Here is a 48,635-nt window from a genome sequence, read left to right as displayed (position 1 = left end):
GAAGTGAAGGTGTGTGGTTGGAGCAGTCGCTAGTCGACTTCTCCGACCACACACTTTTTTTATGCAGTTTTTCGGACACGGTCCCATCCACGGCCTCTCAACCCCGGTTGGACTCCGTGGCCACCTGACCTAGAATCGGTCAGGAATCACATCACCAGGAAGAGGTAGTCAGATGAGCGAGTCCTCCGGCGGCAGCGGTTACCGCGGCAACGGTCGTGGCGGCCAAGGAAACCGGCAGGGCCAGGGTGGCCGTGGAGGCTACGGCTCAGGCCGCGACGGATCCCGCGGCAACGACCGCGGCGGCTACCGCGGTCGTGACAACGACAATCGTGGTGAGCGTCGTGACGATCGGGGTGGCTACCGCGGTCGCGACAACGACAACCGTGGTGAGCGTCGTGACGATCGGGGCGGTTACCGCGGTCGCAACAACGACAACCGCGGGGAGCGCCGCGACAGCCGCGGCGGCCAGGGTGGCGGCGATCGCCGTTACGGCTCCCGTCCCAACCGTGGTGGGCAGAACCAGGGTGACGACCGTCGCCGCGACCGTCATAACGGCCCTATGCGTTCGGGCTACCGCGAGGAGCGTATTTCCCAGCGCAACCAGGAACCCGAGATCCCTTCGGATGTCAGCCCGAAGGAACTCGACCCCGGTATCCGCCAGGAGCTGCGCAGCCTGTCGAAGGACAACGCGGACCAGGTTGCTGGCCACCTCGTCATGGCAGCGGCCCTGATGGACAAGGACCCCGAGCAGGCTCTCGCCCACGCACGCGCCGCCAAGGACCGCGGCGGTCGTGTCCCGATCACCCGCGAGACCCTCGGTATCGCCGCCTACCACGCCGGTAACTGGAAGGAGGCGCTGACCGAACTGCGCGCCTCCCGCCGTATGGCCGGTGGTCCCGGCCTCCTCGCCGTCATGGCCGACTGTGAGCGTGGCCTCGGCCACCCGGACAAGGCCGTCGAACTCGGACGCAGCCCGGAAGCCGGCGAACTCGACCCCGAGGGTCGCGCCGAGCTGGCCATCGTCGTCTCTGGTGCCCAGCACGACCTGGGTGATCTCGACGCCGCCCTGGCCGCCCTGCAGCCGGAGTCGGAGTCCACTGACCTCCCTGCCGTGACGGCCCTGCGCGTGACCTACGCCTACGCCGACGCGCTCCTTGCTACCGGCGACACCGCTGGTGCACGCGAGTGGTTCGAGCGTGCCGTGGAAATGGATACCGAGAACGTCCTCGACTCCGAGGACCGCCTCCGCGAGCTCGGGAAAGCCTGAGCCATGGCGGGACTGCAGCTCCTGGACGACTACGACGTCCTGCTCGCCGACCTCGACGGCACCGTCTTCCGTGGCGGGGAGCCCGTCGAGGGTGCCCACGAGGCGCTCGATGGTCGGCAGGTCGTGTACATCACCAACAACGCCTCCCGGTCGCCCGTGCAGGTCGCCGATCACTTGAACTCCCTTGGCTTTTCCGCCGAAGCGTCCCAGGTGCTCACTTCTGCGCAGGCCGGCTGTGCGTTGGCCAATGACATCCTCAGTGAGCAGGGTGTGCCGCTCGAGGGACGTCGGGCCTACGTCGTGGGGGCGGAATCCTTCCGCGGTCTCGCCCGGGACGCCGGCTTCACCGTCGTCGACAGTGCTGACGGCGCCGATGGTGAGGAAGGTGCACCCCACGTCGTCCTGCACGGCCACAGTCCCGACAACGGTTGGCCGACGCTTTCCGAGGCAGCACTGTGCATTCAGCGTGGTGCGATTTACGTCGCCTCGAACATGGACACCACCCTGCCGTCGGAACGCGGTTTCCTCGTCGGCAATGGTTCCCTGGTTGCGGCTGTGGTCAGTGCCACCGGTGTGACCCCGCGCAGCGCAGGCAAGCCGCTGCCGGAGATGTTCCGGCGCGCCGTGGCGGAGTCCGGTGCCACCCGTCCGCTGGCAGTCGGCGATCGGCTCGACACCGACATCGCCGGCGGCAACGCTGCCGGCCTCGACAGCCTCTGCGTGCTCACCGGTGTGGCCACCCACACCGAGCTGCTGGGCACGTCCTACCGTCCTACGTTCATTGCCGCGAACCTGCGCGACCACCTCGACGGCTGGTCCGCCGAGGCGGTCGCCGAGGGTGACGGGGTGCAGGTCATCGTGCACGCGGGCGAGACCGGCGACGTTGAGGTTATGGCCGCTGAGGCCGTTGCCGTCGCCGCGCCGGTGGTGTGGGCGGAGCTCGACGCCGGACGCGACCTGCAGGACATCGCGGTCGTCGCCGCCGATGGTGACCACGCTGCAGCGTCCTCCCTGGAGGCGTGGCGGTGAACCCCGGCGACCTGGCGAAGCAGACCCCGACCCCCGGTACCGGCATCTTCGACGCCGACACCCTCGTTGCCGAAGTCGATGCCCTGTTGGCGTCCGACGCCGAGGGTACCGAGGAGGCGGGGCTGCTCGAACAGGCGCACCGACTGATCAACGACGCCCTGGAGGGCCGCTGAGCATGCCGAAGGCGAACAAGGGCCGGCGTCTCCAACGACTGGACGCAGAACTGGTCAAGCGCAAGGACGCCCGTTCCCGCGAGCACGCCCGCGAGATGATCCTCGCCGGTCGCGTCAGCGTCAACGGGATGCGCGCCTCCAAGCCGGCCACCGGTGTCGACGGGGACGTCTCCATCCGCGTCACCGAGAGCGACGACGACCGGTGGGCGTCCCGCGGGGCGCATAAGCTCCTCGGCGCGCTCGCCGCCTTCGAGGCCGACGGCCTCGATTTTGGCGGACGCCGCGTGCTCGACGCCGGAGCGTCCACCGGCGGTTTCAGCGACGTTTGCCTGCAGCGCGGTGCCGCCGAGGTGCTCGCCGTGGACGTCGGCTACGGCCAGCTGATCTGGCGGCTGCAGAACGACGATCGCGTCACCGTGATGGACCGCACCAACGTGCGCACCCTCACCCCGGAACAGCTCGGCGGACCGGCGGACGCCATGGTCGGCGACCTGTCGTTCATCTCCATCGACCTCGTGCTTCCGGCGTTGGCCAACTGCATCGCCGACGGCGGCGACCTGCTGCCGATGGTCAAGCCGCAGTTCGAGGTCGGACGCCAGCGGCTCGGGCACGGGGGAGTGGTGCGTGACCCGGCCCTTCGCGCTGAGGTGACCCTGGATGTGGCACGGGCGGCACGTCGACACGGACTCTCCACACGCGCCGTCGTCGCCTCACCGTTGCCCGGTCCCAGCGGAAACGTGGAATACTTTCTCTGGTTGGTGAAAGATGGTGGTGTGAGCGCCCCCGATGACGAGGAACTGACCACCATGGTCGACAAGGCAGTGAAGGAGGGTCCCCAGTGACCGACGACGCCCCCCGCGTCCGCGAGGTGCTCCTGGTCGCGCATACCGGAGCGGCCGATAAACTTTCCATGGCTGCCGCGGCCGCCCAACGGCTCTCCGACGGCGGGCTGACCGTGCGGGTGATGTCCACCGGCGACCCCGCACCCGTGGCCCGCCACGAGATCCTCGGCCGTTTCCCGCGCTACGGGCACACCACTGAGGCCGCCCGTGGGGTGGACCTCGTGCTCGTGCTGGGTGGGGATGGCACATTCCTGCGCGCCGCGGACATCGCCCATGCGCAGGACGTGCCCGTGCTGGGCGTGAACATGGGCCATATCGGCTTCCTCGCCGAGTGGGAGCAGGAGTCGCTGGAGGAGGCCCTGGACCGGGTCATCGCCGGTGACTACCGCATCGAGAACCGGATGACCCTGTCGATCACCGCCCGTGACATCGACGGTCGTGTGCTCGGCACCGGCTGGGCCCTCAACGAGTGCTCGGTGGAGAACCTGAACCGCCAGGGCGTGCTGGACACGATCCTGGAGGTCGACCAACGCCCGGTGAGCTCCTTTGGCTGCGACGGTGTGTTGGTCTCCACCCCGACCGGGTCGACGGCCTATGCCTTCTCCGCCGGCGGGCCGATCCTGTGGCCCGAGCTGGCGTCGATCCTGGTGGTGCCGTCGAACGCACACACCCTCTTCGCCCGCCCGCTGGTGGTCAGCCCCGACTCCACGGTGGCGGTGGAAACCAACCCGCACACCTCGCCGGCGACGGCGGTGATGGACGGTTTCCGTCAGATCCATATGCCCCCGGGCGCGCGCGTGGAAATCCGCCGCGGCCCGCAGGACGTGCGCTGGGTGCGTCTGGACACCGAACCGTTCACCGACCGACTCGTCCAGAAGTTCCGCCTCCCGGTGACCGGGTGGCGCGGACCGCGCAGGTGACGGGATGCTGAGGGAACTCCAGATCAGGAACCTGGGTGTCATCGAGGAGGCCGTCGCCGAGTTCACCGACGGCTTCACCGTGGTCACCGGCGAGACCGGTGCGGGAAAGACGATGGTCGTCACCGGCCTGAAGCTGCTCTCCGGCTCACGGGCGGATAGCCAGCGCGTGCGCGCCGGCACTGACCGCGCCACCGTCGACGGGATTTTCCATACCGGTGAGGACACTGCCAACTCTCGGTCCGCCGCAGCGCTGGTCGACGAGGTCGGCGGCTATGTGGAGGACGGTGAGGTCGTGGCCTCCCGCTCGGTGAGCTCCTCTGGGCGCTCGCGTGCCCACCTGGCCGGACGCACCGTCGCCGCCGGGGTGCTCGCCGACTTCGCCTCCCGCCTGCTGACCATCCACGGCCAGTCCGATCAGCTCCAGCTGCTCGACCCGACCCGGCAGTTGCGCAACCTCGACCGTTTCGCCGGCCTCGACGAGGACCGGCGTGCCTACCGACGTCTGCGGCGCGAGTGGGCGACATTGGCCCGTGACCTCAACGAGCGCACCGAGAAGCGCCGCGACCTCGCCCTGGAGGCGGAGACGTTGCGTCGCTCCCTCGACGAGATCGACGGCCTGGACCCGCAGCCCGGTGAGGACGATGAACTCAAGGCGATGATCAGCCGGCTGCAGGACGCCGACGAGGTGCGCGACGCCGCCCTGGCCGCCCTGGCCGCGATCGACGGCGGAGACCCCGACGCCGCAGCAGAGGACACCGCGGCGGTGGACTCCGTCTCTGCCGCGGCCACCGCACTGGCCGGGCGTGCGGAGGCCGAACCCCGCTTCGGCGACCTCGCCGCACGCCTCAACGCACTAGTCACGGACCTGGCCGATATCTCCGGGGAGATCGGGGCGACCCTGGCGGACATCCCGGCACCGGAGAGTCTCGAGGGACTGCTGGCACGCCAGCAGGACCTGCGCGAACTGCGTAAGTACGCCTCCGATATCGACGGTGTGCTGGCGTGGCGGAACAAGGCCCATGACCGCTTGTCGTCCATCGATGTCTCCGGCGACGCCCTGGAGGACCTGCGCGGACGGGTAGGCGCAGCCGAGTCGGCGATGCTGGAGGCGGCGGGGGCGCTGTCGGCGGCCCGCACCGCGGCGGCCGACCGCTTTGCCGGTGCCGTCAGCGACGAGATCGCCGGGCTGCAGATGTCGTCCTCGCTGCGGGTGGACGTGCGCACCGCAGGTGCCGGCACGGCCGGAAAAACAGGCACGGCCGGCCCCGCTGACTGCGGCCCCGACGGCATCGATGAGGTCGAGTTCCTGCTGGTGCAGGGCGGTAAGCCGAACTCGCTGGCCGCCACGGCGTCCGGCGGTGAGCTCTCCCGCGTGATGCTCGCCCTGGAGGTCGTGCTGGCGGGCACGGGCCGCACCATGGTCTTTGACGAGGTCGACTCGGGCGTCGGCGGACGTGCCGCGGTCGAGATCGGCCGGCGTCTCGCCCGCCTCGCCGTGGATAACCAGGTCATCGTGGTGACCCACCTGCCGCAGGTGGCGGCATTCGCCGATGCACACGTGCACGTCGCCAAGGCGTCCGACGACGAGTCTGTGCGCTCCAGCGTGCATACGCTGAGCTCGGCCGAGCGCGTCGAGGAACTCTCCCGCATGCTCGCCGGGTTGGAGTCCGACACCGGGCGCGCCCACGCCGAGGAACTCCTGGAGACCGCCCGCGAAGCGAAGGTGGAGATCGGCGGGCGGTGATTACACGGCGCGTCTCGGCGCGCCTACCCCGTACGCGCGGGGGCAACCGTCACAATGGTCCCCATGATCTTCTCCCGTACTGACACCCCCGGCATCCACGGCCACACCCGGGACTGCACCGGGACGAGCGTCACCGGAAAGTTGTCCGAGGGCGACATCGTCATCGTCGACCAGCCCGACACCGGCCGTGCGCTCGCCCAGAAGTTCATCGATGCCAAGGTCGCCGCGGTGGTCAACACCGCGTCGTTCTCCACGGGCAACGTGCCGAACTTCGGGCCGCAGATGATGCTGGACGCCGGCATCGTCCTGGTCGACAACGCCGACCCCACGCTCACCGACCGTCTGAAGAACGGTCGCAAGGGCCGGCTGCACGAGGGCAAGATCCTCTACGGTGACCGGTCGATCGGCAAGGGTGAGGTCCTCGACGAGGACACCGCGGTGACCCGCTTCGACGAGGCGCGGGAGACCCTCGCCGACCACATGGAGGCATTCACCGGCAATACCGCCGAGTTCGTCCGCACCGAGGCACCGTTGTTCATCGACGGACTGGGCGTGCCCGAGGTCGGCGTGGACATGGACGACCGCAAGGTGCTGGTCGTCAGCCCGGACCCGGACATTGATGAGAAGCTGAAGTCCTTGCGGTACTTCATCCGCGAGTACGAGCCCGTGGTCGTGGCGGTCGATGGGGCAGCGGACACCTTGCTCAAGCACGGGTACCGTCCACGCGTGATCGTCGGCGATCCGGAGCTGATCAGCAATGACGCGCTGAACTGCGGTGCCACGATCGTGCTGCCGGCCGAACCGGACGGCCACGCCGCGGGCCTGGAGCGCATCCAGGACCTGGGCGTGGGCGCGATGACCTTCCCGGCGGCGACCTCGGACTCCACCGACCTGGCGCTGCTGCTCGCCGACTACCACGGTGCGTCGATGGTCGTGACCCTGGGCCCGGTGCTGGACCTGGACCGTATCTTCGACACCGCGCAGTCCCCGGACACGCCCTCGGCAATGCTGTCGCGTCTGCGCGTCGGCGGCCGGTTGGTCGACTCCTCGGCTGTCGCCGAGCTCTACCGGGTCTCGCGGAGCGGCGGTGGCTGGTGGTGGGCTCTCGTCGGCGTGCTTCTGGCGGTGGTGGTCATCGTGCTGATCGCCGGCTTCAGCGGCTCCGGCAACTTCGCCGATAACCTCGTCGATACGTGGAACAACATCGCCCTGCGCTTCCAGGACCTGTTCTGATGGGCGCGGGGAAGACGACGGGAGTCGTCGCGCTCGGCGTGGCGGTAGGTACCGCCCTGGGCTTCTACGTCCTGGCGCCGAACGTGGAGGGCGGCCCGGCCGCCGCCGACTCCGAGACGCGCGCCGAACTCAGCGCCGAGTCTGACCGCGCCGACCTGGCGACCGCCGAGGGCGATGCGTCCGACGAGGTGCTCTCCGGTCTCGCCGCCGATGCCGTCGGCGATGATCTCGCTGACCGCTCTGTGTTGGTCCTCGCCACCGCCGACGCCGACGAGGCGGCGGTGGACGACGTCCGCGCGCTCATCGGCGAGGCCGGCGGGGAGGACGCCGGCACGCTGCGGCTCGATGCGTCCTTCACCTCCCCGGATTCCGGCGATGAGCTCAAGTCCCTGGCGGCAGGCAGCCTGCCGGCCGGGGCATCGTTGTCGGAGGACCGCCTGGACCCCGGCTACCACGTCGGTGAACTGCTGGGGCAGACATTGGGTTCCGGACGCGACGCGGCCAGCGAATCCGATCGCGCGGTGGTCCTCGGCGCCCTCGGCAATGCCGGATTCTTCGCCGACGGGCAGGACGACCTGTCCTCGGCCGACGCGGTCGTCGTCGTCACCGGCGGGGCCTCCGAAGGCGATGGGGACGGCAACTACTCGACCCGGTTCGTCGCGGACATGGCCACCGCGCTGGACGCCACGACCGGCGGCACGGTACTCGCCGGCGAGCACGGTTCCGCCGCCCGCGACGGGGCTGTCGGGCTTCTTCGCGCCGACTCCGACGCCACCGAAAACGTCTCCACCGTGGACAATGTGACCACCACCGCCGGACGCATCACCGTGGTCCGCGCGCTCGCCGGACAGCTCGACGGCGACGCCGGCGCCTACGGCTCGGCGTCCAACGCCGCCTCCGCAACGGTGGAGTAGTGGTGGAGTAGTGGTGTGGCGGCCGATCTCTGTTAGGCTGAAGCCCCGTAGGTTTTATCAGTTCCAACCACGGGAGTCGATGTGTCTCAGGGCCGCAGCGAGCAGCACACCAAGTTTATTTTTGTCACCGGCGGCGTCGTCTCGTCGCTCGGTAAGGGCCTGACCGCCGCCAGCCTGGGGCAGCTGCTGGTTGCCCGTGGCCTGAAGGTCACGATGCAGAAGCTGGATCCGTACCTCAACGTTGATCCCGGCACCATGAACCCCTTCGAGCACGGTGAAGTCTTCGTCACCGACGACGGGGCCGAGACCGACCTGGACCTGGGCCACTACGAGCGCTTCCTGGATCGCAGCCTCACCCAGAACGCCAACGTCACCACCGGCAAGGTCTACTCCACGGTGATCGCCAAGGAGCGTCGCGGCGAGTTCCTCGGCAAGACCGTGCAGGTCATCCCGCACATCACCGATGAGATCAAGTCCCGCATCCTCGCCCAGGCGCTGCCGGACGCCGACGGGGTCCGTCCGGACGTGGTGATCTCCGAGATCGGCGGCACCGTCGGCGACATCGAGTCCCAGCCCTTCCTCGAGGCCGCCCGTCAGGTGCGCCACGAGGTCGGCCGGGAGAACATCTTCTTCATCCACGTCTCCCTGGTGCCCTACCTGGCACCCTCGGGCGAGCTGAAGACCAAGCCGACCCAGCACTCCGTGGCGGAGCTGCGCAGCATCGGCATCATCCCGGACTCCATCGTCCTGCGCTGCGACCGTGAGGTCCCGGAGGGCCTGAAGTCGAAGATCGCCCTGATGACCGACGTCGACGAGGAGGGCGTGGTGTCCTGCGCGGATGCCGCCTCGATCTACGACATCCCGCGGGTGCTCTACCGCGAGCACCTCGACTCCTTCCTCATCCGCAAGCTCAACCTGCCGTTCCGCGACGTGGACTGGACCGTGTGGGGCGGGCTGCTCGACCGGGTGCACTCCCCGAAGGGCGAGGTGACCGTGGGCCTGGTCGGCAAGTACATCGACCTGCCGGACGCCTACCTCTCCGTCGCCGAGGCCATCCGCGCCGGCGCGTTCGGCGAGCAGGTCAAGGCGAAGGTGCGCTGGGTCGCCGCCGACGAGTGCGCCACCCCGGAAGGTGCGGCGAGCGCGTTGAAGGGCTGCGACGCGGTGGTCGTGCCCGGCGGCTTCGGCATCCGCGGCATCGAGGGCAAGATCGGCGCGATCACGCACTGCCGTGAGAACCTGGTGCCGATGCTGGGCATCTGCCTGGGCCTGCAGTGCACCGTCATCGAAGCCGCGCGTCACGCCGGCATCGAGGACGCCTCGTCCACCGAGTTCGATGAGAACACCCCCTCACCGGTGATCTCCACGATGGCCGAGCAGCAGGCCGCGGTTTCCGGTCAGGCCGACCTGGGCGGAACGATGCGACTGGGTGCCTACCCCGCGGTGCTGGAGGACGGCTCCGTGGTGGCCGATGCCTACGGTGAGACCGAGGTCTCGGAGCGTCACCGTCACCGCTACGAGGTCAACAACCGTTACCGCGAGCAGATCGCGGAGAACTCCGACCTCGTGTTCTCCGGCACCTCGCCGGACGGCACCCTCGTCGAGTTCGTCGAGTACCCGACCTCCGTGCACCCCTACCTCGTCGCCACGCAGGCGCACCCCGAGTACAAGTCGCGTCCGACGCGTCCGCACCCGCTGTTCAGCGGCCTGGTGCGCGCCGCAGTGGCGCAGCAGGGCAAGTAGGACGCGAGACGCAGGGGAACCAAAGGAGACCTCGTGGAGTACCGCACACTGTCCAGCGAGCTCCTGGTGGACGCTCCCATCGTGGCCCTGCGTCGCGACCGAATCACCACGGCCACCGGTGAGGCGGATCGTGAGGTCGTCGAGCACTTCGGTGCTGCCGCCGTCGTGGCGCTGCGCGATTCCCCGTCCGATTCGTTGCAGCCCGGACGTCCCGAGGTGATGCTGGTGCGCCAGTACCGCCGCCCGGTGGACCGCTACCTGTGGGAGTTGCCCGCGGGCCTGTTGGACATGGCGGGGGAGGATCCACTGAGTACGGCGCGTCGTGAACTCGCCGAGGAGGCGGGGCTGTCGGCAGCGAGTTGGCACCTGCTTGGCGATGTGATCGCGTCACCGGGGATCAGCGAGGAGATGTGTCGCATCTTTCTCGCCGAGGACGTTCACCCGCTGACCGCGGAGGATGCCGCGGAGCTGGAAGAAGCCACCGGCGAGGAGGCGGATATGACCTCCCGCTGGACCCCGGTGGACGAGGCGGTGGACATGGTCCGCCGCGGCGAGATCGTAAACGCCACGGCCGTCGCTGGTCTGCTGCATCTGCATGCCGGCACCCGCCGGGACGTCTCCGAACCCTTCGACCACCACTCCGCTCTGGCTGAACGGCGTCAGGGGGGACTGACGCCCGGGACGGACATGAAGCATGTGCGCTGACGCTGCGGCTGATGCTTCGGCCGACGCCGACCGGCGTCGCGTCCGCGCGTGGATGCGGCACCTGCGCAGCGAGCGAGGCCGCAGTCCGAACACCCTCGACAACTATGGTCGCGACATCGACCGCTACCTCGGGTGGCTGGCGGATGCGGGCCTGGACATGACGACGGTTGCTACCGCGGACATCGAACGCTTCATCGTCGACCTGCGGACCGGTTGCGCCGCGACGGGCGGGCGGGCCTTGGCACAGTCCTCGGTTGCGCGGGTGCTCAGCGCGGTCCGTGGGCTCCACAGGTTCACCGCCGCTGAGACTGGTTTGCCGGACGTCGTGGCCGAGGTGCCCCTGGCACCGGGGCGCAGGGATCTGCCGAAGGCGTTGACTACCGGGCAGGTGCTCCGGCTGATCGAGGCGTGCCCGGAGGGCGAGGCCGCCGGACCGCTGAATCTGCGCGACCGGGCGCTGGTCGAGCTGTTGTACTCCACCGGCGCACGTATCAGTGAAGCCACAGCCCTTGACCTTGATGACGTCGACCGCAACGACGGTCTGGTGCGCGTGCGGGGCAAGGGCGGGAAAGATCGTATTCTCCCGGTTGGTGGGCCGGCCCTGTCGGCGTTGGACGCCTACCTCACCCGGGCGCGTCCGCAATTGGCGCAACGCAGCCGGCACGGCGCGGACGCCGCAGCCCTCTTGCTCACCGCCCGCGGTGGGCGTCTGACCAGGCAGTCCGGGTACAAGATCATCTCCGGCGCTGCCGAGCGTGCCGGCCTCGGAGAGATCTCGCCGCACAGTCTCCGGCATAGTTTCGCCACCCATCTGCTCACCGGCGGGGCGGACGTGAGGGTGGTCCAGGAATTGCTCGGGCACTCGAGTGTGTCGACTACGCAGATCTACACGAAGGTGACCCCTGACTTGCTACGGGAATCCTGGGCGGAGTCGCATCCGCGTGCGTGATAATCTGAACCGTGTGATTTGTTCATCGTGGTGGCGTGATGTGGCACCCTCGGAACCACCGAGGGATAACGACACCGAATCAAGGAAGGGAGCTTGACGAGATGGCTCGTTCATCAGAAGGCCTGTTCGACAAGCCCCAGGTCGGTCTCACCGGACGCCCGCTGCGCGAAATCCCGCGCCCCGCGGCGCTAGACCGGCACGGCCCGGCGACCGTCATCGCGATGTGCAACCAGAAGGGCGGCGTGGGCAAGACCACGTCGACGATCAACATGGGTGCCGCGCTGGCGTCCTACGGGCGGCGCGTCCTGCTCGTCGATCTGGATCCGCAGGGTGCGCTCTCGGCGGGGCTGGGCATCGACCACGAAGAGCTCGACGTGACGATCTATAACCTGCTGGTGGACAACACCGCCACGATCCACGAGGCGCTGCACTCCAGCCCGGTGGAGGGCCTGGACGTGGTCCCGGCGAACATCGACCTGTCCGCCGCGGAGATCCAGCTCGTCAACGAGGTCGGCCGCGAACAGGCCCTGGCACGTGCTCTGCATCCGGTGATGAACGACTACGACTACGTGATCGTGGACTGCCAGCCGTCGCTCGGACTGCTCACCGTTAACGCGCTGAGCTGTGCCGACAGCGTGATCATCCCGATGGAGTGCGAGTACTTCTCGCTGCGCGGCCTGGCGCTGCTCACCGACACCGTGGAGAAGGTCCGCGACCGCCTGAACTTCCGGCTCGAGGTCACTGGCATCCTGGTGACCATGTTCGACCGGCGTACCAACCACTCCCGTGAGGTCATGGAGCGTGTCGTCGAGGTCTTCGGCGACAAGGTCTTCGACACCGTGATTACCCGGACCGTGCGCTTCCCGGAGACTTCGGTGGCAGGGGAGCCGATCACCTCCTGGGCCCCGTCCTCCGACGGTGCCCACCAGTACCTTGACCTCGCGGCCGAGGTCGTCGAAAGGACCTGAGGGTGAGCGAGGCTCCGGAGCAGGTCGAGCAACCGGAGCTCACCGGGTTTCGGGTCGCTCTGGCCAACTTTGACGGGCCTTTCGACCTGCTGCTGCAGCTGATTCACTCCCGCAAGATGGACGTGACCGAGGTCGCCCTGGCGACGGTCACCGACGAGTTCATCTCCTACACCCGCTCGTTGACCGGCAGTGTCGACGATCTGGACGAGGTGACCGAGTTCCTCGTCGTCGCCGCCACGCTGCTGGACCTCAAAGCTGCCCGGTTGGTCCCGCGCGGGGAGGTTGAGAATGAGGAGGACCTGGCCCTGCTGGAGTCCCGCGACCTGCTGTTCGCCCGTTTGTTGCAGTACCGGGCGTACAAGTCGGTGGCCGGACTGTTCGCCGAATGGCAGCGCGACGCTGACCGGAGCTACCCGGTCCAACTCTCCCCGGAGGAGCACTTCACCGACCTCATGCCGCCGGTGGAGCTGGGGCTGACACCCGAGGAGTTCGCCGAGCGGGCGGCGGCGGTTTTCCGTCCGACCCCGACCGAGGTTTCCACCGGGCACCTGCACGCCCAGGAGGTGTCCGTCCCGGAGCAGGCCGGGCACATCCTGTCGACTTTGCGGGTCGCTGGTGCGGAGACCTGGGTCAGTTTCAGTACCCTGATCTCTGACTGCGAGGTGTCGATGAAGGTTGTCGGACGGTTCCTCGCCCTGCTGGAGCTCTATAAGGCCCGCGCGGTGGGTATCGAACAGCCCGAACCGCTTGAGGAGATGACCGTGGCGTGGACGGGGCTGGACGTGGACCCTGCCGTGGTCGCGGCAAGTAACTGGGACTGAATCAACGTTGAGAGGATGCTGGACATGGAACCGGTGAGTGTCGTTCGTAGCCGTTTGGAGTCGCTGCTGCTTGTCTCCGACGAGCCGACCTCGGCCGTCGACTTCGCCCGGGTGCTGGAGACCTCCGAGCAATCGGTGACCGAGGCATTGCAGGAGATCACCACGGAGTTCTCGGACCGGGGGATGGGTTTCGAACTCCGTGAGCGCGATGGACTGTGGCGGCTGTATACGCGACGGGAGAACTCGTCGACGGTGGAGGCGAAGATCCTCGACGGTTCGCAACAGCGACTCTCCCGGGCGGCCTTGGAGACCCTGGCAGTCGTGGCCTACCGGCAGCCGGTTACCCGGTCGCAGGTGGCCGGCGTGCGCGGGGTCAACTGTGACGGGGTGATGCGCACATTGGCTCTGCGAGGGTTGATCGCGGAGGTCGGTGTGACCGGGGAGGTCGGCGGCGCGCACCTGTACGCCACCACGGACCTGTTCCTGGAGCAGTTGGGTATCGAGTCTCTTGAGGCGCTGCCGAATCTGGCACCGCTGTTGCCGGACGTGGATGCCATCGACGCCCTCGACTAAGGCGCCTGGCCCCGCACGTCTGGCCCCTGCACCTGGGACGGTGCGGGGGCTGACGTGTAGGTAGGGGTGGGGGCTAGTCGGGAGGGGCCTCGGTGTCGTCGGTGTCCTCGGGGTCTTCGGCGTCGTCGTCCGGATCGTCGAAGGTGAGGGGCGCGTCCGGTTCATAGGCCTGGGCCAACGGACCGGTCGCGTGGGTGGTGTAGCGCGCCCCGCCGGGGCCTTCCCATTCGATGGTGAACCCATCGTCGGTGGTGGAACATGTCCACGCCCCGGAAGTTTTCAGCCGGTGGTGTGGGCGGCATAGTTTCTGCCCATTGCTCGGGTGCGTGGCCCCGTCACTGTCCGGGTCGGTGTGGGGAGAGTTGACGATATGGTCGTTGTCGCACAGGGCGGCGGGTACGTCGCAGTTGGGGAAGCGGCAGGTCGCGTCGCGGCCCTCGAGGAAGGTCTTGTGCCCGGCGAGGAACGGGTAGCCCTGTGATTCGGGGTAGTCCTGCGGGTCGGTCGGGATCTCGGTGATGTTGTTCGGCTCGCAGGCACCTTCGAAACGCTCGGCGGTGGCGGGGTTGATCCACCCCACCCCGGCGACATAGCCGGCACCCAGGCCGCGCACCCCGTCGAGGGTGGCGCGGTAGAGGTGGACGTGGATGTCCATGGTCTGCGGGTTGTCGCCGAGTTGCTCCAGGAGCACCTGGGCTTTGAGTTGTGAGCGGGTCGGCAATGGAGTGCGCTCGTCTTCGGGGATGCGCTCCTGGTGGCGGCGGGCGTCGGCGAGTAGGACGTCGGCTTTCTTGTCGAGGTTGTTGTCAATGGCGGTGAGGGTGACTCGGTTGCCGGCGGCGAGGATGAGTTTGGTGCCGCGGCGGGTGAGTGTGGCGGTGTCGTCTTCGGCATCGGCGGTGTCGTCGGCGAGGTCTGGTTCGGCATCCAGGATTGCCGCGTCGACACGGTCGCGCAGCACGGTAAGGGCGACGGGGTTGTCTGCGGTGCACATCCAGTCGGTGATGCTGGCGTGCACCACCGCGTCCAGACGGGCCAGGAGTTCATCGTGCTCGCAGGTCGGCACGGTGGCCAGGTGGCGGTGGATGCGTGACCAGATCATGTTGAGGTGATCGGCGGTGACGACGTTGCAGGTCACGACGGTGGCGAAGAGTGCGGCGTTGCGTGCGGCGAGTTCGCCTGCGTGTGCGAAGCGTACGGCATCGGCGCGGGTGCGGGCGCGTAGTGCGCGGGCGGTGGCGAGGCGTTCGGTGTCGGCAATGTCGCGTAGGTGAGCGATGAGGACGATTTCGCCGAGGTTGAGGTGGCGTTGGATCTCGTCCATGCTCATGGCGGGTGTGGTGTTGTCGGTGGTCATGGTGCCAGCGTCCCCCTGTAGTTGGCTTCCTTGACGGAAGTGTACTTCATGCCACGGACATGGTCAACCACATGTTCGAATAAGTGGAGAATTGTGTATTGTCATGAGTACCGGGAAACCTAGCCCGGAGAGTCACCTGCGCCGTCGACTAACCGATGTCCCGACGAGGAGTTACACTGGTCAGCTGACATAACTGAACACCCTCGACTGATTGATGAGGACTTTTCGTGAACACCCCCGCTCGCCGAGACGGCACACCGGAACAGGAACCAGGCAAGGCCCCGGCCGACCTGTACGTGTCCAACGCCCGCCCGGCCCGTAAGCAGCACGTCCCCGACCGCAAGCCCCCGGAGTCCGGCAAGAACGCCGGCGGTTCCTCCAAGGGCGGCTCGAAGAACGACGCAGAGAACAAGTCCGTCCGCCTGCAGAAAGTTCTCGCCGCCGCCGGCGTGGCCTCCCGCCGGATGAGCGAGAAGCTCATCGACGCCGGACGCGTCGACGTCAACGGCACGACCGTGACCCAGCAGGGTATCCGGGTGAATCCGGACAAGGACGTCATCCGCGTTGACGGCACCCGTGTGCTCGTCGACGAGAACCTGGTGACCTACGCGCTGAACAAGCCGCGCGGTTTCCAGTCCACCATGAGCGACGACATGGGACGCCCCTGCGTCGGAGACCTCGTCGGCGAGCGTGTCGCCGCCGGTCAGCGTCTCTTCCACGTGGGTCGTCTCGACGCCGCCACCGAGGGGCTGCTGCTCGTCACCAACGACGGGGAGCTCGCCAACCGACTGATGCACCCGCGCTACGAGGTCTCGAAGACCTACCTGGCCACCGTGCTGGGTGAGGCTGACCGTCGCCTGATCCACCAGCTCAAGAACGGTATCGACCTGGAGGACGGCATCGCCCGCGCCGACTACGTACAGATCATCGACGTCTGGCAGGGAAAGTCCCTGATCAAGCTCGAAATCCACGAGGGCCGCAAGCACATCGTGCGTCGCATGCTCAAGGAGGCCGGGTTCCCGGTCCAGGCCCTGGTGCGCACCAAGGTCCACACCGTGCAGCTCGGCGAGCAGAAGCCCGGCACCCTGCGCGCACTGAACCGTGCCGAGCTGACGAGCCTCTACAACGCGGTGCAGCTGTGATGGACAATGCGATGAACGACGGACGGAACAACGAGAGGAACGACGTGACTGACACGACCGACGTCACCGACCTGAGCACTGTCGACAACATTGCCGGCGGGGGATTCATCGTCGCGGTGGATGGCCCGTCCGGCACGGGCAAGTCGACCGTCAGCCGCCTGCTGGCGCGTGCCGCGAATGCCCGCTACCTGGACACCGGTGCGATGTACCGTGTGGCGACGCTGCATGTCCTGCGCGCCGGCATCGACCCGGAGAACACGGAGGCGGTCGTCGCCGCCACCGCCGATCTGCCTCTGCTGGTCAACGAGGACCCCTCGGCCACGGAAGTGCTCCTGGACGGCGAGGACGTCTCCGGGGAGATCCGGGGAACCGAGGTCACCGCGCACGTGTCCGCCGTTTCGGCGATCCCGGAGGTCCGGGAGAACCTCGTGGCACTGCAGCGGTCCCTGGCCCTGCGCGCCGGACGCTGCGTCGTCGAGGGCCGTGACATCGGCACCGCGGTGTTCCCCGATGCGTCCTGCAAGGTCTTCATGACCGCCAGCGCCGAGGTGCGCGCACGGCGCCGGTATGTGCAGGACGTCGCCGCCGGACGGGACGCCGACTACGACGCGGTGCTCGCCGACGTCGAGCGTCGGGACGCCGCGGACTCGTCGCGCGCGGTCTCGCCGCTGCGTCCTGCCGACGACGCCACCGTGCTCGACACCGGCGACATGGACGTTGAAGCTGTGCTCGCCGAGCTGACCCGCCTGGCGGCGGAGTCCGCCGCGCGTCCCGCGGACCTGGCCGTCACCGAGGCGTCCGACGGGGGCGAGGATCTCGTCTTCCGGACCGCCGAAGGCGAGGTCATCGGTGCGACCGACGACTCCGTGATCGACGAGGCTGCTGTGTCCGGCGAGGATGTCTTCGAGGACACCGAGGATCTCGACGACAAGGACTTCGGCGACAACGACTTTGACGACTCCGACTTTGCCGAGCCCGAGTTCGACGACTCCGAGTTCGCCGACTTCGACCTGCTCAGCGCCGATGCCGAGGATACCGACTGGTCCGCCGTCGAGGAGGCCTTCGGTGTGCTGGGCGACGACCGTGCCGAGCAGGAGGCGCTGTGCACCGTCGCCGTGGTGGGCCGTCCCAACGTGGGCAAGTCCACGCTGGTCAACCGGTTCATCGGGCGTCGTGAGGCCGTTGTGGAGGACTTCCCCGGCGTGACCCGCGACCGCATCTCCTACCTGGGCGACTGGAACGGCCGACGTTTCTGGGTGCAGGACACCGGCGGCTGGGACCCGGATGCCAAGGGCATCCATGGGGCCATTGCCCGCCAGGCGGAGACCGCCATGGCCACCGCGGACGTCATCGTCTTCGTGGTGGACACCAAGGTCGGCATCACCGCCACCGATGAGATTATTGCTCGCCGCCTGCAGCGCTCTGAGATCCCGGTGGTGCTGGTGTCGAATAAGTTCGATTCTGACTCGCAGTACGGTGACATGGCCGAGTTCTGGGCGCTGGGCCTGGACAACCCCTTCCCGGTTTCTGCACAGCACGGCCGCGGTGCCGCCGACGTGCTCGACCAGGTGCTCGCCAGTTTCCCGGAGACCCCGCGCCAAACCGCGGTGATCTCCGGGCCGCGGCGTGTGGCCCTGGTCGGACGCCCGAACGTGGGCAAGTCCTCGCTGCTGAACAAGATCACCGGCGAGGAGCGCTCGGTCGTCGACAACGTCGCCGGCACCACCGTGGACCCGGTGGACTCGGTCGTGGAGCTCAACGAACGCGCCTGGCGCTTCGTCGACACCGCCGGGATCCGCAAGAAGACCAAGACCGCCCGCGGCCATGAGTTCTACGCCTCACTGCGCACCCGCGCGGCGATCGACTCCTCCGAGGTCGCGATCTTCCTGGTCGACGCCTCCGAGCCGATTGCCGAGCAGGACCAGCGCGTACTGCGCATGATCCTGGACTCCGGGCGTGCCCTCGTCGTGGCCTACAACAAGTGGGACCTCGTCGATGAGGAGCGTCGCGACGAGCTGGAGCGAGAGATCGACCAGCAGCTCGCTCACGTGCCCTGGGCGCGTCGGGTGAACATCTCCGCGCGCACCGGTCGGGCGCTGCAGCGTCTCGAGCCGGCCATGATCGAGGCGCTGGAGAGCTGGGACCTGCGTATCCCGACCGGCCAGCTGAACACCTGGCTGCGTGCGGTGATCGCGCAGACCCCGCCGCCGATGCGTGGCGGACGCCTGCCGCGCGTGCTGTTCGCCACCCAGGCTTCCTCCGAGCCGCCGGTGATCGTGCTGTTCACCACCGGTTTCCTGGAGCACGGCTACCGCCGGTTCCTGGAGCGTCGCCTGCGTGAGTCCTTCGGTTTCGAGGGCTCGCCGGTGCGCATCGCCGTGCGTGTGCGCGAGAAGCGCGGCCGCAAGAAGTAGCAAGAAGTAGCACGAAGTAGGGGGACGCGGTTTCCCGGTGAGCGCAACCCTGGCTCCCGGGAACCGACGGGGGTAACTTCATGGAGTCATGGACGAGGAACTCTCCGAACTGACCCGCCTGGGACGCCAGCGCCCCGGCTTCATCGCCGGGCAGGACGCTGCGGCGTCTGCGTCGAGTGCGCCGAATGCGCCATCTGCGCAGCCGCCCGGCGGGGTCCGCTCGTTGTGGTGGTTCCCGCCGGTGGTCAACGACCGCGCGGCGCGGACCACGGCGATGCTCGTGGTCGCCCTGGCGCTGGTCACCGTGGTCTTGTCGCGGGTGGGGTTGGACGTCGCCGCGGTGGTGGCCGGCTCGCTGCTCCTGGCAGGATTCGTCCTCCGGGTCCTCGCCGGACCCCGTTTCGACCCCTTCGGACAGCTGAGTGTGCGGTGGTTGGCCCCGCGGGTCTTCGGGGAGCCGGTGATGGTCGGCGGGGCGCCGAAGCGGTTCGCCCAGATGATCGGCCTGGTGTTCTCCGCGGCCGCGCTCGGCCTACGCGTCGCGGGGGTGACCGGGGCGTCGGACGTGGTGCTCCTGCTGCTCGTCGTCGCCGCGGCGCTGGAGGGTTTCCTGGGGATCTGTCTGGGCTGTCTGCTCTTCGCTCGCCTGCAGGGGTGGGGAGTGGTGCATGACGACGTCCGTGCCGACTGTGCGGTCCCGGCGCGTCGCTGACATAGAATGTCGGGGTGGATACTGACACCCAACAGAGGCGACATTCCGGACGGCCCCTGCTGACCACGGTCATCCGGCAGGAACGCGGCCCGATCCTCGGTGCTGCGGCCCTGCTGACCGGCTGGTCGGTGGGCGAGGCGCTGGTCCCGGCGGTGATCGGCGCGACCGTCGATGAGGCCGTCGGGCCGTCCGACCTGTCTGCCTTAGTGCTGTGGCTGGTGGTGCTGGCCGCCTGCTTTGCCATGCTCAGCTTCGGCTTCATGTGGGGTTCACGGGTCGGCACCTATGCGATGAACCGGCAGAAGCACCTGCTGCGCTGCCGGGTCACCGCCGCCGCCCTCGCGCCTGCGCCGGCACCTGCGCAGGAACCTGCGCGTACCGGCACCGACGAGGCGCACCGCTCGCAGCGTCCGGCCGGCGAGGTCGCGGCCCTCTCGGCGGCCGACAGCGACAACGCCAGCAATGTGATCATGCAGATTGCCATGGGCGGTTCAGCTGTGCTCGGCCTGCTGGTCTCCGCCGGCTACCTGCTGTGGGCGGACCTGTGGGTCGGGGTTGCGGTGGTCCTGGTGTCCCCGTTGTCCCTGTTCGCCCTGCGGTGGTTGTTGCCGCGATTGTCGGCGACGACCCACAGTCAGCAGAGCGGTATCGCCGCGGCGGGGGCGTCGGCCGCGGACATTCTGCGTGGGGTGGAGGTGCTGCGCGGCATCGGCGGTGAGTCCACGGTGGCTGGCTGGTACGCCCGGCGCAGTCGGGTCGCGGCCTCCGCCGGGGTCGACTCCGCCGCCGCGTCGGGACGCGTCCAGGGCGCCCAGGTGCTGCTGACCGGTGTGGTGCTCCTCGTCGCCGCGGTCTTCAGCGCCGTCCGGGTGGCCGACGGGGCGATGACCGTGGGCACGATGGTCGGCGTGCTCGGCGTGTCCTCGTTCCTGGCCACCCCCTTGGGCATCATCGTGCACGTCGTGGAGTCCTATACCCGGTCATCGGCGTCGGCGGCGCGCATCGCCGACTTCGCCGATGGGGTGGACGCACCGGATGCCCGGCAGGACGCCAGCGGCGGCGGTAGCGGCAGGGCCGGCGACGCTGATGCCGCCCTGACCGTCCTACCTCGCGACGGGGAGCCGCTGCACTGCGCGCCCGGCGCGCTGACGGCGCTGGTGTGCGCCTCGCCGCAGGCGCGTCGTGGTGTGCTGGACGCTCTGGCGTCCGCCGCCGGCGGCCGGTTACTGCTTGACGGGCAGGACGTCGCGGGCGTTGACCCCGCGGCGCTGCCGGGCGTGCTGCGCGTCTCTCCACACGAGGCCCACCTGTTCCGGGGCACGGTACGCAGCAATATCACTGGTGGCGAGGGGGACGCTGTGTCGCAGGACGTCCTGCGCGCCAGCGGCGTCGACGAGTTGGTCGACTTGTTCGCCGATGGCCTGGACCACCGGGTCGATGGGGAGGGCTCGAATCTGTCCGGTGGGCAGTGTCAGCGCATTGCCCTGGCCCGCGCGCTGCACGGAGGGGCCCTGGCCCGGGTGTTGGTGGACCCCACCACGGCGGTGGATTCGGTGACCGAAGCCAGGATTGCCGAGGGGTTGCGCGACCTACGCAGCGGCGGTGACCAGGGCACGGCGGTGATCGTTACCACCGCGCCGAGCCTGCTGGCCGTCGCCGATACCGTGATGTTCGTGCGCGATGGTTCGGTGAGTGTGGCGGGCCACCGGGAACTGTGTGCCGACGCCGGTTATCTGGAGGTGGTGACCCGATGAGCGCCGCACTTCCCACTGCACTTCCTACTGCACTTCCCACTGCCGACGCCCGTACGTCCTGGCGTTTCCTGTGGGCACGGTTGCGCCCGCGTCGGTGGCTCGTGGGGTTGGCGTTGCTGGTCGCCCTGGCGTCCAGCGCCTGCGCGGTGGTGCCGCCGCTGATGGTCGGGTGGATGGTCGACCGGCTGTCGGCCGCGGAGGCTTCGGTGGCGGACGTGGTCCTGCCCCTGGGGCTCATGGGGTTCTCGATCGTGCTCAACGCCGCGTTGGTGTGGCTGGGCATGGTGTTGTTTGCTCGCGTCGCCCAGCCCACCGTCGGTGCGCTGCGCGAGGACGCCGTCAACCACGCGCTCGACCTGGAGGCCGGTGTGCTGGAGGAGGCCGGCGTGGGGGAGCTGGTGTCCCGGGTCAGCGACGACTCGCGGTTGATCTCCACTGCCGTGGCCGACGTACTGCCCACGGTGCTGTCGGCGGCGACACTCCTGGTCGTCTCCGTGCCTGGCCTCTTCGCCCTGCACTGGACGCTCGGGCTCGCCGGACTGGTGGGCATCCCGCTCTATGTGATGGCGCTGCGCTGGTACCTGCCGCGCAGTGGGCCGCTCTACCTGGAGGAACGCGAGATCCTGGGGCGGCGCACCGCCGCTTTCCTCGACGCGGCCAATGGCCGGGAGACGCTCACCGCCCAAGGCTGGGGCGCGCAGGAGACCGCTCGGCTCGACGCGGCGTCCGATGACTCGCGCCGGGTGGAGAACACGGTGTGGCGCATGCTCACCCGCTTCTTCGCGCGCAATAACCGCGCCGAGTTCGTGGCCACTGCCGCCGTACTCATCGTCGGGTTCGTCGTGGTCGACGCCGGGTGGACGACTGTCGGCGCGGTGACGGCCGCCGCTCTGCTCTACCACCGGCTCTTCGACCCGGTGGCCACCGTGTTCCAGACCTTCGACACCGTGCAGGAGGCGGGCGTTGCGCTGCGTCGGCTGGCGGGGGTGACCCAGGCGCCGGTGCGGACGGCCGGGCAGGCGACGGATGAGGACGGCACCGCGCAGGACGCTACGGGGCTGTGCCTGGCCGGCGTCGGGCACAGCTTCGACGGGACGCACCGGGTGCTCACCGATGTCGACGTTTCGGTCGCGCCGGGCGAGTCCGTCGCTCTCGTCGGCTCGACGGGTGCGGGCAAGACCACCGTCGCACGCCTGCTCGCCGGAGTGCTGCCCGTGCAGGATGGGCGGGCGACTCTGAACGGGGTGGACCTTGGCGCTCTGGCGCCTACCGACCTGCGCCCGCGGGTGTGCCTGGCCTCCCAGCACAGTCACATCTTCGCCGGTACCGTGCTGCAGAACATCACGCTGGGTGTCAGCGGGGAAGAGGCTAGGGAGGATGCAGGCGAGCGGGTCGAAGCTGCCCTGCAGGCCACTGGCGCGGGTTGGGTCCACGACCTGCCGGACGGACTGCTCACCGAGGTTGGCGAGGCGGGCCACCGGTTGAGTACCCACCAGGAGCAGCACCTGGCGCTGGTGCGACTGCAGTTGCTCGACCCGTCCTACGTGGTGCTCGACGAGGCCACCGCCGAGGCGGGGTCGGCGAACTCCAAAGAGTTGGAGGACGCCTCCGCCGCGGTGATCCGGGGCAGGGGAGCGCTGGTGATCGCCCACCGGCTGTCGCAGGCGCGCCTGGCCGACCGGGTGATGGTCATGGAACACGGACGGGTGGTGGAGTCCGGCACCCACGACGAACTCGTCGGTGCCGGTGGACGTTATGCCGAATTGTGGGCGGCGTGGATTGGGCGGGGTGCGTCCTGATGTCGGAGTACGGGCTGCGTGACGCCGAGTGCATCTGGGTGGAGCACTTCGGCGGCGAGGATGACCCGGCCGGTGACCTGGTGTTCGGGCCGCACAGTCACCTCAAGGCCCAGATTGTGTGGGCCGACCGCGGGCAGATCGCCGTATTCGTCGGTGCCGGTGGCGAACGCCGCTGGATCCTGGCACCGTCGCAGGCGCTGTGGATTCCCGCCGAGGAAGTCCATGACGTGCGCACCACCGCCGGCACCGAGCTCTTCTGCGCCTACCTATGGGAGGAGGAGTGCGAGGTCGCCTGGGAGGGGCTGACCGTGCTGAGGATGGGCCCGCTGGCCGGGGAACTGGTGCGTCACCTCGCCAGAGACGACCTGGACGACACAGCCGCACGCCACGCTCGAGCCACCCTGCTCAGCGTGCTCGCCCCGGCCGACGCGGTGGGCGTCGACCTACCGATGCCGGACGATCCGCGGGCACGTTCGGTGGCCTCGGCGGTGTTGGAGGATCCTGGCGCGCCGCACGCCCTGGACGAATGGGCCCACCGGCTGCACTCCAGCGAGCGCACGATCCAGCGCGCCTTCCTCGCCGATACGGGGATGACGTTCTCGGCGTGGCGCGCGCAGGTTCGCCTGTACCGCTCGTTGCCGTTGCTGGCCGACCGGGTGCCGGTGGCGTCGGTGGCCGCGCGGATGGGTTACTCCAGCACCAACGGGTTCACGAGTGCCTTCCGCCGTCACTTCGGTACGACCCCGGCGAACTACTTCGCTGGGTGAGATCGGTGAGATGCGCTGCGGCCTCGTCGGGGTGTTCGGCCCGGTTGGCGAGATTGCGCTGGCGATTGCGGGCGTCGGGGCGAGCGTCCTGCGCCTGGCCGTGGATCCAGTAGGACGTCACGTGGGAGTGGCTCCTCTCCAGGTCGGCGAAATGGCGGCGCAGCGTACCGGCCTCGGCGAACTCCACGCCCGCCCACAGGGCCACTGGCCCCGTCGCCTGCGCGGTCACGGTGGTGAGAAGGGTATCGAGGGCACAAGTGAACTCTTCCGGGACGACGCCGTCGGCCGGGCCCCGGTGGATCCAGGTCAGCTGTGTCTGTTGCGACTGTCCGGGGGCGAGGTAGGGCTCGTCCCGCTCATCGTCGACCAGGGCGACAACGTGGGTACGTACCTCGTCCGGGCAGACGGCCAGGATCTCCGCCACCGCAGGCAGGCCCGTCTCGTCGGCGACGAGCACCAGCTCGCGTGTTTGCTCGGGCAGGTGCCAGGCCTCGGTCGGGCCCCACCACAGCACCTCGTCTCCGACGACCGCGTCGCGGGCCCACCCGGAGGCGAGGCCGGCCGGCTCGTGGACGACGACGTCGAGGTCGATCGTGGCGGGACCGGTACCGGTGTCCGTCCTGTCGCGCACATTGCGCACCGTGTAGCGCCGGACCTGCGGCGAGGCGAACCGGTGCAGGTCGGTGAGGTTCTCGGCGGTGAACTCCACCGGTACCCGGGCCTCGGGCGGGTAGAAGTAGACGGCCACGTGGCTGTCGGTGCCGGTGGGCACGAAGTCCGCACCGCAGTCCAGGGTGAGCCGCACCATGCGCGGGGTCACCCACTGCTTGTCCAGGACCCGCGAGCGGTGGTGGCGTCCGGTCACGTGGCGCTGACCTGGGAGAGGATGTCGTCGATCTCGTCGAGGGCGTCGATTGCCCAGCCGATATTGGACGCCCCGCCCTGGGTGAAGCCGAACAGGTTGTCCGCCTCCACCGCCGGCAATGCCTGGAAACGGGTGTTCTCCAGCAGAGGGCGGGTGTTCTCTGTGGCCTCGCCGGACGGTTGGGCCGGGTAGAGGATGACGGTGGCATCGTCGAGCAGGTTGAGGTTCTCCAACGACAGCGGGTCGCCCCACCAGCCATCGGGGTCGACGACATCGCTGAACTCGGCACCGACCGCGCGCAGCAGACTGCCCGTGGCCGTCTGGCCGCCCTCGGCGAACCAGGTGTTGTCCTGGCTGCCGCTGACCGAGGCCCACGAGGAGCTGGACAGTACCTCGGCGTGCTCCTCGGCGACGGTCTCTGCCTTGTCGGCGAAGGCCTGCTCCAACTCGTCGAACTCTTCGGAGCGGTTGACGATGTCGGTGAGCTGACGTTGGGACTCCACATCGTCCTCACTGCTGAAGTGGGCGAGGGGAGCGATGTCGGCGAGTCGGTCGATCTGGGCGTCGTCCAAACCGACACCGGTGGTGACGATGAGATCGGGCTCCAGGGAGCTGATGGTCTCCACGTCGATGGAGTCCCAGTTGCCGATGCGGGTGGAATCGGCGAGGGCGTCGACGTAGCGTTCGGGCACCGCACGCGCCGCCGCGGCGTCCTGCTCGTAGTAGCCCTCGTAGATCCCGGTGGGGGTGATGCCCAGGTCGACCAGCACGGGCGGTAACTGCCAGTCGACGGCAACGACATTCTGCGGGTCGGCCGGGACCTCCACCTCGCCGCGCAAGGTGTCGACGGTGCGGGTCTCGCCGGACGCCGCGGAGCCGTCTGTGTCTCCGTTGCTGTCGCCGTCGCTGCCGCAGGCCGTGAGGACGGCCCCGGCGACTCCGGCGGCGAACAGGGTGGCGAGCAGGCGCGTCGTGCCGCGGCGGCCGCGCCGGGTAGGGCAGCTGGGGCGGCTGGGGTCGGTGGTTCTCGTGATGGTCATGCTCGGAAGATTAGCAATGCCTCACCTTTGTGGTCAGCGCGCTGAGCTGTCAACAGTGGGCGGTGAGGTGTCATGCAGCCTCGAAGACACCGCAGGCCTGGCGGCCGCCGGCGTCCCCGGTCGACAACGTGTCCTCGTCGGGGCCGTCCGGGGCGTAGCGCTCCGGCACGTTGCCGTAGTTGTCGGCGTCCTCGTGGACGATGATCGCCGAGCCGTCATCGTCGAGGAGCTCCGACTCCTCGATCCGGTCGGTGGTGACCGTCATCGACCCCGAACCGTCCTCATTGACCAGCAGGGCGGGCAGATCGCCGCCGTGGTCGGGGTGATCATGGCCGTCGGCACCCAGGTGGCCGCCGGCGGAGAGGAAGTCACCGGTCTCCGGATCGTCTTCATCGGCGTCGGGGGCGGCGCTATCGGGCTCGCAGACACCGACGGCGTGCAGGTGCATGCCGTACATGCCCGGCTCCAGCCCGGAGACGTCGACGGAAAGCTCGGAGGCACCGTCGGCCTCGGAGATCTCGGCGGTGCCGACCTCCTCGCCGTCGGCGTTGGCGACCGACGCTGTGGCGAGTGCGTCCGACGTGCCGGTATCGGTGGCGCTTTCTGAGCCGGTGGAATCGGCCGAGTCGGCGGTGTTCTCCGTGGTGTCCTGTGTGGTCTCGTCCGTGCTGCAAGCGGACAGGGCCAGGAGCCCGGTGACGCTGACTGCCGCAAGGCGCAGACCCCGGCGTCGGCGCGCAGGCGGGAGGGCTGGCGCGGTCGGGGCTGTGGTGCGGGTGGTGCGGGTGAACATGGCGTCCTCTCGGTGTGGTGGATTCGGAAGGAACGTTCTGTCACGCAACTTTACCGGCACTCATCTGAGCTGTCAGAAGTCCTTCAGCGTTGTGCAGGCATGAAGATCCAGGCGACGAAGTAGAAGATCGCCTGCGGTCCGGGGAAGATGAAGGACAGCACGAATAAGAGACGCACGGTGTTCGGCGACCAGCCGAGCCAGTCCGCGATCCCGCCGCAGACCCCTGCTACGACCCGGTGGTTGCGTGAACGCTGAAGTTTGGCCATGCCGCCAGGTTACTCCCCGTAGGCACCCCGGACATGAAAAAATCCCACCCCGTGAAGGGTGGGAAAGTGGTCGGACTGACAGGATTTGAACCTGCGACCCCTACACCCCCAGTGTAGTGCGCTACCAAACTGCGCCACAGTCCGCCGGTCCATCTCTGGACCTCGCATAGGTTACAACACCGGGATTCGACTTCGCCAATCGCCTGCTCGGCGGGGGTCGGGGAGGCCTCGTTCTACGCCGGCGGGTCGATCGGGGCATCGGTGACGACCACACCGTCGGCGTCGGCGTAGGCGATGTGGCCCGGGGTGAAGTCCACCCCACCGAAGCTGACGACCACGTCGCGCTCGCCGGCACCGTCCTTGGCGGACTTGCGGGGGTTGGTGCCCAGGGCCTTGCAGCCGAACTCCATGCCGCCGACTGCGGCGGAGTCGCGGATCGCGCCGTTGATGATGACCCCGGCCCAGCCGTGCTCCACGCCGAACTCGGCGATCATGTCGCCCATCAGCGCGGTGTGCACCGAGGCGTCGCCGTCGACGACGAGTACGCCGCCGGGGTTGTCCTCCTGCAGGATCTTCTTGACCAGTCCGTTGTCCTGGAAGCAGCGCACGGTGGTGACTGGACCGCAGAAGTCGGTGTGTCCGCCGAGGTCACGGAACTGGGTATCGCAGCTACGCACGTCGGCACCGATGATGTCGACGAGGTCGGCGGTGTGGATGAATGTGATGTTGTTCATGGTGGCTCAGCCTATCGTGTGGCGCCGTCACGCACGCCCGATATGCGGGGCCGCCCATGTGGCGATCGTCTCCCCGGCGCGTTGGGCCGAGCCACGCACGGTGAGCAAGTGGTCGGTGTCCTGCAGGCTGATCATCGACTTCGGCCACCGGGCAGCGTCAAAGATGCGGGACGCCTCGGACACCGGCACGGTCTGGTCGGTCGGTGAGTGCAGGACGAGCAGCGGCGCGCCGACGCCGGCCACCGCGGCGGCCGCGGCGTCCTGCGCGGAGGCGTCCGCCAGGTCGGCGAGGAAGTCGTGGGAGACGGCCACGTCGCGTCCGGCGAGGCGGACGGTGCGCACTTCGTGGGGACGCATCGCGGCGCAGGCGTCCTGCAGGGAGCGTGCGGCGGACGCCGGACGAAACGGCGCGCCGATCGTCGCGACCGCGGACAGCGACGGGATGCTCCCGGCGGCGTGCAGGGCGGCGGCCCCGCCGAGGGAGTGGCCGACCAGTAAGGACGGCGCGGCGAGGCGAGCGTCCAACCACTCCGCGGCGGCCTGCAGGTCAGCGACATTCGAGCTGAACATGAGGTCCGGGAAGTCGAAGCGCAGGCAGGCGATCCCGGCCCGGGCCAGTGTCTTCGACACGCGGAAGGCCGCAGGGACCTTACGGTTGCAGGTGAAACAGTGAGCGAACAGGGCGACCGGGACGCCAGCCTCGCGGAACTCCTGCGGGGACAGCCCGCGCGCGTCGCCGGGCAGGTCCACGGTGCCGGTGATCACGGGGACGGGGCGTCCTGCCACGTCGGCACCGCGGAACTCGACGTCGACGGAGGTCACGCTTCTTGAAGTCACCCGGCCCACAGTAGTGCCCCGGTGGTGTGCCGCACGGGTGGGTGGCGACTATCCTTGCAACGGACAGCGTGCGATGCACGACCTTTTCGAGACATGCAGTAAGCGGAGGCGAGGATGGCCGGATTCGGCTGGTTCTGGAAGGCCATGGGTTCGTCGGCGACGGCGAACCAGAAGAAGTCGAAGACCATCGTGTCCGAATCGACGAAGGCCGCGGAGCGGCTCTCCGGTGCCACCGACGCCGAGGTCGTGGAGATCGCCCGGTCCTGCGTGACCGCCGGCGACACCCCCTCGGTGGACGATGCACCCCTGCTGCTCGCGGCGATGCGGGAGGGTGCCGAGCGCACGATCGGCATGCGGCCGTTCGACGTCCAGCTGCAAGGCACCCTGCGCATGCTGGTCGGCGACGTGGTGGAGATGGCCACCGGTGAGGGCAAGACCCTCACCGGCGCGATGACCGCGGTGGGCTACGGCCTGCAGGGGCGCAAGGTGCACCTGATCACCGTGAACTCCTTCCTCGCCGGCCGCGATGAGCAGTGGATGGGGCCGCTGCTCGACTTCTTCGGCCTGACCCACGGTGCGATCGAGGAGGAGCACGGGGCCGACGAGCGCCGCGACATCTACTCCCGTGACGTGGTCTTCGGCGCAGTCAACGAGATGGGCTTCGATGTGCTGCGTGATCAGTTGATCACTCGCCGGGTCGACGCGGTGCGTACTCCAGCCGATGTCGCGGTTATCGATGAGGCGGACTCGGTGATGGTCGACGAGGCACTGGTGCCGCTGGTGCTCGCCGGTTCCGAGCCTGGGCCCGCCCCGACCGGGCAGATCACCGACCTGGTGCGCCGCATGGAGGAGAACCGGCACTTCACGGTCTCCGGGGATCGCCGCAATGTGTTCCTCAGCGATTCCGGTGCACGGTTCGTGGAGAAGGGCCTCGAGATCGAGTCCCTGTACGGTGCCGGTGAGGACGCTGGGGACAGTGCGGACGGTGCAGACGCCGGCACCCTGCTGTCGCAGGTCAACGTGGCGCTGCATGCCCAGCACCTGCTGACCCGCGACGTGCACTACATCGTGCGCGACGGCAAGGTCGCCCTCATCGACGGCTCGCGTGGCCGCGTCGCCGAACTGCAGCGGTGGCCGGACGGCCTGCAGGCCGCGGTGGAGGCCAAGGAGGGCCTGCAGGTCACCGACGGCGGGCGCATCCTTGACCAGATCACGGTGCAGGCGTTGCTCGGGCTCTACCCGCGTAAGTGCGGCATGACCGGTACTGCGGTGGCCGCCAGCGATCAGCTGCGCCAGTTCTACGAGCTGTCCGTCAGTGTCATCGACCCCAACCTGCCGAACCGTCGTTTCGACGAGGCTGACCGTGTCTACACCACCGAGGATCAGCGCGATGCCGCCGCGGTGGACCACATCGTGGAGGTCCAGGGCACTGGTCAGCCCGTGCTCGTGGGAACCCAGGACATCGCCGAGTCCGAGCGGGTGGCGGAGGCGCTGGCCGAGCATGGTGTGCAGTGCCGCGTGCTCAACGCCAAGAACCACGAGGCCGAGGCCGGCATCATCGCCGAGGCAGGACGCGCCGGGCACGTGACCGTGTCGACGCAGATGGCTGGGCGCGGCACTGACATCCGGCTCGGCGGAACCGAGGGGGAGGACCACGACCACGTCGTGGAGCTCGGCGGCCTACACGTCGTCGGGATCGGACGGTTCCGCTCCCAGCGTCTGGACAACCAGCTGCGTGGCCGCGCCGGAAGGCAGGGTGACCCCGGGTCCTCGGTATTCTTCGTCTCCCTGGAGGACGACGTGGTCAACACCGGCGGTGCCGGTGAGGAGCTGCGCGCCGAGCCCGGCGAGGACGGACGCCTGGAGCAGCGTAAGGTGCTGCAGTTCATCGACCACTGCCAGCGTGTGGCCGAGGGGCAGATGCTCGACATCCATGCCACGACGTGGAAGTACAACAAGCTGATCAACGACCAGCGCGAGATCGTCGACGACCGGCGTGCCAAGGTGCTCGACACCGACACCGCCTGGCAGGACCTCAGCTACCACGATGTCGAGAAGGCCGGACACCTGCAAGCCGAGGGCATCCCCGAGGAGGTCCTGGAACAGGCAGCCCGAGAGATCATGCTCTACCACCTCGACGTGGAGTGGAGTGACCACCTGGCCTACCTGGACGACATCCGTGAGTCGATCCACCTGCGGGCCATCGCCCGCGAGAGCCCGATCGACGAGTTCCACCGGATGTCTATCGCTGCCTTCGGCGAACTCGCCGAGCGCGCAGTCGCCAAGGCGAGGGAGACCTTCAGCGAGGTCGAGATCACCTCTGAGGGGGTGGACCTGGCCGGTCAGGGACTGCACAAGCCGAGTGCGACGTGGACCTACATGGTCAACGACAACCCGTTGTCCAGCACCGGAGGCAGCGTGGTCGGCTCGATCGCGGCGATGTTCCGGTAGGTATCCGTCCGGATTCCGGTAGGCTTCCGGATAGCCGCACGACCCCGCCGCACGGTGGGGGTACCCGGTTTCGGCGAGGGCTTCCGTGGTGTCGCGGGGTCGCCGGGTAGTATGGTGGGGAAGGCTTGCAGGCGTACCGTCTGCTTTTCTCATCGGCTCCAGCCGCGACCTGCGGCCGGAGCCATGGTCACACTGCAACAGATTCCAGGAGGAACTGAAACATGAGCGATAACACCGGGATCCCGGAAGCATCGGTCGAGACGACCTCGGTCTTCCGTGCTGACCTCCTCAAGGAGATGGAGACCGGTGCGCAGTCCGAGTCCGCACCGGCAGGTGTGGAGGGTCTCCCTTCGGGTTCTGCGCTCCTCGTGGTCAAGCGTGGGCCGAACGCCGGTTCACGGTTCCTGCTCGATCAGGACACGACCGCGGCCGGCCGCCACCCCGACAGTGACATCTTCCTCGACGACGTGACCGTTTCCCGTCGCCACGCGGAGTTCCGCCGCAACGGCGAGGAGTACGAGGTAGTGGACGTGGGAAGCCTCAACGGCACCTACGTCAACCGTGAGCCGAAGAACTCCGCCGTGCTGAGCAACGGCGACGAGATCCAGATCGGCAAGTTCCGTCTGGTCTTCCTCAACGGCACCAAGGACGCTTAAGGGGTGCGCCTGGGGGAGGCCCAGGCATCTCCTTTTCGGTAGTATCACCCTGATCGAGACAATGTCACCGGACCCGCACCTGATGTGAGGAGCACTGTGCCAGCGAATGCCGCAGCCGCCGGGCAGCCGCAGCCCGAGTCCCGGCCCACCGCCGGGCGGGTTCTGCCCACGTCGTCGATCGGGGACGTCCTCAAGCAACTTCAGGCGGACTTTCCGGATGTCACGGTCTCTAAGATCAGGTTCCTGGAGTCTGAGGGGTTGGTGACTCCGCAGCGCAGCAAGTCCGGCTACCGGAGGTTCTCCCCGGAGGACATTTCGCGACTGCGCTATATCCTGGCCAACCAGCGCGACAGCTTCCTGCCGTTGAAGGTCATCAAGGAACAGCTCGAGGCGATGGACTCGGGCAAGGTCACCCCGGTGGACTCGCGTCGTTCCGTGGCCGGCACGGTTACCCCCGAACAGTTCCGCCAGGCCACCGTTCGGCGACTGACTCGGGCGGACGTCGCCTCGCGGGCGGGGGTAGAGGACTCGGTCGTCGCCTCGCTGGTGAAGATCTCCCTGCTGACGCCGGACGCGGCGGGGTTCTTCTCCGTCGACGACGTCGACGTGGTGCGCATCGCGGCGAAGATGGGGGAGTACGGCATCGACCATCGACACCTCAAGACGCTGGTCACGCAGGCGCAGCGGCAGGCGGACCTGGTCAATCAGGTCGCCGGGCCGGTGGCGCACGGGCGTGATGAGAATGCTCGGGAGCGTTCCGCCGAGGTCAGCCGGGAGGTCAGCGCCCTGGTTGTCTCCCTGCACGCGGCGTTGATTAAGGGGAAGCTTCCGCGCTGATCCCGGTTTCTTCACAACCCCGGCCACGCACAGCGGTCGGGGATTCATTGTTTTTCAGTGCATGACACGCGTGTTGTTACACGGGTGTCGGCTGAATTCTCGTGTTAGCATTACCCTCGACCTCAGGTTGAGGGTCAGGGATGTGGATCCCGCGGGTGAGGTTTTTGTGCTCACCTGTTGACTCCACGGCCATCCCGTCTAATCTTGAGAGCAGTGAATCACAGGTGTGCAAGCAGACACGCCGAACAGAGGAGAATCAGCATGGAGCGCAGTGACGCCCGGGGCGAGTCCGGACACGAGCAGGGCACGACGCCCGTCGGCGAGGCTGTCCCGGCACCGCAGCAGGACACCCTGTTCGACGTCGAGGGCCCCGACCAGGAGGTCGGCTACCGGGTGACCATCGCCTGCCAGGTCGCCGGTATTACCTACCGACAGCTCGATTACTGGGCACGCACCAAGCTGGTGCAGCCGTCGATCCGCACCGCACACGGCTCCGGCTCCCAGCGCCTGTACTCCTTCCGCGACATCCTCGTACTGAAGATCGTCAAGGGCCTGCTGGACACGGGCATCTCTCTGCAGAACATCCGCCGCGCCGTGGACAAGCTCGGCAACCTCGGTGTGGACGACCTCGCCGGCATCACCCTGGTCTCCGACGGCAAGACCGTCTACGAGTGCCGCTCCGCCGAGGAAGTCATCGACCTCCTCGCCGGTGGCCAGGGAGTCTTCGGCATCGCCGTGCCGGGCCTGATGAAGGAACTCAGCGGCACGATCACCGCATTCCCCTCCGAGCCCGCCGAACCGGTCGCTCAGCCCGACGGCGCCTTCGACCCCTCCGACGAACTGGCCGCCCGCCGTCTGAAGAAGTCCTCCTAGTTCAGAGGCTCTCAGCCCAGAGCCTCTCAGCCCAGCGGCACATCCGCTAACACGCCCGCGACCCTGCTCAGCCAGGGGGACGCGGGCTCAGCTGTCACTGTCTCCCCTGCGGCCTCTGTATCTTCCGCAGTAGCCTTCTCCGCGAAGTCCGCCGCCGCCCGGGCCTGGTTCTCGTCCACCGCAGGGGAGGAGCCGAAGGCAACCAGCGGGAACTGCACCTCGCCGACGGTGGCATCGTCGCCGTCACCCTGCTCGCCGAGCAATGACGCCGAGGAGAGCACCGGCAGATTCGCGTCCACGGTGCTCTGAACGTCCGGCGCTGCTCGCAGAGCTTCCAGCGTGGCGTCCGACTCCATATCCAGGGGGACACCCGCGGCCTCCGCGGCGAGTGCCGTGACCATCGACGCCGCACCCGTGGGCAGCATGGCGCGGGCAACGTCGGCGTCGGCACCCTCGGGGACCCGGTGAATCAGCTCGTCCGAGCCCACCACCGGCACCTCGGTCGGCGCGCCGGAGAGACCGGAGATGAAACCGGTGCCGGCGGGGATCCACACCGGGGCGACACCCGGCTGCCCTCCCCGGTAAGCCAGCGTGGCCTCGGCGGTGGAGCGTACCTCCACCGATGCGGTCACACACCGGTCCCGGACCACGGGGTCGGTCTCGTTGTACCCATCGACCAAGCGCTGAGCCACGTCCTCGGCCGCCGGGTCAGCCCACACAGTGAGTTCCTGCTCGCCGTCGATGCAGGTGGCTTCAGTTTTCTCGGTAGCCTGCCGGGAGGCCAATACGAACCATCCCACGACCAGCGCGACGACCAAGATCACCGCCACCAGGGCGAACCACACCCACCCGGCCACTCGGACCGGGCTCTGCGCTGCGCTGTGTCGTGCCATGGTCAGTCTCCGTTTCCTCGGGGTGCCTGCTGTGTGGAGCGGAAGAAGTCGTCGATGAGATCCACCAGCGCCCGGCGCAGCACCTGCCCGCGCTCGGCGAAGTCACGCTGGCGGCGCACGTACTCCGCCCGTCCGTCCGGTGTCTCCACCGCGACCGGGGTGAAACCCCAGGCGGACAGGTCGTAGGGGCTGGCCTCCATGTCGGTGCGGCGTACGTCGCAGGCCAGGCGGAAGGTGTCCAACCACAGTTCCCCGGGGACGAGCGGGCCGAGTTTCGTGGCCCACTTGTAGAGATCCATCGTGGCGTGCAGGCATCCCGGCTGCTCCATGTCGGCCTGCGTCTCACGGGTGGGGTGCAGCGTATTGCGAGGCACGGCATCCTCGGTGAAGAAGCGGAAGGCGTCGATGTGGGTGCACCGCAAGGTATTGGCCTCCACGACCTCGTCGGTGGCCTCGCGCCCGAGCCGAAGTGGTTCGGGGTGACGCGGGGCGTCCCGGTAGACCATCGCCCATTCGTGCATGCCGAAGCAGCTGAACCGCGCAGGACGCCCCAGCGTGGATGCCAGCAGGCGGCGCATGTAGGTGAAGCTGGTGCCGCGCTTGGCCATCAGGGCGTCGGCGTCCAGCTCCCACAGTTCCGTCCCGTCCGGCGCGGTCGTCTCCCGCAGCGTCCCGGCGGTACCGGGACGCTCGTCGCCGTCGGTGACCAGGGACACGCCAAAGCCCGGGTTCCAGCGGCCGAGCTTGCCTGGTGTGACTGGATAGTATGAAAACATAAAATCCCACACCGGGTGACGCTCACCGCGGGAGCGGCGGTCCCGACGTCCGGCGGCGAGCTCGTCGACGGTTGCGCGGTGTTTCGCCTGTTCAGAGCGCCACTTATCGGGCTCCATCACCGTTGTACGTCCTTGCATGGGGACTACCGTACTCCCCATCGATCAGCTCACCGACCTTAGTTCGCCCCGGCCATCCCTCAACGATCCCGCAAGGGCATGAACCGAGCGCTGTGCGGCTGTGAGATGTCCTGGGAGGAAGTGGTTGTAGATCCGGTCCGTCGTGGAGAGCTGGTCGTGCCCCAGGAGCGCGGCGACGGTCTGGAGCGACTCTCCAGCGGCCAGTAGCGAGGTCGCGTAGAAGTGCCGCATCCCGTGCATGGAGATCTGCTCGCTAACGCCGGCGATCTTGCGCACCTTCGCCACTGCCGACGAGACCATTGGCGAGGACACTCCGCGTCCGGTCGCCCCGGCGACGATCCGGTCATCGTCGCCCCGGATCCACCGTTTCAGGTCGCGCATGAGGGCAGGGGACACCGGCACGTATCGGTCGGAGGACTCCGTCTTCAGCGGGCCGTCCTCGCCTACCCTGTTCGGGCACTGGCGCTGCACGTGTAGGGTTCCGTTCTCGATGTCGAGATCGCTGCCGTTGAGCCCGGCGATCTCGCCAACGCGCAGGCCCGTCTCCGAGGCGATGATGATGCACTGCGCCAGCCATTCGGACGGAGGCAGGTAGTGCATCTTGTCGGTCGTTCCGGCGACTCGCCCGCCTTTGCGCGCAGTGTCGATCAGGGAGTTGATCTCATCGACGCTCGGCACCTGGCGCTCCGTGACGGGTCGCAACTTGGCCGGCAGGCTCTTCTTCACTGCGGTGGCATGATTCTTCGGCAGGATCTCGTCATCGACGGCGATCTGCAGCAGGGTCTGCAACTGTCCCAGCCGCACCCGGATCGTCGAATCGGCCAGCGGCTTCCCGTTGTACCACGGGCGGCCATCCTGCAGCGTCTTTACCCACGCTACGACATGCGACTTCCGGACGGCCCCCGACGGCATATTTTCCAGTTTCCCGAGGTTATTGAGGAGATGACGGCGATTGTCCCTCGTGCCCGCATGGGTGGTCATGTCCACCCACTCCTGCGCGAGGGTCCCTACGAGCACCTCCTGCTTCTTCGGGTCCACATAAGTGCCGGACGACACCTGCTCTTTCATCTTGTTCTCGTAGCGCTTGGCAGCAGCCTCTGTGGTGAACGTTTCGGACTGCTCGGCGCGGGTCTCGTCGCGCCACCGCGCTACCCACTGGATCTTCTTGCCTTTGGGCGCTGGCCCCTTCGGCGGTCGTCGCTGCACCATGTCGGTACACTCCTCTGTGTGTCTGCTGCTTCGTGGACATCTGGCCCCCGCTGCCCTTACCCGGCAGCGGGGGCCGCTTTTCTATTGTGCGGCGTTGATCGCGTTCGCCAGGGTGGTCGCCGACGAGGACTCCTTCGACGGCCCGGAGCCGATCGCCACCCGCCCGTCCGTGGACTCAACGGTGATGAACAGTTCGCCGGTGGACTTCTTCGCCGCCGCGCCGATCAACGCACCGACAGGCCCGGCGAGGATCGCACCGCCGACAACCCTGCCCGCGCCGACCTTCGACTGCGCGGCCGCTCCCGCATCGACGGTGGCCTTCGCGTCTCGCGCCGGGATGGCCTGCCCTGCGGCGTACACGACCCCGTCGACGAGGATCAGCCCGCCGAACGCGACCGCGCCGGGGATGCGCTTCTGCGCGGCGAGGGTCTTCTCCCTCGTCTTGCCGAGTGGCTGCGGCACGGAGAACGGGCGCTGCTGCCGGCCGTGTGTCGCCGCGAGGAGTGTGTTGATGTCCTGCTCGGCTTCAACGGCCCGCTTCTTGCGTGACAGCGGCAGAATCCACCGATCGGCACCGTCGCCCGGGAGCGGGGTGTTGGCGTGGTTGATGAGGTGGACGGTTAGGTTCCCGCCCTTCTGCTCGACCCGGTCGATCCACTCGCCGGGGATGGTGATCGGGCTGGCCTGGTCCCACGCGTCTTTGATGAGGGTGCGGTTGTGGATCGTGACGGTGCCGGCCTGGTGGTCGGTGTCGATGATGGTGGTGAGGGACTTGTGGGTGGTCATCGTGGTGTCTCTCTTGGGGTAGTCGGTTGAGGTGGGGGTCTCTGCCGTCTCAGTTCGGCAGGAGTTCGTAGTGTGCTCGTACGGGTAGGGGTTCCCGACTCTTGCGCCAAACCTCGACGACGTGTCGTGTCACGCCGATCTCGGCAGCGATGAGCTGGGGGTGGGGGCCGTAGGCGTTTTCGGCGTTGGCGTACTCCTCGGGGCTGACGATCCACTCCGCAGCGGTGCGCCACGCCCGGTCCTCTGCAGCCTGGCTGGCGCCGCAGGGGTCTCCGTGGGCCATGTGCGCCAACTCGTGGGCGAGGGTGGACAGTGTCTCAGCGTCGCTCATGCCGTGCCGGATGGTGATCGTATCTGGTGGAATCCACGCGCCCTTGGGCCCTTGGCGGTGCCAATCGACATGAATGTCGTAGACCCGGGCGACGTCGATCAGTGCGTCAATCGATGGGGTCAGATCCCTCGTCCTCCCTTGCCTGCTGCTCGTCGATGGTGTCGTCCGCGGCGAAGTCGAGGTAGGCGAAGTCGCGCACGGTTCCATCATGCTCACGGTCCGGACGTGGGTGCCCCTGATCGTTCGAATGTGCTCGTGCGGCACGTCGGTCAGTCAGTTCGTCCCGCCGGTCGGCGAGAGCCTTGGCTGCTGCACCCATCTCGATCTTGTCCGACAGGGGCAGGTTGTCCTCCGCCAACTGGCGGATCAACTCCTCCAGGCTGGCGGTGGCCAACTTCGTGCCGTCGCTGTCGACGAACGAGAACGCTTCCTCGTGGCTGATGTGCCCGAGTTCGACCAGTGCTTCGACGGGGTTGATGTCGAAGTGCCTGCAGACGGTGATCGTGTCACCGGCGTCCAGCCCGTCGCCGAGCCGGGTGTTGGCGGTGTTGCGCGAGACACCGAGCGCGTCGGCAATGTCGGTCGCGGTGGCACGGCGTCCGATGCGGGACGAGAACCAGGACTTGATCTCTGCTGGGGTGGTCATGAACATCATCGTAGTGCACAACTTTCTTGTCAGCAAGTGTGGCGTGACCTGCGGATAGATCAATAAGCATGTCTAGACCAGACCTACAGACTTGTCATTTGTCCCGAACTGACCTATTCTGTTGTCAGTCACCAAGACAGAGAGGACAGACAGACAATGTTTCTTATCAGTCTTGACGAACTGGAGCGAGTGAAGCGCGCCAATCAACTGCGATCCGCGGTCGACCTGGCGGCGAAGACCGGGCTCTCCCGGAACACGTGGAACAAGGCGATCAAGACCCAGCGCCCCACCCCGCAGGTGCTCGATGCTCTCGCCGACCTGGGCGCTCGCCCCGATCGCGTGCTCGTCAAGCTCACCGACGCCGACCTCACGGTCGCCGCGTAGCGCCACCCCACACATACACAAAAGCCCCCCGCCGAAGCGGGGGACCACACACCAAGGAGTCTACACCATGCTTCCCCCCGTCGCAGATTACGACTACGGCCGCGCAGTCGGCTACCGCACCGCCGCCACCGAAGCCCGCCGCCGCGCCCGCGAGCTCAAGGCATCCGGGGCCGTCACCGCCTGGCTGGAGATGGAGAACTTCGCCAAGCACCTGCAGAAGGCCTGCAGCAACGCCGAGCAAGAGGCCGAAGGGGTGCCGGCATGAGCAACCTCGCCCCGTTCAACTTCAACGGACACCGCGTTCGGGTCATCACCGCCGGCGACGGCGAACCCCGCTGGATCGCCGCCGACATCGCCAAGGTTCTCGGCCTGGGACGCACCCACGACATGGTCCGAACCCTCGACGAGGACGAGAGGGGTACGGATACTATCCGCACCCCCTCGGGAACCCAGTCGGTGTCCACGATCAACGAGTCCGGTCTCTACAGCTGCATACTGCGCAGCCGCAAGGACGAAGCCCGCGCCTTCAAGAAGTGGGTCACCAGCGAGGTCCTGCCGACCATCCGCCGCACCGGCGGGTACGGCGACCCCGCCCCGGCCCCGACGACGGCAGCAGCGCTGCCCGACCGCCGTGCCCTGGCGCAGATGGTCCTCGAAGCGGAAGACCGGGCCGACAAGGCCACCGCCGAGCTCGAAGCCGCCGCCCCCGCGCTCGAGTACCACGACCGCTTCATTGCCGACGCCCAGGACGTCATCACCGTCGAGGACTGGGGCCGGCAGTGGGGCATGACCCGCGGGGAAGCGTTCACCGTCCTCGTCGAGCGCTCCATCGTCTTCCGCAAGTCCGTGACCCGCGAGTTCTCCGCAAAGAAGTCCGAGGTCATCGACCGCAACGAGTACCGCGCCTACTCGTCGCACCGCAACCTGTTCGAGCTGCGACCGCAGCACCGAGCACCGCGATACCACAACGGCCAGGTCCGCCAGACGCTGTACGTCCGCGCATCGTGCTCGTTCCTGCTCGCCAACGCCGCCTGCCTGCCTGGCACACCTGGCGGCGACCACGCATGACCCCTAAGCCCCTGTCCGTGGGGAAGCGGGCAGGGGCACACCCGGAGACGCAGTGTCCCGCAGGCTCACACACCTGCGGGGAGGGTGCGAACCCCTCACCGGGTACCAGGACCACAGTGTCCTCGCTGATTGAGAACTTCATAGTGCAAGTAAGACCCACCTTTCGCCCTACTGCCGGACCAGGTCCGGTACCGGTTCATGACCGGGGTAGGGCACTGGGGATGGGGTGTGCAAACGGGGGACGCAATCCACCCCGCGAAAGCATCGTGCGAAGTGCACCGGCGCTCACTCGCCGGCCCATGACCGGGCCCACTTTCGCCTGATGAGGAGATAGCTGCACCCCACCCCCTTTCACAAACCGGCACCGCCGACGCTGTCTGCCAGGACAATGTGCGCGTCGGCGGTGCCTCCGACCCAGCCCCCACGAAAAGGAGCAGGCCATGAGCACACCCTACAGTCCACCACTGATGATCACCGTCGACGAGGCCGCCGGCCTGATGTCGATGACCACCAAAGCCCTCTACGGCCAGATCTACCGAGGCACCTCCGGCCTCGTCACCCACCACAGCGGCAAAGTCATCCGCGTATCCCTCAAATCCCTACTCGCCGCCGCCGGCATGACCCTCACCGAGTACATCGCCCGGCGCGATGATGTGCCTGCCGTGGATCGTCCGAAGATTCGGGGTGCGGCATGACGCGTAACTTCACTGATTCCGAGAAGGTCATGCGGGCCCTCGTCAATCATCCTGCGCCGGGTCGTCACCGTCAGCCCGACCGCGCCGGGTGGATTGGTAGCGCTAGTGAGGGCGGTTTCGCCGTCATCATCGCCCTGGTCATCGGCTTCATCATCGCCACGGCGGTCACCGTCCAGGCGTGGCGTACCTGGGGATGGGTCGGGCTCACCGGCTCGGCCGCGATCATCATCCTGCTCGCCCTCGCCATCTGGGACCGCCGATGACCGCCGACGCCACAGCGCCCCGCATCCGGATCAGTCGCGCCGGGCACAACGAGTGGGAGGTGTGCAGCGCCTGGGGTGCGACCGTCTGGGACACCTGGCCCGAAGCCATCGCCGAAGCCCGCCGTCTAGCGGGCACCGTGCGTACCGCGATGGCGCGCCGGGCTCAGGACAGCGACCGCGCCGATGGGACGTGCGCTTACAGGGGGTGCCACAAGGACGCGCACTACGTGTACCCCGGTCGCGGCTTCTTGTTCTGCCCCAAGCACGGGTTGACCGCGCTGCAGGTCCTCGAGAACCCCACCATCACGCCCCGGCCCTGGCCGAACTACGTAGGAGCCAAGTAATGACCGACTATTCCGCCCACATCCCGCCGTCGATCGGCGGGAAGCAAGACCTCGTCCACGCCGCGCACGGCCGGCCCGTCACCTTCGCATCGACGCGCAACAGCCTGAAGAAGCGAGGGTTGATCGGGGAGGACGGCCTACCAACCGAGCTGGGCTACCACGTCGCCCACCTCATCGAGGTCGACTGGGCCGCCAACCGGGAGCGCCTCGGGTGAACCCCACGCCCGACAGCCTCGCCGCACGCTCCGCCGAGGAGTACCGCGAGTACCTCACCGCCATAGCCGACGGCATCACCGCCGTCACCGACCCGGCGCGCCGTCAGCCGCGTGCCAGTGACCTTACGAGCCTGTTCTCTGCTGCTGGACTGATTCGTTGGTCCGGCGCACCGAAGAACTCCGGCTGGGCGGCTACCGCCTCTGGCCGTCAGATCGTCAACCGCTGCAGGAGAAGAGCATGACCCTCGCCAAGATCCTCACCAACCCCCAGGAGGCATAGACCACATGGCCCAGGGAGATACACCCATCACCCTCGTCGGCAACCTCGTCGCCGACCCCGAACTCCGATACACCCCCGCCGGCAACGCGGTCTGCAACTTCCGCGTCGCCTCCACACCCCGGCGCTACGACTCCCAGTCCAACCAGTGGGTCGACGGAGAAGCCCTGTTCCTGCAGTGCAACGTGTGGCGCGCCGCCGCCGAGAACGTGGCGAACTCGCTGACCAAGGGAGAGCGCGTCATCGTCACCGGGCGGCTGCGCCAGCGGTCCTTCGAAACCCGCGAAGGCGAGAAGCGCACCGTCTTCGAGGTCGAAGCCGACGAGGTTGGCCCCTCGCTCAAGTACGCCACCTGCCTCACCGAAAAGAACCCCCGAAATAACAACTACGCAGGTCAAGGCCAGGGCAGTAACTACGGCGCAAACAACTACAACAACTCTGGAAACAGCAACAACGCGCCGGGAAGTGGCCAGCAGCCCAACCGGCAGGCAGGCGCGCCGGGTGGTCAGGTTGTGCAGGGCTCGTTCGGCGCGCATGCGGTCCCGGACGACGACCCGTGGCAGTCCGCGCCACCGGCGGGGAACTTCGACGGCGAAGAACCGCCCTTCTGAGATGGCCAGGGTTATCCCGCGGCCCGTGCACGACGGACGCCGTCACCCTCACCAGCACGAACGGTCCTACGGGCCTAGGGAGGTGGCCTCCTGGTTCGCCTGCCCGACCTGCCAGCGTGGCCGGCCCCTGGTCCTGACCGCCACCAGCGCTGTCGCTATCTCGACCATCCTCATCACCATCATGAAAGGAGAAGTCACACCATGAGCATGAGCACCCTGGTCTGGGCGATCCACCAAGCTGACGTCCAGGACCCCGTCGAGTTCGGTGTCCTCTGCATACTCGCCGACTCCACGCCCTGCGGCCGCCCCGATAGACAGCTTGCGGATCGCCTGCGAGACCGAGCAGCGAACCGGCTCAATCGCGGGGGCAGCGACATCGACGAGGCGATCGACAGGCTCTACGCCCGCGGCTTCATCATCCCCACGCCACCTGCCGCAGTCCCCACCACCCCAACTCGGCAGCGACGGAAGACCATGTCGGCGACCACTATGGTCTCCGTTTTCGCCGCCGATGGCTACCAATGCGTCGCCTGTGGGTCGGGCATGGCACTGAGCGTGGACCACATCGTCCCGGTCAGCAAGGGCGGCACAGACGAGCGCTGGAACCTCCAGACTCTCTGCGGCTCCTGCAACTCAAGAAAGGGGAACCGTTCCAATGGCACCGCCCCGACCCCATAGCGCGCGCAACACCGACGTCGTCGACAACTCCCGCATGTTCGCCGCCGTGCCCTACGACGTTCTCAAAGGGCTCCAGCACGCCACCGCTATCGCCCTGTACGCAGTGATCAAGATGTACGCCGGAGCCGACGGCAACTCCCACCCGTCGAGGATGACCCTCGCAGAGTGTCTCGGCTACAAGACACGCAAACCAGTCGATGCCGCCCTCGCTGAGCTAGAGCGCGTGGGCCTGGTCCGCGTCTTCCCCCGGTTCAAAGACGAGGACGGGAACATCGGCTACGGCAAAGACGAGCGATTCAAAGAGCAGACCTCCAACGGGTACCTGATCTACGACCAGATCCGCCCCGCAGAACCTGCCCCCCAGACCGCCGAGCAAGGCGACCCCCCTGTACCCCACAGGGTACAACCCCCCCAAGAAAAAGATAGGGGGTTATCCCCTACAGGGGACGGGGGTTATCCCCTACAGGGGACGGGGGTTATCCCCTGTGGGGTACACGAAGGAGATTCATTGAAGGAGATACAAGGAAGGAGAGGGGAAGGGGGTCACGAAACTTCGTCTTCGCCCCCGTCCGGGCCGGCATCGCCGACGGACGCTCCGCCCCCCTCTGCCTCCATCCTCGAGGAATGGATCGCCGAGCCGCGCCGGGCCCGCTGCGCGGCCCACGCCGGTGTCGTCGCTCCACCGCCCTGCCGCGGCTGCGGGACGGCCCGCCGGGCCGCTGAAATCGCCCAAGTGAACCGCAGGGCTACCCAGGACCAAAAAACGGCGCAGAGGCGCGCAGAGATCGATCGGTGCACCGAATGCGACCACAACGGGCTCACTTCCGCCGGCCCCGGAAAACTCCGGCGCTGCGATCACAGGCGGGGGACCGCATGACCACGTTCTTCGTCAACGGCACCCCCGCACCCCAGGGCAGCAAGAACGCGTACCGCCGAGGCGGCCGCACCGTCCTCGTCGAATCCTCGAAAAAGGTCAAGCCCTGGCGAGCCGCCGTCGCCCAGGTCGCCGCCCTGATGTGCCCGCCCACCCCGATCGACGGCCCGGTCTTCGTCGCAATCACCTTCGTCCTGCCCCGACCCAAGTCCCTGCCGAAGCGCATCATCCACATGGTCAAGAAGCCCGACCTCGACAAACTCGTCCGCTCCACGCTCGACGCGCTGTCCGGCATCGCCTACGTCGACGACAACCGCGTCACCTCCATCTACGCCACCAAGCGTTACGCCATCAACGGCTCACCTCCCGGCGCACAAATCACCATCGAAGGAGACACCATCCCCATGACTGACCCCGAGACCAATCCTGAGACCACCCCGGCGCTGGTGCTCACCGCCACCCGCAAGACCGACACCTTCGCCGCCATCGTCGGCGGGGCCGAGTTCAACATCTGCGTCCAGACCGAGGACGGCATGTCGGACCTCGAAGGCCTGTACATCATCGCCCAGGCGCTAGGCATCGCCGCCGACAAAGTCCTCGCCACAAGCGAGCGCCCGTCCGCCGAGAAACTCCTCAAGATCATGAACCTCCCCGCCGACACGCTCGCCATGGCCACCGCCACTCACGCCACCCGCACCGCCAACGACCCGGAGGCCGACCAGTGAACCCACACCTGTCCAAGCGACTCCACGCCCCGGTGGTCATCGACAACGACGGCGTCCACGTCGACGGCACATCGTTGCTCGTCGAGGAGGGCAGCGTCAACGTCGAGGACTACCTCGACCAGGGCCTGCAGAAGGTGACCGTCACCATGCTCACCGACAACCTCATCATCTCCGACGACATGAAGCACGGAGCGCGGGTCAACTACGAGGTCGTCGAGAGGAGGTGGGAACCGTGAGCGACCTGCCACCGTGCATCCACGGCCACCCCATCACCGAGCGCATCCGCCGCCCCAGCGGCGAACTCGACTGCCGCGCCTGCCGCCGAGAGCGCACCCTCGCCCGCTACCAAAGGCTCCACCCCGAGGGGGAACGCAACCCGCGCGTGCCCGTGCCGCAGGACATCCGCGACATCCTCGCCCGCCGCCTGATCTACACCGACCTCGCCGCCCTGTCCGAGCGCACCGGCATCAAGGGCGACCGCCTGGTCGCCATCGCCGACGGCACCTCCGCCACCGTGCGCACCACCACCCTAGACCGCCTCGTCGTCACCACCGGCCTGATGGGCCTCGTCGACGTCTTCACCGGGGAACTCGTCGCATGACCGCCCGCATGAAGCCAGGCAATACGGCCACACGCCCGGCATACGACGCCTCCGACCCTGACCTGTTCCCGCTGCTGTACACCCCGGCCGAGTGGGAGGAGATCCAGAACATTCGCAACGACCTCCTCGAGCTCCGCGACGCCTGCACCAGCCCGAGAGACAAAACGTACTGGGACCGCGACATCGCCCGCCTCGACAAAAACGTCGAGGACTGCCGGCCCCTGCGCTTCATAGACTCCCAGGTCCTCGTGTGGACCCGGTCGCGGGGCGTGTACCTCACCAGGAGATACCCACTGCCATGAGCCGATTCCGACCCCAACCCGTCCGCCGCCTGCCGTGGCGTATCCGCGTCGCCCGCTGGCTCGTCGGCTGGCACATCCCCCGAAAGGAAAGATCATGACCACTTTCGCCCCCACCATCACCAACTACCCCGACCTCGAGTTTCCGGTAAGCGTCAAGATCCCTGGAAGCGAGTCCTCCTACGGGTTCAAGGACCAGGACCAGGCAGACAGCCGCATCAGCCGGCTCTCACCCGCCGCCCCGCACACGACCCGCATCACCACCGACACCGACCAGCTCCGGCGAATCCTCGCACCCATCACGCAGATCGCCCACCGGACGCCAGACCTCCCGGTCCTCAACACCGTCCGCATCCAGTCCCTCGACAGCGGGGTGACCCGCCTATCCGCCACCGACCGGTACATCATCATGCGCGGCGAACTCCGAGCAGAGTGCCTCGGCGAGCCGGTGAACCTCACCATCCGAGCAGGGGAGGCACAGATCATCCTCGACCTCCTCGGCCCGGAACCGGGCCCGGTCGAGCACTGCGAAGCCTGCACCGAGACCGCGGACATCGACTCCTGCTGGCGTGATCACGGGGAGCCGGAACCCGTCATCCTCGACATCGGCCCCGGAACCCTGCAAGTCACCACCAGCCACCGCTACAAGACCACCATCACCATCGACACCAGCGACGTCGCCGCGCACTGGGACAAGGTCGACCCCATGGTCGACGAGCTCACCCGCCCCGACGAACTCAACGTCATCGGACACGCCGCCAACCCCGCCCTCGTACCGACGTGCGAGGAGATCATGCTGGCACCTCGCGCCAGCCAGAGCGGAGACCTCCGGTGGGCGATCGTGTCCCGCCGCCGTGACCGGCACCTCTTCGACGGCATGCTCATGCCCCTCACCGAGGAGGCCGACCAGTGACCGCCACCGGACCACGCATCCCCCGCGACGTAGCCCAGGCTCGCGGACGCGCAATCCTCGACGCCGTCGCCGAACTCAAACGCACCCACGAAGCCTGGGCCGAACCGGACGCGCCGGACGTGCCGCCTGCGGACACCGTCCCCGCTGAAGACCCCGCGCCAGACACCCCGGACGAGCAGCCGGCCCCGACACCCGAACCACCAGCCCCAGCCCCGACTGCCGACGAGGACGAGGACGAAGCTCTCGCCCTCAAGCGCCTCGCCCGCATGGAACGCCGCCGAGCACGAGCGGCGACGGCACCATGACCCGATCCCACGACCTGCCCCCGCGATGGGACGGACTACCAGTCGAGTGGGACGAATGGTGGACCCTCCCGGACCAACAACCCACCATGTGCCGCATCCATGAAGACGGAGACTCCCAACCAGCCTTCGGCCATGACCTCTGCACCGGCTGCGGCCGCACATCTCGTCACCCGATCCGCCACGGGCGCGCCCGCACCGACATCGGCGGACCTCTCCATCTCGTCGCCGACCGATGCCCCCACTGCGGTCACGACACGGTCAGCGCCATCAGCCGCGGCAAATGGTGCACATGGGACCTCGACATCAACGACTACCTCGAATCTGGATCCTACGAAAGGACACCACGATGACCCACCTCCTCCCGAAGCCGAACCCCTACGCGAGGGACTGGACGATCTTCGCCGCCGCCACCAAGAACCACGAGCTGACGATCCTCCACGACGACGGCCTGTACAGGCACTGCCGCATGGCGCAACCAGGCACCGGCATCTGGTCGTGGAACATCATCACCTGGCCCGGACACCTCGCCATCACCGGCGACATCGGCGACGGCTGGACCTTCTCCCGCCTGGCCGACATGTTCGACTTCTTCGGCCCCTGCACCTACGGCTACTACGACGACCAGTCGCCATTCATCAACGTCGGCTACTGGGCCGAGAAACTCGGGCAAGCCCAACGCACCGCCTGGAAGAAGTACGACGACGAGGAGTTCCTCCGCATCGTCCGCGAGTGCGTCGCCGAGAAGGTCAAGGAAGGCGACCTCACCCCCCTCGAAGCCCGCGAGTTCGTCGAGGACGCCGAGATGAACGCCCTGTCCGAAGACATGGCGATCAGCTGGGGCACCGACCACCCCGCAGCAGTCGGCACCGACTTCTGGGAGACAGACCTCCACCGCCCCGACACCCACTTCATCTACGCGCTCTACGCCATCGTCACCACCATCACCGCCTACCGCGCCACCACCACACCAACCGCCCGGCGCGCCGGGTCCGGTGATGTGCCGGCCAACTTTTTCAGGGATCGGTGATGGATGTGGAGAGACTGCCTGAGCCGTCTGCCCGGCGCGGCCGGGGGACCGCTGATTGGTATTTGCGGGGTCAGGTGGGGACGGTGCGCCGCCTGGGGCCGCGTGGCCCGGTTCAGCTCACTGGCTCGACGGAGTCGGGCGACCCGTTCCGCACGATCATTCCGCTGTCCGAGGCTGCTGCCCTGGGCGCTGCTATCACTGCTGCTGCACAACCGAAGGAGACACCATGACACTCACTGACGTCTACAACCCTGATCCTGATAGGCCCTACGCGCGGTGCAAGGACTGCGGGGAGGTCTTCGCTGATCGTGCCTCGGCGCGGGAGCATCAGGAGGAGTCGATGGGCCCGCTGAGCGGACCCCGCGCGATCAGGACGAGCCACACCATCAGGGTCACGAATCTCACTCGCGCCGAGCGCATCGACTACGCCGTCGATGGTGTCGTTTACGACGCCCTCCGTGAGCACGGGGACATGTGCGGGCGCGAGCTCGAGTTCAACGAGGACACCGACCGGTTCATCTCGCGCGAGATCGCCGACATGATCCGCGGCAACGACATCACCCGCGACGAGGCAGAAGATGCCCTCCGTCGCGCCTCCGCCAACCACATCGCCGACGAGCTCTCCGAGGAGAACACCGATGCCTGAGTCTCACCCCATCACCGCCTACCCGGTCAGAGTTGCCGGCGACACCAACTGGGATGTGTACGGCGTCGCCAATCATCGTGTCGCGGATCCTGACACGCAGGTGGAGATCACCGTCAGCGTGCACGTCTCTGCTCTCACCTACCTCCGCCTTGACCACCCGATCATCCTCACCCAGGAGACCACCAATGCCTAGGTACATCATCAAGCCTCGCCAGGACGAGGACGTCTATGTCGAGTGGTCCACCATCGTCGACGCCCACGTCTCCTGCACCATGACCCGTGCCGAGGCGGTGGCAGCTCACAGTGAGGAGCGCATCGCCCGTGCCGACGAAAGTGGCCACTCGTGGCTCTGGACCCGAGAGCCCTTCTGGGACGGCACCATCATTGTCAGCGAAGTGCAGCCCTGCCCTCGGGGAACCATCCGCACCGCCGACGTCGGACGTTTCGTCGATGCATTCGAGGCCGGGGACTACGAGACCGCCGGGGCGTTCATCACCCCGTTCGAGGACAACGAGGACGAAGACGAGAAAGAGGAGACCCCCAATGCCTGACCAGACCGATCGGACCCCGACCGCCGGAAACGCCCCGTGGGCCAACTCCATCGACCTGCGTGACTGCACCCGCATTGGCATCGTCACCGGCGACGGGGACACCCGGGACGAGTGGGACGCGTTCCCCCACGGCGCACGCATCCTCGTGCAGGACGACGGCCGCACCGTCAAGATCATCCCCGCCCCGCCTGCGACCCTCGCC

General features: G+C 67.8%; 58 protein-coding genes and 1 tRNA gene. 45 read left to right on the top strand and 14 right to left on the bottom strand.

The window, feature by feature from the left end; genetic code table 11:
• Positions 1-172 precede the first annotated feature (172 nt).
• The 14 genes from ACT3SZ_RS15785 to scpB all read left to right on the top strand — a co-directional run bounded on the left by ACT3SZ_RS15785 (position 173) and on the right by scpB (position 13,881).
• Complete coding sequence (locus tag ACT3SZ_RS15785; RefSeq protein ID WP_444620243.1) at positions 173-1,267, top strand: hypothetical protein; 1,095 nt, start codon at positions 173-175, stop codon at positions 1,265-1,267.
• A 3-nt stretch (positions 1,268-1,270) separates the two neighbouring features.
• Complete coding sequence (locus tag ACT3SZ_RS15780; protein ID WP_444620241.1) at positions 1,271-2,296, top strand: HAD-IIA family hydrolase; 1,026 nt, start codon at positions 1,271-1,273, stop codon at positions 2,294-2,296.
• Positions 2,287-2,469, top strand: a complete 183-nt coding sequence (locus tag ACT3SZ_RS15775) for a hypothetical protein (RefSeq protein ID WP_444620239.1) — start codon at positions 2,287-2,289, stop codon at positions 2,467-2,469. The genes ACT3SZ_RS15780 and ACT3SZ_RS15775 overlap by 10 nt, the downstream gene beginning before the upstream one ends.
• A 2-nt stretch (positions 2,470-2,471) precedes the next feature.
• Entirely contained in the window at positions 2,472-3,311 is an 840-nt protein-coding gene (locus ACT3SZ_RS15770; RefSeq protein WP_444620237.1) for a TlyA family RNA methyltransferase, read from the top strand.
• Positions 3,308-4,231 (top strand): NAD kinase, encoded by a 924-nt coding sequence (locus tag ACT3SZ_RS15765; RefSeq protein WP_444620235.1) that lies wholly within the window; start codon positions 3,308-3,310, stop codon positions 4,229-4,231. Before ACT3SZ_RS15770 ends, ACT3SZ_RS15765 begins: the two co-directional genes overlap by 4 nt.
• Before the next feature lie 4 nt (positions 4,232-4,235).
• Entirely contained in the window at positions 4,236-5,975 is a 1,740-nt protein-coding gene (gene recN / locus ACT3SZ_RS15760) for a DNA repair protein RecN (RefSeq protein ID WP_444620233.1), read from the top strand.
• Positions 5,976-6,029: 54 nt separating this feature from the next.
• Positions 6,030-7,208, top strand: coding sequence for a putative cytokinetic ring protein SteA (gene steA / locus ACT3SZ_RS15755; protein WP_444620231.1), 1,179 nt, complete (start codon positions 6,030-6,032; stop codon positions 7,206-7,208).
• On the top strand, positions 7,208-8,122 hold the full coding sequence (locus tag ACT3SZ_RS15750; RefSeq protein ID WP_444620229.1) for a copper transporter: 915 nt from the start codon (positions 7,208-7,210) through the stop codon (positions 8,120-8,122). Before steA ends, ACT3SZ_RS15750 begins: the two co-directional genes overlap by 1 nt.
• A gap of 81 nt (positions 8,123-8,203) precedes the next feature.
• Positions 8,204-9,865, top strand: coding sequence for a CTP synthase (locus tag ACT3SZ_RS15745; protein ID WP_444620227.1), 1,662 nt, complete (start codon positions 8,204-8,206; stop codon positions 9,863-9,865).
• A gap of 33 nt (positions 9,866-9,898) precedes the next feature.
• On the top strand, positions 9,899-10,570 hold the full coding sequence (locus tag ACT3SZ_RS15740) for an NUDIX domain-containing protein (RefSeq protein ID WP_444620225.1): 672 nt from the start codon (positions 9,899-9,901) through the stop codon (positions 10,568-10,570).
• A complete protein-coding gene (locus tag ACT3SZ_RS15735) occupies positions 10,560-11,519 on the top strand; it encodes a site-specific tyrosine recombinase XerD (RefSeq protein ID WP_444620223.1) in 960 nt (319 codons plus the stop codon). Before ACT3SZ_RS15740 ends, ACT3SZ_RS15735 begins: the two co-directional genes overlap by 11 nt.
• A gap of 101 nt (positions 11,520-11,620) precedes the next feature.
• Positions 11,621-12,487, top strand: coding sequence for a ParA family protein (locus tag ACT3SZ_RS15730; protein ID WP_444620221.1), 867 nt, complete (start codon positions 11,621-11,623; stop codon positions 12,485-12,487).
• Between the two features lie 2 nt (positions 12,488-12,489).
• Positions 12,490-13,308, top strand: coding sequence for a segregation and condensation protein A (locus tag ACT3SZ_RS15725; RefSeq protein ID WP_444620219.1), 819 nt, complete (start codon positions 12,490-12,492; stop codon positions 13,306-13,308).
• Between the two features lie 24 nt (positions 13,309-13,332).
• On the top strand, positions 13,333-13,881 hold the full coding sequence (scpB, locus tag ACT3SZ_RS15720; RefSeq protein ID WP_444620217.1) for an SMC-Scp complex subunit ScpB: 549 nt from the start codon (positions 13,333-13,335) through the stop codon (positions 13,879-13,881).
• Between the two features lie 73 nt (positions 13,882-13,954).
• Here the strand turns inward: scpB and ACT3SZ_RS15715 are convergent, their stop codons facing one another.
• Positions 13,955-15,238: an HNH endonuclease signature motif containing protein gene (locus ACT3SZ_RS15715; RefSeq protein WP_444620215.1), complete on the bottom strand. Its 1,284-nt coding sequence runs from the start codon at positions 15,236-15,238 to the stop codon at positions 13,955-13,957.
• Positions 15,239-15,465: 227 nt separating this feature from the next.
• Between ACT3SZ_RS15715 and ACT3SZ_RS15710 the strand changes: the two genes are divergently transcribed.
• The 6 genes from ACT3SZ_RS15710 to ACT3SZ_RS15685 all read left to right on the top strand — a co-directional run bounded on the left by ACT3SZ_RS15710 (position 15,466) and on the right by ACT3SZ_RS15685 (position 23,826).
• A complete protein-coding gene (locus ACT3SZ_RS15710) occupies positions 15,466-16,380 on the top strand; it encodes a pseudouridine synthase (protein ID WP_444620213.1) in 915 nt (304 codons plus the stop codon).
• Positions 16,381-16,424: 44 nt separating this feature from the next.
• Complete coding sequence (der, locus tag ACT3SZ_RS15705) at positions 16,425-18,794, top strand: bifunctional cytidylate kinase/GTPase Der (RefSeq protein WP_444620211.1); 2,370 nt, start codon at positions 16,425-16,427, stop codon at positions 18,792-18,794.
• Between the two features lie 88 nt (positions 18,795-18,882).
• Positions 18,883-19,506, top strand: coding sequence for a DUF4395 domain-containing protein (locus tag ACT3SZ_RS15700; RefSeq protein WP_444620209.1), 624 nt, complete (start codon positions 18,883-18,885; stop codon positions 19,504-19,506).
• A 14-nt stretch (positions 19,507-19,520) separates the two neighbouring features.
• Positions 19,521-21,260, top strand: a complete 1,740-nt coding sequence (locus ACT3SZ_RS15695; protein ID WP_444620207.1) for an ABC transporter transmembrane domain-containing protein — start codon at positions 19,521-19,523, stop codon at positions 21,258-21,260.
• Complete coding sequence (locus ACT3SZ_RS15690) at positions 21,257-23,059, top strand: ABC transporter ATP-binding protein (RefSeq protein WP_444620205.1); 1,803 nt, start codon at positions 21,257-21,259, stop codon at positions 23,057-23,059. Before ACT3SZ_RS15695 ends, ACT3SZ_RS15690 begins: the two co-directional genes overlap by 4 nt.
• Positions 23,059-23,826 carry an AraC family transcriptional regulator gene (locus ACT3SZ_RS15685; protein ID WP_444620203.1) on the top strand — a complete coding sequence of 256 codons (768 nt, stop codon included), beginning with the start codon at positions 23,059-23,061 and terminating at the stop codon, positions 23,824-23,826. The genes ACT3SZ_RS15690 and ACT3SZ_RS15685 overlap by 1 nt, the downstream gene beginning before the upstream one ends.
• Here the strand turns inward: ACT3SZ_RS15685 and ACT3SZ_RS15680 are convergent.
• The 7 genes from ACT3SZ_RS15680 to ACT3SZ_RS15650 form a co-directional block, all read right to left on the bottom strand.
• The gene (locus tag ACT3SZ_RS15680; protein WP_444620201.1) at positions 23,768-24,691 is read right to left on the bottom strand and encodes a siderophore-interacting protein; all 924 of its coding nucleotides are present in this window, start codon (positions 24,689-24,691) and stop codon (positions 23,768-23,770) included. The genes ACT3SZ_RS15685 and ACT3SZ_RS15680 overlap by 59 nt on opposite strands.
• The gene (locus ACT3SZ_RS15675) at positions 24,688-25,731 is read right to left on the bottom strand and encodes an ABC transporter substrate-binding protein (protein WP_444620199.1); all 1,044 of its coding nucleotides are present in this window, start codon (positions 25,729-25,731) and stop codon (positions 24,688-24,690) included. The genes ACT3SZ_RS15680 and ACT3SZ_RS15675 overlap by 4 nt, the downstream gene beginning before the upstream one ends.
• Positions 25,732-25,801: 70 nt before the next feature.
• Positions 25,802-26,524: a superoxide dismutase family protein gene (locus tag ACT3SZ_RS15670; RefSeq protein WP_444620197.1), complete on the bottom strand. Its 723-nt coding sequence runs from the start codon at positions 26,522-26,524 to the stop codon at positions 25,802-25,804.
• 83 nt (positions 26,525-26,607) lie between these two features.
• Entirely contained in the window at positions 26,608-26,790 is a 183-nt protein-coding gene (locus ACT3SZ_RS15665; RefSeq protein WP_301443601.1) for a PspC domain-containing protein, read from the bottom strand.
• 67 nt (positions 26,791-26,857) lie between these two features.
• A tRNA-Pro gene (locus tag ACT3SZ_RS15660) sits at positions 26,858-26,934 on the bottom strand.
• 89 nt (positions 26,935-27,023) lie between these two features.
• Positions 27,024-27,524: a ribonuclease E activity regulator RraA gene (rraA, locus tag ACT3SZ_RS15655; protein ID WP_444620195.1), complete on the bottom strand. Its 501-nt coding sequence runs from the start codon at positions 27,522-27,524 to the stop codon at positions 27,024-27,026.
• A gap of 27 nt (positions 27,525-27,551) precedes the next feature.
• The gene (locus tag ACT3SZ_RS15650) at positions 27,552-28,361 is read right to left on the bottom strand and encodes an alpha/beta hydrolase family protein (protein WP_444620193.1); all 810 of its coding nucleotides are present in this window, start codon (positions 28,359-28,361) and stop codon (positions 27,552-27,554) included.
• A gap of 114 nt (positions 28,362-28,475) precedes the next feature.
• Between ACT3SZ_RS15650 and secA2 the strand changes: the two genes are divergently transcribed.
• The 4 genes from secA2 to ACT3SZ_RS15630 all read left to right on the top strand — a co-directional run bounded on the left by secA2 (position 28,476) and on the right by ACT3SZ_RS15630 (position 33,178).
• Positions 28,476-30,812 carry an accessory Sec system translocase SecA2 gene (secA2, locus tag ACT3SZ_RS15645; protein WP_444620191.1) on the top strand — a complete coding sequence of 779 codons (2,337 nt, stop codon included), beginning with the start codon at positions 28,476-28,478 and terminating at the stop codon, positions 30,810-30,812.
• Between the two features lie 221 nt (positions 30,813-31,033).
• Positions 31,034-31,468 (top strand): oxoglutarate dehydrogenase inhibitor Odhl, encoded by a 435-nt coding sequence (gene odhI, locus ACT3SZ_RS15640; RefSeq protein ID WP_075816070.1) that lies wholly within the window; start codon positions 31,034-31,036, stop codon positions 31,466-31,468.
• A gap of 96 nt (positions 31,469-31,564) precedes the next feature.
• Entirely contained in the window at positions 31,565-32,305 is a 741-nt protein-coding gene (ftsR, locus tag ACT3SZ_RS15635; protein ID WP_444620189.1) for a transcriptional regulator FtsR, read from the top strand.
• 261 nt (positions 32,306-32,566) lie between these two features.
• Complete coding sequence (locus tag ACT3SZ_RS15630; protein WP_444620187.1) at positions 32,567-33,178, top strand: MerR family transcriptional regulator; 612 nt, start codon at positions 32,567-32,569, stop codon at positions 33,176-33,178.
• Between the two features lie 26 nt (positions 33,179-33,204).
• On the opposite strand, the gene ACT3SZ_RS15625 is transcribed toward ACT3SZ_RS15630, so the two are convergent.
• The 6 genes from ACT3SZ_RS15625 to ACT3SZ_RS15600 all read right to left on the bottom strand — a co-directional run bounded on the left by ACT3SZ_RS15625 (position 33,205) and on the right by ACT3SZ_RS15600 (position 37,957).
• Positions 33,205-34,071 carry a hypothetical protein gene (locus ACT3SZ_RS15625; protein ID WP_444620185.1) on the bottom strand — a complete coding sequence of 289 codons (867 nt, stop codon included), beginning with the start codon at positions 34,069-34,071 and terminating at the stop codon, positions 33,205-33,207.
• Positions 34,072-34,073: 2 nt separating this feature from the next.
• Positions 34,074-34,985 (bottom strand): 3-methyladenine DNA glycosylase, encoded by a 912-nt coding sequence (locus ACT3SZ_RS15620; protein ID WP_444620183.1) that lies wholly within the window; start codon positions 34,983-34,985, stop codon positions 34,074-34,076.
• Between the two features lie 24 nt (positions 34,986-35,009).
• Positions 35,010-36,194: a tyrosine-type recombinase/integrase gene (locus tag ACT3SZ_RS15615; RefSeq protein ID WP_444620181.1), complete on the bottom strand. Its 1,185-nt coding sequence runs from the start codon at positions 36,192-36,194 to the stop codon at positions 35,010-35,012.
• 81 nt (positions 36,195-36,275) lie between these two features.
• Positions 36,276-36,980, bottom strand: a complete 705-nt coding sequence (locus tag ACT3SZ_RS15610; protein ID WP_444620179.1) for a hypothetical protein — start codon at positions 36,978-36,980, stop codon at positions 36,276-36,278.
• A gap of 49 nt (positions 36,981-37,029) precedes the next feature.
• Positions 37,030-37,311 carry a hypothetical protein gene (locus ACT3SZ_RS15605; RefSeq protein WP_444620177.1) on the bottom strand — a complete coding sequence of 94 codons (282 nt, stop codon included), beginning with the start codon at positions 37,309-37,311 and terminating at the stop codon, positions 37,030-37,032.
• A gap of 106 nt (positions 37,312-37,417) precedes the next feature.
• Positions 37,418-37,957 (bottom strand): hypothetical protein, encoded by a 540-nt coding sequence (locus ACT3SZ_RS15600; protein ID WP_444620175.1) that lies wholly within the window; start codon positions 37,955-37,957, stop codon positions 37,418-37,420.
• Between the two features lie 156 nt (positions 37,958-38,113).
• Between ACT3SZ_RS15600 and ACT3SZ_RS15595 the strand changes: the two genes are divergently transcribed.
• The 21 genes from ACT3SZ_RS15595 to ACT3SZ_RS15495 all read left to right on the top strand — a co-directional run.
• The gene (locus ACT3SZ_RS15595) at positions 38,114-38,341 is read left to right on the top strand and encodes an XRE family transcriptional regulator (RefSeq protein ID WP_444620173.1); all 228 of its coding nucleotides are present in this window, start codon (positions 38,114-38,116) and stop codon (positions 38,339-38,341) included.
• 67 nt (positions 38,342-38,408) lie between these two features.
• The gene (locus ACT3SZ_RS15590; RefSeq protein WP_444620171.1) at positions 38,409-38,606 is read left to right on the top strand and encodes a hypothetical protein; all 198 of its coding nucleotides are present in this window, start codon (positions 38,409-38,411) and stop codon (positions 38,604-38,606) included.
• A complete protein-coding gene (locus ACT3SZ_RS15585; RefSeq protein WP_444620170.1) occupies positions 38,603-39,409 on the top strand; it encodes a BRO family protein in 807 nt (268 codons plus the stop codon). Before ACT3SZ_RS15590 ends, ACT3SZ_RS15585 begins: the two co-directional genes overlap by 4 nt.
• A gap of 440 nt (positions 39,410-39,849) precedes the next feature.
• Positions 39,850-40,104 carry a hypothetical protein gene (locus ACT3SZ_RS15580; protein WP_444620168.1) on the top strand — a complete coding sequence of 85 codons (255 nt, stop codon included), beginning with the start codon at positions 39,850-39,852 and terminating at the stop codon, positions 40,102-40,104.
• Positions 40,101-40,367, top strand: coding sequence for a hypothetical protein (locus ACT3SZ_RS15575; protein WP_444620166.1), 267 nt, complete (start codon positions 40,101-40,103; stop codon positions 40,365-40,367). Before ACT3SZ_RS15580 ends, ACT3SZ_RS15575 begins: the two co-directional genes overlap by 4 nt.
• Positions 40,364-40,711, top strand: a complete 348-nt coding sequence (locus ACT3SZ_RS15570) for a hypothetical protein (RefSeq protein ID WP_444620165.1) — start codon at positions 40,364-40,366, stop codon at positions 40,709-40,711. Before ACT3SZ_RS15575 ends, ACT3SZ_RS15570 begins: the two co-directional genes overlap by 4 nt.
• The gene (locus ACT3SZ_RS15565) at positions 40,711-40,926 is read left to right on the top strand and encodes a hypothetical protein (protein ID WP_444620163.1); all 216 of its coding nucleotides are present in this window, start codon (positions 40,711-40,713) and stop codon (positions 40,924-40,926) included. The genes ACT3SZ_RS15570 and ACT3SZ_RS15565 overlap by 1 nt, the downstream gene beginning before the upstream one ends.
• Positions 40,923-41,168: a hypothetical protein gene (locus ACT3SZ_RS15560; protein ID WP_444620161.1), complete on the top strand. Its 246-nt coding sequence runs from the start codon at positions 40,923-40,925 to the stop codon at positions 41,166-41,168. The genes ACT3SZ_RS15565 and ACT3SZ_RS15560 overlap by 4 nt, the downstream gene beginning before the upstream one ends.
• Before the next feature lie 43 nt (positions 41,169-41,211).
• Complete coding sequence (locus ACT3SZ_RS15555; protein ID WP_444620159.1) at positions 41,212-41,814, top strand: single-stranded DNA-binding protein; 603 nt, start codon at positions 41,212-41,214, stop codon at positions 41,812-41,814.
• Between the two features lie 201 nt (positions 41,815-42,015).
• On the top strand, positions 42,016-42,492 hold the full coding sequence (locus tag ACT3SZ_RS15550; protein WP_444620157.1) for an HNH endonuclease: 477 nt from the start codon (positions 42,016-42,018) through the stop codon (positions 42,490-42,492).
• Positions 42,493-43,365: 873 nt separating this feature from the next.
• Positions 43,366-44,091, top strand: a complete 726-nt coding sequence (locus tag ACT3SZ_RS15545; RefSeq protein ID WP_444620155.1) for a RusA family crossover junction endodeoxyribonuclease — start codon at positions 43,366-43,368, stop codon at positions 44,089-44,091.
• Entirely contained in the window at positions 44,088-44,327 is a 240-nt protein-coding gene (locus ACT3SZ_RS15540) for a hypothetical protein (protein WP_444620153.1), read from the top strand. Before ACT3SZ_RS15545 ends, ACT3SZ_RS15540 begins: the two co-directional genes overlap by 4 nt.
• Positions 44,324-44,692, top strand: coding sequence for a hypothetical protein (locus ACT3SZ_RS15535; protein WP_444620151.1), 369 nt, complete (start codon positions 44,324-44,326; stop codon positions 44,690-44,692). Before ACT3SZ_RS15540 ends, ACT3SZ_RS15535 begins: the two co-directional genes overlap by 4 nt.
• Positions 44,689-44,994, top strand: coding sequence for a hypothetical protein (locus tag ACT3SZ_RS15530; protein ID WP_444620149.1), 306 nt, complete (start codon positions 44,689-44,691; stop codon positions 44,992-44,994). Before ACT3SZ_RS15535 ends, ACT3SZ_RS15530 begins: the two co-directional genes overlap by 4 nt.
• A 94-nt stretch (positions 44,995-45,088) precedes the next feature.
• Positions 45,089-45,904 (top strand): hypothetical protein, encoded by an 816-nt coding sequence (locus ACT3SZ_RS15525; protein ID WP_444620147.1) that lies wholly within the window; start codon positions 45,089-45,091, stop codon positions 45,902-45,904.
• A complete protein-coding gene (locus tag ACT3SZ_RS15520; protein WP_444620145.1) occupies positions 45,901-46,209 on the top strand; it encodes a hypothetical protein in 309 nt (102 codons plus the stop codon). The genes ACT3SZ_RS15525 and ACT3SZ_RS15520 overlap by 4 nt, the downstream gene beginning before the upstream one ends.
• A gap of 346 nt (positions 46,210-46,555) precedes the next feature.
• A complete protein-coding gene (locus ACT3SZ_RS15515; protein WP_444620143.1) occupies positions 46,556-47,236 on the top strand; it encodes a hypothetical protein in 681 nt (226 codons plus the stop codon).
• A gap of 226 nt (positions 47,237-47,462) precedes the next feature.
• The gene (locus ACT3SZ_RS15510; protein WP_444620141.1) at positions 47,463-47,882 is read left to right on the top strand and encodes a hypothetical protein; all 420 of its coding nucleotides are present in this window, start codon (positions 47,463-47,465) and stop codon (positions 47,880-47,882) included.
• Positions 47,875-48,075, top strand: a complete 201-nt coding sequence (locus ACT3SZ_RS15505) for a hypothetical protein (RefSeq protein WP_444620139.1) — start codon at positions 47,875-47,877, stop codon at positions 48,073-48,075. The genes ACT3SZ_RS15510 and ACT3SZ_RS15505 overlap by 8 nt, the downstream gene beginning before the upstream one ends.
• Positions 48,068-48,433 carry a hypothetical protein gene (locus ACT3SZ_RS15500; protein ID WP_444620137.1) on the top strand — a complete coding sequence of 122 codons (366 nt, stop codon included), beginning with the start codon at positions 48,068-48,070 and terminating at the stop codon, positions 48,431-48,433. The genes ACT3SZ_RS15505 and ACT3SZ_RS15500 overlap by 8 nt, the downstream gene beginning before the upstream one ends.
• The coding region (locus tag ACT3SZ_RS15495) for a hypothetical protein (protein ID WP_444620135.1) at positions 48,426-48,635 on the top strand (210 nt) is incomplete at its 3' end. The genes ACT3SZ_RS15500 and ACT3SZ_RS15495, both read left to right, overlap by 8 nt.

The organism is Corynebacterium sp. AOP40-9SA-29 (assembly GCF_052377405.1).
Lineage (GTDB): Bacteria > Actinomycetota > Actinomycetes > Mycobacteriales > Mycobacteriaceae > Corynebacterium.
Note: the sequence above shows the minus strand (reverse complement) of the source record. Positions and strands in the feature narration are given on the sequence as shown.

What these genes read in the sequence shown, in the direction of transcription:
- ACT3SZ_RS15785 (WP_444620243.1), top strand. Translation starts at nt 173, where the DNA reads ATGAGCGAGTCCTCCGGCGGCAGCGGTTACCGCGGCAACGGTCGTGGC.
- ACT3SZ_RS15780 (WP_444620241.1), top strand. Translation starts at nt 1,271, where the DNA reads ATGGCGGGACTGCAGCTCCTGGACGACTACGACGTCCTGCTCGCCGAC.
- ACT3SZ_RS15770 (WP_444620237.1), top strand. Translation starts at nt 2,472, where the DNA reads ATGCCGAAGGCGAACAAGGGCCGGCGTCTCCAACGACTGGACGCAGAA.
- recN (WP_444620233.1), top strand. Translation starts at nt 4,236, where the DNA reads ATGCTGAGGGAACTCCAGATCAGGAACCTGGGTGTCATCGAGGAGGCC.
- steA (WP_444620231.1), top strand. Translation starts at nt 6,030, where the DNA reads ATGGTCCCCATGATCTTCTCCCGTACTGACACCCCCGGCATCCACGGC.
- ACT3SZ_RS15750 (WP_444620229.1), top strand. Translation starts at nt 7,208, where the DNA reads ATGGGCGCGGGGAAGACGACGGGAGTCGTCGCGCTCGGCGTGGCGGTA.
- ACT3SZ_RS15735 (WP_444620223.1), top strand. Translation starts at nt 10,560, where the DNA reads ATGTGCGCTGACGCTGCGGCTGATGCTTCGGCCGACGCCGACCGGCGT.
- ACT3SZ_RS15730 (WP_444620221.1), top strand. Translation starts at nt 11,621, where the DNA reads ATGGCTCGTTCATCAGAAGGCCTGTTCGACAAGCCCCAGGTCGGTCTC.
- scpB (WP_444620217.1), top strand. Translation starts at nt 13,333, where the DNA reads ATGGAACCGGTGAGTGTCGTTCGTAGCCGTTTGGAGTCGCTGCTGCTT.
- ACT3SZ_RS15715 (WP_444620215.1), bottom strand. Translation starts at nt 15,238, where the DNA reads ATGACCACCGACAACACCACACCCGCCATGAGCATGGACGAGATCCAA.
- ACT3SZ_RS15700 (WP_444620209.1), top strand. Translation starts at nt 18,883, where the DNA reads ATGGACGAGGAACTCTCCGAACTGACCCGCCTGGGACGCCAGCGCCCC.
- ACT3SZ_RS15690 (WP_444620205.1), top strand. Translation starts at nt 21,257, where the DNA reads ATGAGCGCCGCACTTCCCACTGCACTTCCTACTGCACTTCCCACTGCC.
- ACT3SZ_RS15685 (WP_444620203.1), top strand. Translation starts at nt 23,059, where the DNA reads ATGTCGGAGTACGGGCTGCGTGACGCCGAGTGCATCTGGGTGGAGCAC.
- ACT3SZ_RS15675 (WP_444620199.1), bottom strand. Translation starts at nt 25,731, where the DNA reads ATGACCATCACGAGAACCACCGACCCCAGCCGCCCCAGCTGCCCTACC.
- ACT3SZ_RS15670 (WP_444620197.1), bottom strand. Translation starts at nt 26,524, where the DNA reads ATGTTCACCCGCACCACCCGCACCACAGCCCCGACCGCGCCAGCCCTC.
- ACT3SZ_RS15665 (WP_301443601.1), bottom strand. Translation starts at nt 26,790, where the DNA reads ATGGCCAAACTTCAGCGTTCACGCAACCACCGGGTCGTAGCAGGGGTC.
- rraA (WP_444620195.1), bottom strand. Translation starts at nt 27,524, where the DNA reads ATGAACAACATCACATTCATCCACACCGCCGACCTCGTCGACATCATC.
- secA2 (WP_444620191.1), top strand. Translation starts at nt 28,476, where the DNA reads ATGGCCGGATTCGGCTGGTTCTGGAAGGCCATGGGTTCGTCGGCGACG.
- odhI (WP_075816070.1), top strand. Translation starts at nt 31,034, where the DNA reads ATGAGCGATAACACCGGGATCCCGGAAGCATCGGTCGAGACGACCTCG.
- ACT3SZ_RS15630 (WP_444620187.1), top strand. Translation starts at nt 32,567, where the DNA reads ATGGAGCGCAGTGACGCCCGGGGCGAGTCCGGACACGAGCAGGGCACG.
- ACT3SZ_RS15625 (WP_444620185.1), bottom strand. Translation starts at nt 34,071, where the DNA reads ATGGCACGACACAGCGCAGCGCAGAGCCCGGTCCGAGTGGCCGGGTGG.
- ACT3SZ_RS15620 (WP_444620183.1), bottom strand. Translation starts at nt 34,985, where the DNA reads ATGCAAGGACGTACAACGGTGATGGAGCCCGATAAGTGGCGCTCTGAA.
- ACT3SZ_RS15615 (WP_444620181.1), bottom strand. Translation starts at nt 36,194, where the DNA reads ATGGTGCAGCGACGACCGCCGAAGGGGCCAGCGCCCAAAGGCAAGAAG.
- ACT3SZ_RS15610 (WP_444620179.1), bottom strand. Translation starts at nt 36,980, where the DNA reads ATGACCACCCACAAGTCCCTCACCACCATCATCGACACCGACCACCAG.
- ACT3SZ_RS15605 (WP_444620177.1), bottom strand. Translation starts at nt 37,311, where the DNA reads ATGAGCGACGCTGAGACACTGTCCACCCTCGCCCACGAGTTGGCGCAC.
- ACT3SZ_RS15600 (WP_444620175.1), bottom strand. Translation starts at nt 37,957, where the DNA reads ATGACCACCCCAGCAGAGATCAAGTCCTGGTTCTCGTCCCGCATCGGA.
- ACT3SZ_RS15595 (WP_444620173.1), top strand. Translation starts at nt 38,114, where the DNA reads ATGTTTCTTATCAGTCTTGACGAACTGGAGCGAGTGAAGCGCGCCAAT.
- ACT3SZ_RS15590 (WP_444620171.1), top strand. Translation starts at nt 38,409, where the DNA reads ATGCTTCCCCCCGTCGCAGATTACGACTACGGCCGCGCAGTCGGCTAC.
- ACT3SZ_RS15585 (WP_444620170.1), top strand. Translation starts at nt 38,603, where the DNA reads ATGAGCAACCTCGCCCCGTTCAACTTCAACGGACACCGCGTTCGGGTC.
- ACT3SZ_RS15580 (WP_444620168.1), top strand. Translation starts at nt 39,850, where the DNA reads ATGAGCACACCCTACAGTCCACCACTGATGATCACCGTCGACGAGGCC.
- ACT3SZ_RS15575 (WP_444620166.1), top strand. Translation starts at nt 40,101, where the DNA reads ATGACGCGTAACTTCACTGATTCCGAGAAGGTCATGCGGGCCCTCGTC.
- ACT3SZ_RS15570 (WP_444620165.1), top strand. Translation starts at nt 40,364, where the DNA reads ATGACCGCCGACGCCACAGCGCCCCGCATCCGGATCAGTCGCGCCGGG.
- ACT3SZ_RS15565 (WP_444620163.1), top strand. Translation starts at nt 40,711, where the DNA reads ATGACCGACTATTCCGCCCACATCCCGCCGTCGATCGGCGGGAAGCAA.
- ACT3SZ_RS15555 (WP_444620159.1), top strand. Translation starts at nt 41,212, where the DNA reads ATGGCCCAGGGAGATACACCCATCACCCTCGTCGGCAACCTCGTCGCC.
- ACT3SZ_RS15550 (WP_444620157.1), top strand. Translation starts at nt 42,016, where the DNA reads ATGAGCATGAGCACCCTGGTCTGGGCGATCCACCAAGCTGACGTCCAG.
- ACT3SZ_RS15545 (WP_444620155.1), top strand. Translation starts at nt 43,366, where the DNA reads ATGACCACGTTCTTCGTCAACGGCACCCCCGCACCCCAGGGCAGCAAG.
- ACT3SZ_RS15530 (WP_444620149.1), top strand. Translation starts at nt 44,689, where the DNA reads ATGACCGCCCGCATGAAGCCAGGCAATACGGCCACACGCCCGGCATAC.
- ACT3SZ_RS15525 (WP_444620147.1), top strand. Translation starts at nt 45,089, where the DNA reads ATGACCACTTTCGCCCCCACCATCACCAACTACCCCGACCTCGAGTTT.
- ACT3SZ_RS15515 (WP_444620143.1), top strand. Translation starts at nt 46,556, where the DNA reads ATGACCCACCTCCTCCCGAAGCCGAACCCCTACGCGAGGGACTGGACG.
- ACT3SZ_RS15510 (WP_444620141.1), top strand. Translation starts at nt 47,463, where the DNA reads ATGACACTCACTGACGTCTACAACCCTGATCCTGATAGGCCCTACGCG.
- ACT3SZ_RS15505 (WP_444620139.1), top strand. Translation starts at nt 47,875, where the DNA reads ATGCCTGAGTCTCACCCCATCACCGCCTACCCGGTCAGAGTTGCCGGC.
- ACT3SZ_RS15500 (WP_444620137.1), top strand. Translation starts at nt 48,068, where the DNA reads ATGCCTAGGTACATCATCAAGCCTCGCCAGGACGAGGACGTCTATGTC.